General features: G+C 69.7%; 48 protein-coding genes, 1 tRNA gene and 1 pseudogene. 22 read left to right on the top strand and 28 right to left on the bottom strand.

Annotation, left to right across the window (positions count from 1 at the left end; all coding sequences use genetic code 11):
* Together D456_RS24540 and D456_RS0119390 are read left to right on the top strand one after the other, a co-directional pair.
* Positions 1 to 1,252: AbgT family transporter (locus tag D456_RS24540; protein WP_051049501.1), on the top strand; the 1,252-nt coding region annotated here is incomplete at its 5' end.
* Positions 1,253 to 1,283: 31 nt separating this feature from the next.
* The gene (locus tag D456_RS0119390; protein ID WP_017577845.1) at positions 1,284 to 2,441 is read left to right on the top strand and encodes a M20 family metallopeptidase; all 1,158 of its coding nucleotides are present in this window, start codon (positions 1,284 to 1,286) and stop codon (positions 2,439 to 2,441) included.
* Here D456_RS0119390 and D456_RS0119395 read toward each other — a convergent pair.
* The 5 genes from D456_RS0119395 to pdhA all read right to left on the bottom strand — a co-directional run bounded on the left by D456_RS0119395 (position 2,428) and on the right by pdhA (position 7,846).
* The gene (locus D456_RS0119395; RefSeq protein WP_017577846.1) at positions 2,428 to 2,979 is read right to left on the bottom strand and encodes an ATP-binding protein; all 552 of its coding nucleotides are present in this window, start codon (positions 2,977 to 2,979) and stop codon (positions 2,428 to 2,430) included. The two genes, D456_RS0119390 and D456_RS0119395, sit on opposite strands and share 14 nt — an antisense overlap.
* Positions 2,976 to 3,698, bottom strand: a complete 723-nt coding sequence (locus D456_RS26930) for a hypothetical protein (protein ID WP_160166738.1) — start codon at positions 3,696 to 3,698, stop codon at positions 2,976 to 2,978. The genes D456_RS0119395 and D456_RS26930 overlap by 4 nt, the downstream gene beginning before the upstream one ends.
* Before the next feature lie 587 nt (positions 3,699 to 4,285).
* On the bottom strand, positions 4,286 to 5,770 hold the full coding sequence (locus D456_RS0119405; protein ID WP_017577847.1) for a dihydrolipoamide acetyltransferase family protein: 1,485 nt from the start codon (positions 5,768 to 5,770) through the stop codon (positions 4,286 to 4,288).
* On the bottom strand, positions 5,767 to 6,759 hold the full coding sequence (locus D456_RS0119410) for an alpha-ketoacid dehydrogenase subunit beta (RefSeq protein WP_017577848.1): 993 nt from the start codon (positions 6,757 to 6,759) through the stop codon (positions 5,767 to 5,769). The genes D456_RS0119405 and D456_RS0119410 overlap by 4 nt, the downstream gene beginning before the upstream one ends.
* A 1-nt stretch (position 6,760) precedes the next feature.
* Positions 6,761 to 7,846, bottom strand: a complete 1,086-nt coding sequence (gene pdhA / locus D456_RS0119415) for a pyruvate dehydrogenase (acetyl-transferring) E1 component subunit alpha (protein WP_017577849.1) — start codon at positions 7,844 to 7,846, stop codon at positions 6,761 to 6,763.
* Between the two features lie 322 nt (positions 7,847 to 8,168).
* Between pdhA and D456_RS0119420 the strand changes: the two genes are divergently transcribed.
* From D456_RS0119420 to D456_RS0119440, 5 genes are all read left to right on the top strand, one after another.
* Entirely contained in the window at positions 8,169 to 8,666 is a 498-nt protein-coding gene (locus D456_RS0119420) for a phosphoribosyltransferase (RefSeq protein ID WP_017577850.1), read from the top strand.
* Between the two features lie 432 nt (positions 8,667 to 9,098).
* The gene (locus tag D456_RS0119425) at positions 9,099 to 9,419 is read left to right on the top strand and encodes a DUF3870 domain-containing protein (protein ID WP_017577851.1); all 321 of its coding nucleotides are present in this window, start codon (positions 9,099 to 9,101) and stop codon (positions 9,417 to 9,419) included.
* 165 nt (positions 9,420 to 9,584) lie between these two features.
* Positions 9,585 to 10,733, top strand: a complete 1,149-nt coding sequence (locus tag D456_RS0119430; RefSeq protein WP_017577852.1) for a DUF819 family protein — start codon at positions 9,585 to 9,587, stop codon at positions 10,731 to 10,733.
* A 1-nt stretch (position 10,734) separates the two neighbouring features.
* Positions 10,735 to 11,853 carry a dipeptide epimerase gene (locus tag D456_RS0119435; protein ID WP_017577853.1) on the top strand — a complete coding sequence of 373 codons (1,119 nt, stop codon included), beginning with the start codon at positions 10,735 to 10,737 and terminating at the stop codon, positions 11,851 to 11,853.
* Positions 11,850 to 12,866: a C40 family peptidase gene (locus D456_RS0119440; RefSeq protein ID WP_017577854.1), complete on the top strand. Its 1,017-nt coding sequence runs from the start codon at positions 11,850 to 11,852 to the stop codon at positions 12,864 to 12,866. The genes D456_RS0119435 and D456_RS0119440 overlap by 4 nt, the downstream gene beginning before the upstream one ends.
* 61 nt (positions 12,867 to 12,927) lie before the next feature.
* Here D456_RS0119440 and D456_RS0119445 read toward each other — a convergent pair whose 3' ends face one another.
* The 4 genes from D456_RS0119445 to fdh form a co-directional block, all read right to left on the bottom strand.
* A complete protein-coding gene (locus D456_RS0119445) occupies positions 12,928 to 14,247 on the bottom strand; it encodes a hypothetical protein (RefSeq protein WP_017577855.1) in 1,320 nt (439 codons plus the stop codon).
* Positions 14,248 to 14,308: 61 nt separating this feature from the next.
* The gene (nrfD, locus tag D456_RS0119450) at positions 14,309 to 15,349 is read right to left on the bottom strand and encodes an NrfD/PsrC family molybdoenzyme membrane anchor subunit (protein WP_026116032.1); all 1,041 of its coding nucleotides are present in this window, start codon (positions 15,347 to 15,349) and stop codon (positions 14,309 to 14,311) included.
* The gene (locus D456_RS0119455; protein WP_017577857.1) at positions 15,346 to 16,233 is read right to left on the bottom strand and encodes a 4Fe-4S dicluster domain-containing protein; all 888 of its coding nucleotides are present in this window, start codon (positions 16,231 to 16,233) and stop codon (positions 15,346 to 15,348) included. Before D456_RS0119455 ends, nrfD begins: the two co-directional genes overlap by 4 nt.
* Positions 16,230 to 19,484 (bottom strand): formate dehydrogenase, encoded by a 3,255-nt coding sequence (gene fdh / locus D456_RS0119460; RefSeq protein WP_017577858.1) that lies wholly within the window; start codon positions 19,482 to 19,484, stop codon positions 16,230 to 16,232. The genes D456_RS0119455 and fdh overlap by 4 nt, the downstream gene beginning before the upstream one ends.
* Before the next feature lie 351 nt (positions 19,485 to 19,835).
* On the opposite strand from fdh, the gene D456_RS0119465 reads away from it, so the two are divergent.
* Positions 19,836 to 20,306, top strand: coding sequence for a hypothetical protein (locus tag D456_RS0119465; protein ID WP_017577859.1), 471 nt, complete (start codon positions 19,836 to 19,838; stop codon positions 20,304 to 20,306).
* A gap of 86 nt (positions 20,307 to 20,392) precedes the next feature.
* On the opposite strand, the gene D456_RS0119470 is transcribed toward D456_RS0119465, so the two are convergent.
* From D456_RS0119470 to D456_RS26030, 9 genes are all read right to left on the bottom strand, one after another.
* Entirely contained in the window at positions 20,393 to 21,751 is a 1,359-nt protein-coding gene (locus tag D456_RS0119470; protein WP_017577860.1) for an MFS transporter, read from the bottom strand.
* 327 nt (positions 21,752 to 22,078) lie between these two features.
* Complete coding sequence (locus D456_RS25190; RefSeq protein WP_017577861.1) at positions 22,079 to 22,867, bottom strand: SMC-Scp complex subunit ScpB; 789 nt, start codon at positions 22,865 to 22,867, stop codon at positions 22,079 to 22,081.
* Positions 22,855 to 24,246, bottom strand: a complete 1,392-nt coding sequence (locus tag D456_RS26340) for a hypothetical protein (protein WP_152442621.1) — start codon at positions 24,244 to 24,246, stop codon at positions 22,855 to 22,857. The genes D456_RS25190 and D456_RS26340 overlap by 13 nt, the downstream gene beginning before the upstream one ends.
* Positions 24,239 to 25,003 (bottom strand): ATP-binding protein, encoded by a 765-nt coding sequence (locus tag D456_RS0119485; RefSeq protein ID WP_017577863.1) that lies wholly within the window; start codon positions 25,001 to 25,003, stop codon positions 24,239 to 24,241. Before D456_RS0119485 ends, D456_RS26340 begins: the two co-directional genes overlap by 8 nt.
* A complete protein-coding gene (locus tag D456_RS27820; protein ID WP_017577864.1) occupies positions 25,003 to 25,125 on the bottom strand; it encodes a hypothetical protein in 123 nt (40 codons plus the stop codon). The genes D456_RS0119485 and D456_RS27820 overlap by 1 nt, the downstream gene beginning before the upstream one ends.
* Complete coding sequence (locus D456_RS24550; RefSeq protein WP_204366788.1) at positions 25,103 to 26,554, bottom strand: integrase core domain-containing protein; 1,452 nt, start codon at positions 26,552 to 26,554, stop codon at positions 25,103 to 25,105. The genes D456_RS27820 and D456_RS24550 overlap by 23 nt, the downstream gene beginning before the upstream one ends.
* Before the next feature lie 173 nt (positions 26,555 to 26,727).
* Positions 26,728 to 27,237 carry a VanZ family protein gene (locus D456_RS0119495; RefSeq protein ID WP_160166739.1) on the bottom strand — a complete coding sequence of 170 codons (510 nt, stop codon included), beginning with the start codon at positions 27,235 to 27,237 and terminating at the stop codon, positions 26,728 to 26,730.
* 150 nt (positions 27,238 to 27,387) lie between these two features.
* Positions 27,388 to 27,837 (bottom strand): hypothetical protein, encoded by a 450-nt coding sequence (locus tag D456_RS24555; RefSeq protein WP_017577866.1) that lies wholly within the window; start codon positions 27,835 to 27,837, stop codon positions 27,388 to 27,390.
* A gap of 392 nt (positions 27,838 to 28,229) precedes the next feature.
* The gene (locus tag D456_RS26030; protein ID WP_017577867.1) at positions 28,230 to 29,186 is read right to left on the bottom strand and encodes a tyrosine-type recombinase/integrase; all 957 of its coding nucleotides are present in this window, start codon (positions 29,184 to 29,186) and stop codon (positions 28,230 to 28,232) included.
* Positions 29,187 to 29,679: 493 nt separating this feature from the next.
* Between D456_RS26030 and D456_RS0119510 the strand changes: the two genes are divergently transcribed.
* Both D456_RS0119510 and D456_RS0119515 read left to right on the top strand, forming a co-directional pair.
* Positions 29,680 to 30,099, top strand: coding sequence for a CBS domain-containing protein (locus D456_RS0119510; protein WP_026116033.1), 420 nt, complete (start codon positions 29,680 to 29,682; stop codon positions 30,097 to 30,099).
* Between the two features lie 362 nt (positions 30,100 to 30,461).
* Positions 30,462 to 33,452 carry an AfsR/SARP family transcriptional regulator gene (locus D456_RS0119515; protein ID WP_017577869.1) on the top strand — a complete coding sequence of 997 codons (2,991 nt, stop codon included), beginning with the start codon at positions 30,462 to 30,464 and terminating at the stop codon, positions 33,450 to 33,452.
* A 22-nt stretch (positions 33,453 to 33,474) separates the two neighbouring features.
* Here D456_RS0119515 and D456_RS0119520 read toward each other — a convergent pair whose 3' ends face one another.
* Positions 33,475 to 33,705, bottom strand: coding sequence for a hypothetical protein (locus D456_RS0119520; RefSeq protein WP_152442623.1), 231 nt, complete (start codon positions 33,703 to 33,705; stop codon positions 33,475 to 33,477).
* Positions 33,706 to 34,013: 308 nt separating this feature from the next.
* Here D456_RS0119520 and D456_RS0119525 point away from each other — a divergent pair, with 308 nt between their 5' ends.
* The 11 genes from D456_RS0119525 to D456_RS24560 are packed head-to-tail and all read left to right on the top strand — an operon-like array spanning position 34,014 to position 45,544.
* On the top strand, positions 34,014 to 35,210 hold the full coding sequence (locus tag D456_RS0119525) for a GNAT family N-acetyltransferase (RefSeq protein ID WP_017577871.1): 1,197 nt from the start codon (positions 34,014 to 34,016) through the stop codon (positions 35,208 to 35,210).
* A gap of 30 nt (positions 35,211 to 35,240) precedes the next feature.
* Entirely contained in the window at positions 35,241 to 36,530 is a 1,290-nt protein-coding gene (locus tag D456_RS0119530; RefSeq protein WP_017577872.1) for an ATP-grasp domain-containing protein, read from the top strand.
* Between the two features lie 48 nt (positions 36,531 to 36,578).
* Positions 36,579 to 36,767 (top strand): hypothetical protein, encoded by a 189-nt coding sequence (locus tag D456_RS0119535; protein ID WP_017577873.1) that lies wholly within the window; start codon positions 36,579 to 36,581, stop codon positions 36,765 to 36,767.
* 2 nt (positions 36,768 to 36,769) lie between these two features.
* Entirely contained in the window at positions 36,770 to 37,666 is an 897-nt protein-coding gene (locus tag D456_RS0119540) for a RimK family alpha-L-glutamate ligase (RefSeq protein ID WP_040699700.1), read from the top strand.
* Positions 37,666 to 38,295: a PLP-dependent aminotransferase family protein gene (locus D456_RS0119545; RefSeq protein WP_017577875.1), complete on the top strand. Its 630-nt coding sequence runs from the start codon at positions 37,666 to 37,668 to the stop codon at positions 38,293 to 38,295. The genes D456_RS0119540 and D456_RS0119545 overlap by 1 nt, the downstream gene beginning before the upstream one ends.
* Positions 38,292 to 39,611: a DegT/DnrJ/EryC1/StrS family aminotransferase gene (locus D456_RS0119550; protein ID WP_017577876.1), complete on the top strand. Its 1,320-nt coding sequence runs from the start codon at positions 38,292 to 38,294 to the stop codon at positions 39,609 to 39,611. The genes D456_RS0119545 and D456_RS0119550 overlap by 4 nt, the downstream gene beginning before the upstream one ends.
* On the top strand, positions 39,604 to 40,647 hold the full coding sequence (argC, locus tag D456_RS0119555; protein WP_017577877.1) for an N-acetyl-gamma-glutamyl-phosphate reductase: 1,044 nt from the start codon (positions 39,604 to 39,606) through the stop codon (positions 40,645 to 40,647). The genes D456_RS0119550 and argC overlap by 8 nt, the downstream gene beginning before the upstream one ends.
* The gene (locus D456_RS0119560) at positions 40,644 to 42,494 is read left to right on the top strand and encodes a M20/M25/M40 family metallo-hydrolase (protein ID WP_017577878.1); all 1,851 of its coding nucleotides are present in this window, start codon (positions 40,644 to 40,646) and stop codon (positions 42,492 to 42,494) included. The genes argC and D456_RS0119560 overlap by 4 nt, the downstream gene beginning before the upstream one ends.
* Positions 42,491 to 43,294: a 1-deoxy-D-xylulose-5-phosphate synthase N-terminal domain-containing protein gene (locus tag D456_RS0119565; RefSeq protein WP_017577879.1), complete on the top strand. Its 804-nt coding sequence runs from the start codon at positions 42,491 to 42,493 to the stop codon at positions 43,292 to 43,294. The genes D456_RS0119560 and D456_RS0119565 overlap by 4 nt, the downstream gene beginning before the upstream one ends.
* Positions 43,291 to 44,247 (top strand): transketolase family protein, encoded by a 957-nt coding sequence (locus D456_RS0119570; protein WP_017577880.1) that lies wholly within the window; start codon positions 43,291 to 43,293, stop codon positions 44,245 to 44,247. Before D456_RS0119565 ends, D456_RS0119570 begins: the two co-directional genes overlap by 4 nt.
* A 16-nt stretch (positions 44,248 to 44,263) precedes the next feature.
* Positions 44,264 to 45,544 (top strand): MFS transporter, encoded by a 1,281-nt coding sequence (locus tag D456_RS24560; protein WP_017577881.1) that lies wholly within the window; start codon positions 44,264 to 44,266, stop codon positions 45,542 to 45,544.
* 100 nt (positions 45,545 to 45,644) lie between these two features.
* Here D456_RS24560 and D456_RS0119580 read toward each other — a convergent pair whose 3' ends face one another.
* Positions 45,645 to 46,853 (bottom strand): cation:proton antiporter domain-containing protein, encoded by a 1,209-nt coding sequence (locus D456_RS0119580; protein ID WP_017577882.1) that lies wholly within the window; start codon positions 46,851 to 46,853, stop codon positions 45,645 to 45,647.
* A 256-nt stretch (positions 46,854 to 47,109) separates the two neighbouring features.
* Here D456_RS0119580 and D456_RS28070 point away from each other — a divergent pair.
* Positions 47,110 to 47,347 (top strand): annotated as a pseudogene (locus D456_RS28070) (VOC family protein); the annotation flags it as partial.
* A gap of 62 nt (positions 47,348 to 47,409) precedes the next feature.
* On the opposite strand, the gene D456_RS0119590 reads toward D456_RS28070, so the two are convergent.
* The 8 genes from D456_RS0119590 to dnaN all read right to left on the bottom strand — a co-directional run bounded on the left by D456_RS0119590 (position 47,410) and on the right by dnaN (position 57,361).
* Positions 47,410 to 47,483: transfer RNA gene (locus tag D456_RS0119590), tRNA-Ile, on the bottom strand.
* A 162-nt stretch (positions 47,484 to 47,645) separates the two neighbouring features.
* Positions 47,646 to 48,356, bottom strand: coding sequence for a DUF3566 domain-containing protein (locus D456_RS0119595; RefSeq protein WP_017577883.1), 711 nt, complete (start codon positions 48,354 to 48,356; stop codon positions 47,646 to 47,648).
* 112 nt (positions 48,357 to 48,468) lie between these two features.
* A complete protein-coding gene (gyrA, locus tag D456_RS0119600) occupies positions 48,469 to 51,024 on the bottom strand; it encodes a DNA gyrase subunit A (protein ID WP_017577884.1) in 2,556 nt (851 codons plus the stop codon).
* Positions 51,025 to 51,071: 47 nt separating this feature from the next.
* Positions 51,072 to 53,006, bottom strand: a complete 1,935-nt coding sequence (gene gyrB, locus D456_RS0119605; RefSeq protein ID WP_083904632.1) for a DNA topoisomerase (ATP-hydrolyzing) subunit B — start codon at positions 53,004 to 53,006, stop codon at positions 51,072 to 51,074.
* Between the two features lie 470 nt (positions 53,007 to 53,476).
* Positions 53,477 to 53,989, bottom strand: coding sequence for a DUF721 domain-containing protein (locus D456_RS27615; protein ID WP_394297284.1), 513 nt, complete (start codon positions 53,987 to 53,989; stop codon positions 53,477 to 53,479).
* A gap of 16 nt (positions 53,990 to 54,005) precedes the next feature.
* Positions 54,006 to 55,142 carry a DNA replication/repair protein RecF gene (gene recF, locus D456_RS0119615; RefSeq protein ID WP_017577887.1) on the bottom strand — a complete coding sequence of 379 codons (1,137 nt, stop codon included), beginning with the start codon at positions 55,140 to 55,142 and terminating at the stop codon, positions 54,006 to 54,008.
* Positions 55,143 to 55,229: 87 nt separating this feature from the next.
* Positions 55,230 to 56,126 (bottom strand): phosphogluconate dehydrogenase (NAD(+)-dependent, decarboxylating), encoded by an 897-nt coding sequence (gene gnd / locus D456_RS0119620; protein WP_017577888.1) that lies wholly within the window; start codon positions 56,124 to 56,126, stop codon positions 55,230 to 55,232.
* A gap of 95 nt (positions 56,127 to 56,221) precedes the next feature.
* A complete protein-coding gene (gene dnaN, locus D456_RS0119625; protein WP_017577889.1) occupies positions 56,222 to 57,361 on the bottom strand; it encodes a DNA polymerase III subunit beta in 1,140 nt (379 codons plus the stop codon).
* Positions 57,362 to 57,671 lie beyond the last annotated feature (310 nt).

Raw genomic sequence — 57,671 nt, forward strand, 5'->3', positions numbered from 1 at the left:
GGCCGTACCACCTGACCGATTATCACCCACGGTCACCAATCATTGCCCGGAAAGGCTCAGTGTCTCCCGGGTCCCGGCCCAGTGGTTGACGTTCGCTGTCGCGCTGACCGGTGTCACCGCCAGCGTCGCGTCCGACGCCGCCTACGTCGTGCTCATCCCGCTCGGCGCCCTGCTCTTCAAGGCCGCCGGACGCAGCCCGGTCCTGGGCCTGGTCCTGGCCTTCACGTCGGCCTCCGCCGGGTACAACGCGTCCCTGCTCATCACACCCACCGACGCGCTCCTGTCCGCACTGACCACCGAGGCCGCCGGCATCATCGACGCCGATCACACGGTCACCGCGCTGGACAACTACTTCTTCACCTTCGTGTCCGCGATCGTGCTCGCGGCCCTGATCACGCTCGTGACCGAGTACGTGCTGAGCAGGCGCACCGAGAGTCTGGCGGAGGACCACGACAACGGGGACGACGTCCACCAGCAGCTGGGTTCGATGGCACTGACCGCCGAGGAACGCCGGGGGCTGCGCAGATCCGGGTTGGTCGTGCTGGGCTTCGTCGCCGTCTTCGCGGCGGCGCTGGCCCCGTCGGCGTCGCCGCTGCGCGGAGAGGCCGGCACGATCCTGGGATCGCCCGTCATCACCGGGGTCGCCTACCTCCTGGGGATCCTGTTCCTGCTGGTGGGCATCGTGTACGGGCGCACCACCGGGAGCATCACCCGTGCCCGGGACGTGCCCGAGGCGATGGCCGTGGGCGTCCGCGACCTGGCACCCGTGGTCGTGCTGTTCTTCGCCGCGTCGCAGTTCCTCGCCTACTTCGACTGGACCGGGATCGGCGAGATCGTCGCCATCAGCGGCGCCGAGTTCCTCGAAGCCGCAGGCGTGCACCCGGTCGTGCTCTTCCTGGGCATGATCCTGTTCGCCTGCCTGATGAACATCCTCATCACCAGCGGGTCCGCGCAGTGGGCCCTGATCGCGCCGATCTTCGTGCCGATGTTCATGCTCCTGAACGTCCCACCGGAGACCACCCAGGCGATCTACCGCATCGCCGATTCCAGCACGAACATCATCAGCCCCATGAGCCCCTACTTCGTCATGGCTCTGGGCTTCCTGCAGCGCTACCGCAAGGACGCCGGCATCGGGACGCTGATCTCGCTCACGCTGCCGATCAGCGTCACGGTCCTGGTCGGGTGGACCCTGCTCTTCCTCGGCTGGTGGGCCCTCGGTATCCCGCTGGGGCCGGGCGTGGACGTGCGCTGACCGACCGCTTCCCTTTTCACGGAGAGACGACTTGAGCGAGACAGTGACAGCGGACCTGGCCTCGGCCGCCGAACGCAGCCTGCCCGAGATGGTCGGTGACCTTCGGCGCCTGGTGGATCTGGAGACCTTCAGCCACGACAAGACCGCTCTCGACACCGGGTTGGACCGGATCGAGGACTGGCTGGTCGAGAGGCTGGGGCGACCGGAGCGGCGCACCCGCCACGACGGCGGCACCTTCGGTGACGTGCTGGAGGTGGAGTATCCGGGCACCGGCCCGGGCACCGTGCTCTTCCTCAGCCACTACGACACGGTGTGGCCGCGCGGCACGCTCGCCGAGTGGCCCGTGGAGATCGACGGTGACCGGTTCAGCGGGCCGGGCTGTTTCGACATGAAGGGCGGCATCGTGCAGAGCGTGTGGGCCACCCGCCTGCTGCGCGAACTGTCCGTGCCCCGTCCGACGGTGCGGATGCTCCTGACCGGTGACGAGGAGATCGGCAGCCCGGCCTCGCGCGGCCACATCGAGCGCGCCAGTGCGGACGCGGACGTGACCCTCGTCCTGGAGCCCAGCCGCGAGGGCATGGTCAAGACCCGCCGCAAGGGGATGGGGCTGTTCGACGTCACCGTGCGCGGCGTGGAGTCGCACGCCGGGCTCGATCCCGCCGCCGGTGCGAGCGCGGTCCACGCCCTGGCCGAACTCGTGCCCCGGATCACCGGCCTGGCCGCGCCCGAGCGCGGCACCACCGTCAACGTGGGTGTGATCTCCGGTGGTACCGGACGCAACGTCGTCGCCGGCCATGCCCGCTGCGAGGTGGACGTGCGGGTCCAGGAACCGGACGAGATGGCCCGCATCGACGCCGGCCTGAAGGATCTGGCGCCCTCCGATGCCCGGGCCGAGGCCACCGTCACCGGTGAGTGGAACCGTCCGCCGATGAACCCCAACGACGCTTCCGCCCAGGCGTTCGCGCTGCTGCGTGAGGTCGCGGCCGAGCTCGGCACCGTTCTGGAAGAGGTCGGGGTGGGCGGCGCCAGCGACGCCAACTTCGTCTCCGCGCTGGGCCGCCCCGTTCTCGACGGGCTCGGTGCCGTCGGGGCAGGGCCGCACTCCCGTGACGAGCACGTTCTGCTCAGCGGTACACCTCACCAGGTCGCCATGGTCGCTTCGTTCATGGAACGTCTCACCTCGCGGTGAGCCCGTCGGGGGCCGGGGCACGGTCTCGGTCCCCGATGTGGAGTGTGGTGAAGACGTAGGCGGCCAGGTGCTGCGGTGTCGGGGCCCCGGGCGGGATCGGGAACTCGGCCCACACGTGGGTGCCCAGGTCGGCCCAGGGGACGGACGAAAGATATCCCCAGGCTGTGGACAACGTTTCGACCATCAGCAGGCCCCGCTGTCCCTCTGCCCACGCCCACTCGTCGTCGCTGCGCTCGGCCGGGATCCGGGGAAGCCCGCCCGAGCCGCCGGCGTCGGTGAAGCCGATGCGGATCCGGTCGCTCTCCCAGGCCAGGAAGCGCATCACCTCCCCATCCCGGCGCCCGGAGTCGGTGTACTCGACGCAGTTGGCGAACAGCTCGCTCGCGCACAGCAGGACCGTTCCGACGAGGTCGCAGTCGAAGCCGGCCAGGTCGCGGGAGAGGTCGGCGCGGGCCGTGCTCAGGTGGGCCAAGGATCCGGGGTAGGTGCGCGGTTCCCACACGGTGGGCACGGGACGGGCCGGGTGGAGGGCGCTCATGCGCTCACCCCCGCGGGGTTCCGGGCCAGGCGCTCCTGCTGGCGGGCGCGGATGCGCGACAGGTGGGGGAGTTCGTGCATGCGTGCGGGCAGGCGCGGCGAGGGCGGGCGCGGTGCGGGCACGTGGAACGCGATGGCCGGGTGTGCGGGTGCTTCCGGGGCCGGCTCCGGGGCCGGAACCACGACCGGGTCCGGCTCGGGGTCCGGCTCGGGGTCCGGGTCCGGGTCGGGGTCCGGGTCCGGCTCGGGGTCGCGGAACTCGTCGAGGGTGTAGACGCGGGTGCCTGCCGGGGCGGGGCCGAACCGGAGCACGGGGTCGGGGTCGGACCAGAGGTCGGCGCCCCACTGACGAAGGCGTGCGGTGGCGCGGTTCTGGATCCGCTCGGCCTCGCCCTCGGGCTCGTGGGCGGTGAAGTAGGGGCGCACCAGGGCGATCTCGTCGGCGTCGATCTCGACCGTCGGAGGCTCCAGGGACGGGGGTGTCGGGCTCGCATGCGGCTTCAGGGCCGTCGGTGGTGTCGGGCTCGCAGGCGGCTTCGGGTGAGGACGCTCGGCCGCATTGAGCTGGGACTTCCGAGCCGCCGGGTGGGAGGGCGGAGGAGCCGGGGCGGCGGGTGTGCGGGGAGCGTAGCGGCGCACGCGGGTCGAACGGCGGCGCCGGAGCTGCCCGGCCGAGTGGCGGCCCTTGGGCGGGCGGAGCAGCGCCTGGAGGGGTTTCAAGACAGCTTTGAACACGGCAGCGATACACTGGGGCATGCTGGCAAAATCCTTTGCTTTGAGGTGGAAACGTTGCTGGCCACGGCCCCGGGCGGTTGTTAACCGTCGCGGGGTCACCGTGTCTGGTCTTCAGTTGTGGATCTCTCCCCACCGTCGCCGATGGATGTTTCCGGCGGTCGTCGCCGGTGGACACCGGTGGTCGAGGTGATGCCGCCAGCGTAGAGCACCGGAAACCTGGATCGTCAATTCTTCCGAGAAAAAGAACCAGGTTTCTTGTTCTTCCAGGTCAGCGGCGGCGCGCCGAAGAATCAAGTTCAATATGAAACAGTTCCGAACTGCCCTTCTCGCCCGAATTCATGCTCTTTTTGGAGCAGGGGCAGGTGGAGCACAACATTGCCGAGTAGTGGCCGGTCCACTTCACACAGGCTGGGCCGCTTCGATCGGTGACAGTGCTGTCGAGAGCACCGCAGACCGTCGGTAGTGCTCTCGGGAGCACTACCGAGGCCGAACGAGGCGTCCGGACACAGCGCAGTGCCCCGGGGCGGCGGGCCCCGGGGCACTGTTCTCGATCCGGACGCGGGAACGCGCTCCTACAGGTCGGCGATGGCGGCGGCCGGGTCCTCCATCGCGTCGGCGACCACCCGCATGAACCCGGCGGCCGTTCCTCCATCACACACGCGGTGATCGAAGGCGAAGGAGAGCTGGGTGATCTTGCGGGCCGTGACCTGCCCGTCGACGATCCAGGGGCGATCCATGATGCGGCCCAGACCCAGGATGGCGGCCTGGGGGTGGTTGATGATGGCGGCGCTGCCGTCCACCCGCAGGGCCCCGTAGTTGTTGAGGGTGAAAGTGCCCCCGGTCATCTCGGCGGGAGAAGCCCTGCCCTCGCGGGCCGCTTCGGTCAGGCGCCGGATCTCGGTGTCCAGCTGGGCCGTGGTGTACCGGTGCGCGCCGAGCACGGCCGGGGCGACCAGGCCGCGGTCGGTCTGCACGGCGAGACCGAGGTTGACCCCGTCGTACTGGACGAGTTCCCCGCGCTCGGTGTCCACGATCCCGTTGAGCTCGGGGTGGGCACGCAACCCCGCAACCACGAAGCGCGCCACGTAGGCCATGATCCCCGGCCCGTCGGGGTGGGCCCGGCGCAGGCGGACGAGTTCGGTGGCGTCGACGTCCACCCACACGGTCGCCTCGGGGATCTCGCGGCGGCTCCGGGAGAGCGTGTCGGCCACACTCTTGCGGAAGCCGGTCATGGGCACGCGCGCGGCCTCGGGCAGACCCGTGCGCGGGTCGGTGCCCGGGACACTGACCCTGGAAGCCCCGGATGACGGGGGCCGTGAAGCCGGAATCGCAGGGGCCGGGGTGTCGGACGCGTCCTGCTCCTCGGCCCCGGCAGGAGCCGCGCCGTTGGTGGCAGGGGCAGAGGCCGCGATGGCCGCACGCACGTCCTTGCGCATGATGAGCCCGTTCGGCCCGCTGCCCTCGATCCCGGCCACACGGATCCCGGCCTCGCGGGCCATCTGCCGCACCAGGGGCGAGGTCACCAGGGGCACTCGGGGCCGTCCGCCCGGGGCCGGTGTGGCCGGCGTCCCCGTTGCGGCGAGCGGCACCGATCGGCCCCCTGCCCCGCGTTCGGGCGTGCGGGTACGGGGACGGCGGTTGCGTCCTCGGGTTCCGGTCTCGGGGGTGCCGTAACCCACGAGCACGTTGCCCGACCCGGTGCCGGCGCGTTCCTCCTCTCGGTAGCGTTCGGCGGCGGCCGACGCCTCACCCTCGGCGGACTCGGCGGCCCCGGCGGTCCCGGCGGGTCCCGGGTCCGGTTCCTGAACGGGCGGCTCCCCGGTGGCGACGGTGATGAGCGGCCGTCCCACCTCGACGACGGCGCCCTCCTCACCGTGCAGAGCGCTGACCGTGCCGGCGAAGGGCGAAGGCACCTCGACGATGGACTTGGCCGTCTCCACCTCGGCCACGGGCTGGTCGAGGGCGACGGTCTCGCCGACGGAGACGAGCCAGCGCACGACCTCGGCCTCGGTCAGGCCCTCACCGAGGTCGGGAAGGTCGAAGGTCCGGTCGGTCACTGGTCCTCCCACTGCAGATCGTCTACGGCGTCGAGGATGCGGTCCACGCCGGGGAGTTGGTGGCGTTCCAGCTTCGGCGGGGGATAGGGGATGTCGAAACCGGTGACCCGCCGGACCGGCGCGGCCAGGGAGTGGAAGCAGCGTTCGGTCACACGTGCGGTGATCTCGGAGGCGACACTGGCGAACCCGCTCGCCTCGGCGACGACGACGGCCCGGCCGGTGGAGCGCACGGCCTCGCACACGCCGGCGTCGTCGAAGGGGACGAGGGAGCGCGCGTCCACGACCTGGAGACTGCGGCCCTCCTGCGCGGCGGTCTCGGCGGCCTCCAGCGCGGTGGGGACGGAGGGGCCGTAGGTGATGAGGGTGGCGTCCGTGCCCTCCCGGACCACCGAGGAGGTCCCGATGCCGGGGGCCGGGGTGTCCAGGTCGACCTCGTCCTTGCCCCAGTAGAGCTTCTTGGGCTCCATGAACACGACGGGGTCGGGCAGGGCGATGGCCTCGCGCAGCATCCAGTAGGCGTCGGCCGGGTTGGAGGGGGCGAGCACGGTGAGGCCGGGTGTGTGGGCGTAGTAGGCCTCGGAGGAGTCGCAGTGGTGTTCGACGCCGCCGATACCGCCCGCGTAGGGGACCCGGACGACCATCGGCAGGGCGACCTTGCCGCGGGTGCGGTTGCGGGTCTTGGCGACGTGGCTGACGACCTGCTCGAACGCGGGGTAGGCGAACGCGTCGAACTGCATCTCGACGACGGGCCGCATGCCGTTCATGGCCATGCCCACGGCCATGCCTACGATCCCGGACTCGGCGAGCGGGGTGTCGAAGCAGCGGTCCTCGCCGAAGTCGGCGGTGATCCCGTCGGTGATCCGGAAGACGCCGCCGAGGGGACCGACGTCCTCCCCGAAGACGTACACGGTCGGGTCCTCGGTCATGGCGTCGCGCAGGGCCCGGTTGAGGGCCTGGGCCATGGAGATCTTGGTCGACCCTTCGGCCATGTCAGTTGCCCTCTCTGCTGAGTTCGTCGGCCAGGAAGGCGGCCTGCTCGGTCAGTTGCGGGGTGGGGGTGGCGTACACGTGCGCGAACAGTTCCGACGGTGCGGGGTCGGTGTCGGCGTCCACACCGGCTCGCATGGCGGCGGCCACCTCCTCGGCGTGTTCGGTGATGCGGGCCTTGCGGTCCTTGGTCAGCACCCGGCGGCGTTTGAGCAGGGCCTCGGCGCGCAGCAGCGGGTCGCGCTCGCGCCAGGGGTCGACCTCCTCACCGTCGCGGTAGCGGGTGTCGTCGTCTGCGTTGGTGTGGGCCTGCATCCGGTAGGTGTGGGCCTCCACGAGCCGGGGCCCTCCGCCGGCGCGGGCGGCGGCCACCTCGCGGTCGAGGACGGCCAGGACCGCGGCGATGTCGTTGCCGTCGACGCGTTCGCCCTTGATGCCGTAGCCGATGCCCTTGTGGGCGAGGGAGGGGGCGGCGGTCTGCCGGGCGAGCGGTACGGAGATGGCGTACTCGTTGTTCTGCACGAAGAAGACGACGGGGGCCTTGAACACCGCGGCGAAGTTGAGCGCCTCGTGGAAGTCGCCCTCACTGGTGGCACCGTCGCCGCACAGGGCCATGACGACGGTGTCCTCGCCGCGCAGGCGGGCGGCGTGGGCGACGCCGACGGCGTGCAGGAGCTGGGTGGCCAGGGGGGTGGCCTGGGGGGCGACCCGCTTCTCGTAGGGGTCGTACCCGGAGTGCCAGTCGCCCTTGAGCAGAGTGAGGACCTGGACGGGGTCGACCCCGCGTGCGATGGCGGCCGCGGTGTCGCGGTAGGTGGGGAAGAGCCAGTCGCCCTCGGCGAGCGCGAGCGCGGCGCCTGCCTGGCAGGCCTCCTGCCCGTGGGAGGAGGGGTAGACGGCGAGTTTGCCCTGGCGGACCAGCGCACCGGCCTGGTCGTTGACGCGGCGGCCGACCACCAGGGACTCGTACGCGGCGAGCAACCGGTCCGTGTGTGGGAGCGGCAGGACCGGGTGTTCGACCGTGCGCCCCGAGGGTTCGAGCAGCTGTACGGGCTGCTCGGAGGGCAACAGGTCCTGGTCGTCGGCCATGCGACCACCTCCGTGTGTCGTGGATGACTCGTACCGGAACATGGTGCGATTTCGAGCCATCTGTTGACCACAACCCGGGAATATCCGAGAAAACGTCGCGATCTTCGGCCTTTTTTCGAGCCGATCGTCCAGATGTGCGGACCGTCACACCCTCCGAATTGGACAGTTGTCCGTCCCCCGCGGGCCCCGGTTCCGGTACCGGTCCCTGCGGGGACACATCGCGGCGGGCATACGATGGATCGGTGCCGTGTACACGCCCCCACCAGCGGGGAAGCGGGCAGAGAGCACCCACCACACCACCCGGCCGTACAAGGAAGAGCCCGTGAGCGACGAGCGCGAGAACCTCACCTACGAACTCTTCGGGACCGCCGTCCGCGACCTCGCCACCGAGATCGCCGACGACGGGTTCGAGCCCGACATCATCCTCTCCATCGCCCGCGGCGGCCTCTTCGTCGCCGGCGGTCTGGGCTACGCGCTCGACGTCAAGAACCTGCACGTGATGAACGTGGAGTTCTACACGGGGGTCGGCCAGACCCTCGACATGCCGGTCATGCTTCCGCCCGTGCCCAACGTGGTGGACCTCAGCGACAAGAAGGTGCTGATCGCCGACGACGTCGCCGACACCGGAACCACGCTCAAACTCGTGCACGACTTCTGCGCCGAGCACGTCGCCGAGGTGCGCAGCGCCGTCATCTACGAGAAGCCGCAGTCCTCCATCAAGTGCCAGTACGTGTGGCGCCACACCGACCGGTGGATCAACTTCCCGTGGTCGGTGGAGCCCCCGGTGGTGCAGCGACAGAACCAGGTACTGGACTCGTGAGCCCGACGGCCGCGGCCGGAACACGTATCGGCGCCGCCGGTGCGACCGGCGCGGCCCTCCCGGTCCCGTACGGCCCGGAGGCCGGGAGGGAGGCGGTGCCCGGCCCCTTGTCCCCCACCCCCTTCCGCGCCACGGGGAATGCGACTCCCCGGGGAAAGGGACGTCCCTCCCTCCATTCCACGGCATTCCCAGGAATCCGCCCGGTTCCCGGCGATCAAGCTCCCGGAAAGACCTTTCCCCTTCCGCCGGGCAGAACCTTCCGGCCTGGTGGACGGGGCGCCCCGTGCGCCGAGGCACGGACACGGGCCGGCGGCCCGGGGCACGCCTGGCGAGGACGGGGTACCCGGTCCCGCGTCACGGTCCCGTAAATTCGTTTCGGTTCACTGATGACGTCTTTACGAACCGTGGGGCCGCGTGGTTGGATCCTCACTGATGTCCACGACCATCCTCGTCACGGGCGAGGCGAAAGCGCCGTCCGGTAACCCGATCACCACCCAGTTCGGGATCTACTACGTCGTCTTCGTGGTCGACACGGACAGCCACCGGATTCTGGATGCGGAATGCTCCGCGACGTTGGCACTGACGAAGTCGTTCGTCAGCGGCTTGTTCGCGGGAGAGTGCATCACGGACGAAGGTCGCCTGACGGAGCGGATCACCACCCGGTATCACGGCTCCTCGCAGCGGGCACTGCTCGCGGCGTTGCGCAACGCCGTGGTGAAGTACCGCAGCATCGTCGGCTCCACCTCGGGCTGAGGACGGGCCGGCGGCAGGCCGCTTCGATTGCCTGTTCCCTCACCGGAACACGATCCAGTCGGAAACACGCCACGCGTGCAGCACAGCACGTGTGCCGGTTTCCGACTTTTTTTGTGCCAGAAAGGGTTCAGGAACGCCCCCAGGAAGGACGGGAAAGACGACACAATGATCACGGACGGCTTTCTGTATCTGGGCGTGCTGCTGGCACTGGCAGCCGTCCTCGTGCTCGTGACGCGCCGGACCGATATCCGGCTGTTCACCTACGTTCCCGCGTTCGTTCTGCTCTACATCTGCGCCGCGGCGCTGAACACGGTGGGCGTCTTCGGCGAGTCCGAGTCGATCGATGCGACCGGCGGGGCGGTACAGGACGCGCTGCTGCCGGCCATGATCCTGCTCCTACTGTTCAAGTGCGACCTGCGCAGGATCGTCAAGCTCGGCCCCAAGCTCCTCCTGACCTTCTTCGTCGCCGCGGTGAGCATCGTGGTCGGCTTCCTGATCGCCTTCCTGGCGTTCCGCGCGGCTCTGGACGCCGAGGCGTGGAAGGCGCTGGGGGCGCTCAGCGGATCGTGGACCGGTGGCTCCGCGAACATGGTCGCGATCCAGGGCATCCTGGAAGCCCCGGAGGACGTGTTCGGCTACGTGCTGATCGTGGACACGCTGCTGTACTCGGTGTGGCTCCTGCTGATGTTCGGCTCGGTGGGTTTCTCGGAGCGGTTCAACCGGTGGACCAAGGCCGACACCTCGAAGTTCGAGACGCAGGACGGCCCGGAGGAGGAAGGGCGCCCGATCGACCTGGTCTCGCTGATGGGTCTGATCGGCTTCAGCCTGTTCGTCTCCGCCACCGCGAGCTGGATCGGTGAGCAGCTCCCGGAACTCGGGGACGTCGTCACCGCGACGACGTGGACGATCCTGATCGTCAGCGTGCTCGGCCTGGTCATCGCCACCACACCCATGGGGAGGACGGCGGGGTCCACAGAGATCGCGATGGTCATGCTCTACGTCATCATCGGCATCATCGCCTCGGGGTCGGACTTCACCTCCCTGACGCAGGCGCCCGTCTACCTCGCCGTCGGGATCGTGGTGCTGCTCGTGCACCTGGTGATCATGGCCCTCTACGCCAAGCTGACCCGCACCGAGCTCTTCAGCCTCGCGGTGGCCAGCACGGCCAACATCGGCGGTGTGGCATCCGCCCCCGTGGTGGCCGGCGCGTTCGACCGCCAGCTCGTACCGGTCGGTGTGCTCTACGCGCTGATGGGTTCGTTCCTCGGCACGTTCATCGGCCTGACCGTCGCCCAGCTCCTCGCGGCGGTGTGACGTGCTCGGTCCACCGAACCCCGGCCTCTCCGTCACCGATGTGCGCAGCCGGGACTACAGGGGCAGGCTGACCCGCCCGTTCGTGACCGCCCGGCGCAGTGTCGAGGAGGTGACCGGGCTCCTCGTCGAAGTGGAGCTGGACGACGGCACCGTCGGGCACGGCTCTGCGGCCGAGACACTCGCGGTCACCGGGGAGTCCGTGGAATCGATGCGTGCGGTGATCCACGGCCCGGTGGCCGAGGCCCTGACGGCCGACCCCGTGGTCGGCGGGCTACGCGGCCACACCGACGCCATCGCCGCCGCGTGCGCCGGGAACACGAGCGCGAAGGCGGCGGTCGATGTCGCGCTGCACGACGCCTGGGCCCGCAGGCTCGGCGTGCCCCTGGTCGAAGCGCTGGGCGGAGACACCAGCACGGTCCTACGGACCGACATGACCATCAGCCTGGCCGCCCCGGAGGCCATGGCACAGGCAGCGGTGAGTGCGTTCGAGGACGGATTCACGGTGCTCAAGGTCAAGCTGGGACACGACTGGCGTGCCGATCTCGACAGGTTGCGGGCGGTGCACGAGGCCGTCCCGGGCGCGGAGTTCCGCCTGGACGCCAACCAGGGATGGGACCCCAAGTCTGCGGTGCGCATCATCCGCGCGATCCAGGACGCACACCTGCCCCTGCAACTCGTGGAACAGCCGGTACCCAAGCACGACCTGCGCGGGCTGGCCTCGGTCACGGCCGCCGTGGACGTACCGATCATGGCGGACGAAGCGCTGGACTCGCCGCGGGACGCCTTCGAGATCGCCCGCACGGGCGCCGCCGACGTCCTGAACATCAAGCTCGCCAAGTGCGGCGGGATCGGCCACGCCACGGCGATCGCCGACGTGGCCCACGCTGCGGGGCTCACCTGCATGATCGGCGCCATGATGGAGCCCCGCGTCTCCATCACCGCTGCCGCACACGTGGCCGCGGCGCATCCGGCGATCACCCTCGTGGACCTCGACTCCGCCGAATGGATCGACGGTTCGGGACCGGTCGGCGGCTACACGCTGCAAGGCGACCGGTTGCACCTTTCGCACACCCCCGGGCTCGGGTTCGAGTCCACAGCACCGGAAGGGACAGAACGATGAAGCGGATCCGTGTCGTCACCGCGGCGTGTGTCGCGGCCCTGCTGAGCACGACGGGTACCACGGCTGCGGCCTCCCCGGCCGCCGACGCCCCGGAAGCCGGTGACCGTGCCTTCGTGGACGTCACCGCCACCACCCTCTGGGTGGAGCCGGACACGGCACGCGGGCTGGACGCGCCCTCGTTGAGCAACCCCGTCGACCTGGACCAGTGGAACGAGAACATGGAGGACACCGAGACGCGCGGCTGGCTGACCGGCAAGCTGGAGAGCCAGGCCGTGCTCGGCTCCGAGGTCGAGGTCACCGAGGTCTCCGGGGACTGGGCGCACGTCGTCGTGCCGGAACAGTCGACCCCACGGGACGACCGGGGATACCCGGGCTGGGTCCCGGTCGAGCAGCTGGTGGAGAACGAGGACTTCGCCCAGCAGGTCCAGGACCTGCCCTCGGCACAGGTGACGGCCGACCGCGCGGCGCTGACCGACAGGCCCGCCGGTGAAGTACTCCAGGAGATCAGCTTCAACACCCGGCTCCCGGTCCTGGCGACCACACCGGAGGCGTTGCGGGTCGCGCTGCCCGACGACTCGGCGGCATGGCTGGACAGCGCCGACGCGGACGTGTACGCCCCCGGTGAGGAGCCCGCCCCGCCGACCGGCCAGGACCTGGTGGAGACCGGCGAGGAGTTCCTGGGCCTGCGGTACCTGTGGGCGGGTGTGTCCTCCTACGGCTACGACTGCTCCGGGTACACCTACTCGATCCACCGCGCGCACGGTATCGACATCCCGCGTGACGCCGCGGACCAGGCCGCAGAGGGCGAGGACGTCGAGGCGGCCGACCTCCGAGCGGGCGACCTGCTGTTCTTCGCCCAACCGGGCGGTGAGGGCTACGTGCACCACGTGGGCATGTACATCGGTGACGGCCGGATGATCCACGCACCGAACGAGTCCACGTCCGTGTCCGTCGTCGACTGGGAGGAGTGGGACTCCGACGACGAGTTCTCGGGGGCCAAGCGCTACCTGTGACCGGCCCCGGCCACACCGGACGGCCGCGTCCCGGATACCCGGGCGCGGCCGTCCTCCGCGTTCAGGACGTGTGGTCCCCTGCCGCACGCAACCGCTCGGACAGCCACAGCGGTGTGCGGGCGTCGTCCCTGGGGAAGTACCGGGCGTCGAGGGCGTAGCTGAACGCCGTCGGCGGGAACGAGAACACCGGTTCGTTCACCCGGTCGTAGACGATGTACCATCCGCCGCCCCGTTCCAGGGTGAGGCGGACGGTGAACCAGGCCCCGTACCCGGGGAAGAAGGTGGCCGAACGCAGCAAGGCCATCTCTTCCCGCAGCTCCTCGGGAAGCGGGACCAAGTACTCACCGTCCTCGCACACCGCCACGAGGACCCCGCCCGAGTACCCCACCAGGGCCCGGTGGACCAGCCGCAGCACCTGCCACGGGAGGTGGTCCGCGGCCTCGGTGACCAGGGCCCGGATCCGGTCGAGCAGCAGCACGCGATCGTATGGTTCCATCTCCACCGGCGGGACGCTGGGGACGTCCGGCGCCCCCGGCCACGGCGGGGTCCACCGGATCCGCGGATCCAGCAGGTCGGCCCACACGGGCGCCCCTTCGGCCGGAGGCCCTTGCTCCAGCAGGGAGGGGTCGGCACGGCCCGCAGGGTCGTATCCTTCCGTCTCCCCGGACAGGCGCATGGCGTCACCGACCAGCAGCGCCCACTCGTCGCGTCCGATGAGCGGCACCGAACGCACCGGCGGCGGGCCGTCGCCGGCCGGGAGCTCGGGAGGTTCGGCCGCGCCGGTCAGCCCCAGCCCGTGCGCGACCGTCACCGCTGTCCCGGTGTCGAACCCGGGAACGTCCGCCGTGGCTTCGGCGACCGTTTCACGGGTGAGGTCGCGCTCCAGTGCCTGGGTCACGAGCACTTCGGCCGCCCCCGTCCCGGCTTCCGGACCGAGCAGACGTGCGACCTCGCCGACCGTGGCCTCCGGGGTGGCGGACCAGCCCAGCAGGTTGCGGAGCCCGTCGTCCTCCCAGTCGTCGGGGTAGGCGGCGCGCACCCACGTGCCCTCCCACCAGTAGAGGAAGTGCGGCCCGGACATGCGGTGGCGTTCCAGCCACTCCACCGGCAGCCACGACGGTGCCCCGTCGAAGGGGTCGGTGGGCCGGCGCAGTCCGGTGGCCGGTGAACTGTCCGGGTCCTCACCGAGCAGGACGAAACGCTCGTCGCCGACCCTCAGGAGGTGGAACCCGTCTCCCGGCCGACCCACCGAGAGGGAGCGGTCCACGAGCGCACCCTCCTCGACGCCCGTACCTGCGGACACGGCCGCGACCACACCTGCCCGCCCCCACAGGTCCTCGGGTACCGGCAGGTCACTGGGGAGCCCGGGTCGGTGGAACACGTACCGGTCCTTCCTCACGTTCCGTCCGTTCCGAAGGGTCTCGTGCTGCCCCCGGCCGCTGTCACTGCGTGTCCTTCCCACGCTCTCGCTCGTCGAGTCGGCGGCGCTGGGGCACCACGGTGTACTTCGGGTCCTCCTGGGACCCGACCCCGGCGTAGAAGACCCCGAGCCGGGTGCAGGCCGATCCCGCCACGAGGGCCGCGCCGCTGAGCGCGGAGGCCACACGGCTGCGTCGTCCGAGTACGGCCCCGGCCGCACCCGCCAGGGTCAGGGTCTTGGCCGCGCGCATGAACGCGCCCCCGCGTCCCTGCCTGTAGGTCTCTCCGGGCAGACCCATGCGGTACTCCATGGCGGTGGCGGCCACCGTCTCGACCACTGCGCCGCCGACCGCGGCGCGGCGTGCCGGACCGCTCTGTCCGGAGGGTGCGGCGATGAGTCCCGTGCCCCCTGCGGCGGCGACCGCGGAGGAGGCGAAGACGAAGGGCATGTACCGGTACCCCTCGTGCCAGGCCGGCACGGCGGTGTCGCACACCAGGGGAGCGGTGTAGGTGGCCACGAGCGCGCCCATCGCGCCGGAGCCGTAGGTGGCCAGGCGGCCGATACGCGGGAACCAGCCCGTCAGTGAGGTCACGGCCGCGACGCCGGCCAGCGGCCCGTACCCGACGAGGATCCACGACCCCACACTCATCGGCGACGACGGTTTGAACACGCGCAGCATGTTGAGGAAGCGCTCCGGCCGTCCCAGGTCGTAGATGAGCGCGGCCGTCGACCCGGAGATCGCCGCCAGGGCGGTGTAGCGCAACGGCTGGGCCAGATCCGGGCGCCCGGTCAGTTCCGCCCCCGCCGCGAGGGCGGAGGATGCGCCGGCGAGGCCGCCGAGGAACAGGTATCCGCCGATCGCGGGCGCCTCCCACACGATCCCGTTGATGACCGGCTTGCCGTAGTAGGAGGTGAACTCCGCCCCTTCGGCACTGTGTTCACCGGGCCGGGCGTCGCGTTCGCGCCGTTGTTGCTCACTGACGACATCGGCGGCCCCGGTCATCGCCTCTCGGTCGGGCCGCTGCCCGCGCATACCCTGCTTCGTCACTTCCGACGTGTTCACCGTCGTCCTCCCAGGAAAGTCGCGGCCACTCCGGCCAGCATCGTCGCCGCCGCCACACCCGCGTGCCGCCACATCGACGGCAGGTCACGCGTGGTGACGACGGGGTCGGGCGGCAGGCCGTAGGCCTCGGGTTCGTCCAGCAGCAGGAAGAACGCACCGTTGCCGCCGACGCCGTCGTCGGGGTCGTCCCCGTACAGGCGTGCTGAGCTCACACCCTCCCCGTGGAGGTCCTCCAGGCGTTGTGCGGCGCGTTCGCGCAGTTCGTCGAGGTCGCCGAACTGGATGGAGTCGGTGGGGCAGGCCTTGGCGCAGGCCGGTTCGAGCCCGTCACCGATGCGGTCGTAGCACAGGGTGCACTTCCAGACCCGGCCGTCGTCCTCGCGGCGGTCGATGACGCCGTAGGGGCAGGCCGGGATGCAGTAGCCGCAGCCGTTGCAGATGTCCTCCTGCACGACGACGGTGTCGAACTCGGTGTGGAAGAGCGCCCCGGTCGGGCACACGTCCACACAGGCGGCGTGGGTGCAGTGTTTGCACACGTCCGAGGACATGAGCCAGCGGAACTCACCCCGGTCCTCGGGTGCCGCGGAGGCCCCGGGGAGCTCGAACGAGGGCATGCCGAGATCGACGGTTTCCCTGCGTCCGAGGCCGGTCTCCTGGTGGCCGAGGGGTTCGCGCTGTTCGACGAATGCGACGTGGCGCCAGCTGTCGGCGCCCAGTCCGCCGGTGTTGTCGAAGGACATCCCGGTGAAGTCGAGCCCGTCCTCGGGGACGAGGTTCCACTCCTTGCAGGCGACCTCGCAGGCCTTGCAGCCGATGCAGACGCTGGTGTCGGTGAAGAACCCGAGCCGCGGGGTCCCCTCGTCGTTGTCGGTACTCACGTTCACTCCCCCGTTCCGGTGGACTCGGTGATGCGGGCGCGGCGCCGGTAGGCACGGACCAGTTCGAGCCGTTCGGGGCCCTTGGGGCGGCGTCCGGGCCGGATGTCGGCCGTGAGCGCCTTGACCTCCTGGATGTGCACGTTGGGGTCCAGGGAGATGGACATCAGTTCGTTGGCGGAGTCACCCGTGCTGTAGCCGTTGGGGCCCCAGTGGTAGGGCATGCCGATCTGGTGCACGACCCGGCCCTGGACCCGGAGCGGGGCCATGCGGTCGGTGACCAGTACCCGGGCCTCAATCGCGTTCCGTGCGGATACCAGCGTCGCCCAGCCCTTGTGGTCGAGCCCCCGTTCCGCGGCCAGTTCAGGGCTGACCTCGCAGAAGAACTCGGGCTGGAGCTCGGAGAGGTAGGGCGTCCACCGGCTCATCCCGCCCGCCGTGAACTGCTCGGTCACGCGGTAGGTCGTCACCACGTACGGGTAGACGTCGGACTCGGGCGTCCCGGGTTCCGGGTGGTACAGGTTGTACTCGTGCGGGTACAGCAGCCGGGTCGGGTTGCGTCCCTGCGTGTAGAGCAGGTTCTCGAACGGGGTGTCCTGCGGTTCGTAGTGGGTGGGCATGGGCCCGTCGTTCAGGCCCGCGGGTGCGTACAGCCATCCCTTGCCGTCGGCCTGCATGATGAAGGCGTCCCGGCCGCTGAGCGCTTCCACCCCCTTCGCGTCCTCGTCCGGCCGGTGATGGGGCGCCTTGTCCTTCTCGAAGTCGGGGGTGTCGTGCCCGATCCACCTACTCTGCTCGGGGTCCCACCAGATCAGGGACTTGCGTGAACTCCACGGCTGCCCGTCCTCGTCGGCCGATGCGCGGTTGTAGAGGATGCGCCGGTTGTCGGGCCAGCTCCAGGCCCACTCCGCGGCGATCCAGTCCTGTTCCGAGCCGGGTTTCTTGCGGGCGGACTGGTTGACCCCGTCCTTGAAGACCCCGCAGTAGATCCAGCATCCGCACGTGGTCGAGCCGTCCGCCTTCAACTCGGTGTAGAGGCTCAGCGGCCGGCCCTCGGCGTCGTGGCCGTTGATCTCCTGCAGGATCGCCGCCGCGTCGGGCTCTCCGTCCGGTTCGAGCGGGTAGTCCCACGTCAGTTCCGTGACGGGGCGGTCCTTCGGATCGTCGGAATCGGCGAGGCGCTCGCGGACGAGTTCACCCAGGCGGTACATGAACCACAGGTCGCTGGTCCGCTCTCCGGTGGCCCGGACGGCGCGGTCGTGCCACTGCAGCGTGCGGTTGGTGTTGGTGAAGGTGCCCGACTTCTCTGTGTGGGCCGAGGCAGGGAAGAAGAACACCTCGGTGCCGATGTCCTCGGTACGTTTCTCCCCGGAGTCGATCTCGGGGCCGTCCTTCCACCAGGTGGCGCTCTCGATGAGGGAGAAGTCGCGCACCACGAGCCATTCGAGGTTGGCCATGCCCATGCGCTGGGCCCTGGAGTTGGCCGACCCCACGGCGGGGTTCTCCCCCATGAGGAAGTACCCCTTGCACTCCCCGCTCATCTGGCCCATGACCGTGTCGTACGTGCTGTGCGATCCGGTCAGACGGGGCAGGTGGTCGAAGCAGTAGTCGTTCTCGGCGGTGGCGTGCTCCCCCCACCAGGCCTTGAGCAGACTGACGGTGTAGGCCTCCATGTTCGACCAGAAACCCTTGTGCGGGAAGCCCGCCGCCAGGACGTAGGAGTCCAGGTCCTGCTCCTCGTCCGCGTGCGGCATCGGCAGGTACCCGGGCAACAGGTCGAACAGGGTCGGTACGTCGCTGGAGCCCTGGATGCTGACGTGTCCGCGCAGGGCCTGGATCCCGCCGCCGGGACGCCCGATGTTGCCCAGGAGCAGCTGCAGGATGGATGCGGTCCGGATGTACTGCGATCCGACGGTGTGCTGGGTCCAGCCGACGGCGTAGCAGAACGCGCTCGTGCGGTCCCGGCCGGAGTTCTCGGTGAGGTGTTTGCAGACCCGCAGGAACACCTCCTTCGGGATCCCGCAGATCTCCTCGACCGCCTCCGGGGTGTAGCGCGAGTAGTGCCGCTTGAGGATCTGGAAGACGCAGTTCGGGTCCTGGAGGGTCTCGTCCTGGCGGGAGGCGTCCCGGATGACCGCGCCGCCCGAGCCGTGCTGCTCGGGACGGCCCGAGCTGGAGATACCCATGTACTCGTCGGTCCGGGCCTTGTAGAGCTGATTGCGGTCGCCGGCCGCGGCCGCGACCTCGACCCCGTCGTATCCCCACGTGGTGACGTCGTAGCTGCGGTCCGATTCGTTGTAACCGGAGAAGAGCCCGTCGAGGTCCTCGGTGTCCCGGAAGTCCTCGTTGACGATCGTGGCGGCGTTGGTGAACGCCTTCACGTACTCCTCGAAGTACTTGCCCTCGGTGAGGACGTGGTTGATGATGCCGCCGAGGAAGGCGATGTCGGTTCCCGCCCTGATCGGCACGTGCAGGTCGGCCAGGGCGCTGGTGCGGCTGAACCGGGGATCGACGTGGATGACGACGGCGCCTCGCGCCTTGGCCTCCATGACCCACTGGAACCCCACGGGGTGGGCCTCGGCGAAGTTGGAACCCTCGATGATGATGCAGTCGGAGTTCTGCAGGTCCTGCAGGAACATCGTCGCCCCGCCGCGGCCGAAGCTCGTACCGAGGCCGGAGACGGTGGAGCTGTGGCAGACCCGGGCCTGGTTCTCCACCTGCACGACGCCGAGCGCGGTGAGGAGCTTCTTGATGAGGTAGTTCTCCTCGTTGTCGAGGGTGGCGCCCCCGAGGCTGGCGATGCCCATGGTGCGGGCGACCCTGCTTCCCTCGTGCTCTTCCTGCCAGGTCTCCTCGCGGGTGTCCACGACCCGGTCGGCGACCATGCGCATGGCAGTGTCGAGGTCGAGCTCCTCCCAGTCCGCGCCGTACGGGCGTCGGTAGAGGACCTTGTCCTCACGGGCGGGTCCGGTGGTCAGTTGCAGGCTGGCCGAGCCCTTGGGGCACAGGCGCCCTCGGCTGATGGGGGAGTCCGGGTCCCCCTCGATCTGGATGACTTCCTCGTCCTTGACATAGACGTTCTGGCCGCAGCCGACGGCACAGTAAGGGCACACCGACTTGACGACACGGTCGGCGTCCTCGGTCCGCGGCCGGAGCTCCTCACTCCGTGCGGACTTGGCCGCGGCCCCTCTCCCCGTCGGGTCCTCCCCGGTCAGTTGCCGGTAGACCGGCCACGACTCGATCCATGTCCGTACACCCATCGTTTTGCCTCCCCAGGCCCGGAACGGTCGATGAACTCGGGCTCGTCTCACCGTCGATCACACGTCGGGGGCGGAGGGTGAGGACACGCCGCGCATGGCACACGCTTGGGCCCAGGGGCCGACCCGAGGGGATCTCCGGCCCCGGGCGGGCCGCCACACGGCCGGCCTCGGCAGCCGGAAAGCCCGGCCCACGCGCCGGACCGGTGATACGGCGGAAGCCATGCGCGGACTCCCCGTGCTGCGTGTTTCACGTGAAACAGCCCCCGAGCCAAGCCCTGGCAAAGAAAGGCGTCGACGCCCCGGGGGCGGGGCAGTGGAGAACTCACGACCACCGATCGCTCAGGGGGAGACATGCGCGTACTACGCCTGCTGTCGGGAGCCTCCGCCGCTGCGGGGCGGGGGCTTCTGGCCGGGCTGGCGGGAACCGCCGCCATGACCGTGTCCAGCACTTTGGAGGCACGGATCCGGGGCCGGGGCGGCAGCTCCGCTCCGGCCGACGCGGCCGCCGTCGCGCTCGGCGTGCATCCGGAAGGGGAGGGCGGGGGCCGGTTCAGCACCCTTGTGCACTGGGGATACGGCACGGGCTGGGGCGCGGTCCGCGGTCTCGTCGGCTGGGCCGGACTGAGCGGCACCCCGGCGACCGCGGCCCACCTGGCAGCGGTGTGGGGCGGGGAGCAGGTCGTCCTGCCCGCGACCGGGACCAGTGGGCCCGCAACGGCCTGGGGCGTCGAGGAGATCGCCATCGACCTGCTCCACCACTCCGTGTACGCGGCCGCGACCGGGGTGGTCTACGAGGCGCTGGACCGCGCCGGTCCTGCCTGACCGGCCGGTGCAGCGCCCGCCCTCGAAGCAGCGCGGGAACGGGGCGGGGACGTTTCGGACGGCCCCGCCCCGAACAGCGCGCGGAACTACTTCGCCTGCGTGCGGTCGGCGTGGAGGTCGGCACCCTGGGGGCTCTTCACCAGTGAGACCGCCACCCCCGAGATCAGCGACAGCACGATGACGTAGACACCGATGGTCCACGATGCGCCGAACGTGGTCAGGAGGACCTCGGCGATGGTCGCGGCGAAGGCACCCCCGAGGATCGCGCCGAGGGCGTAACCGATGGAGACCCCGGAATAACGGATCTCGGCGGGGAACATCTCCGCGTACAGCGCCGATTGGGGCCCGTAGCTCAGCCCCAGGGTCAGGCAGAGCACGAGGACCCCCACGAAGTACCAGAGGAGGTCGCCGGTGTCGACCAGGAACCACATCGGCACCGCCCAGACCGCGAGGGCCACGTAACCGAGCTGGAAGGTGCGTACCCGGCCGAGCTTGTCACTGACCCACCCGCCGTACATCGTCGAGATCAGCCAGCCGAACGCGGCCAGGGTGGTCGCCAGCAACACCGGTTCGCGTTCCAGGCCCAGGCCGAACTCCTCCACCGGACGGGAGGCATAGGTGGCCAGGAAGGCGATGACGAGGTATCCGGCGGCGTTGTTGGCCACGAAGATCAGTGCGGCGAGGAGGACCTCCTTGCTGTGCTTGCGGAACAGCCGTCCCAGGGGAGCCGAGGACTCGGACCTGCGCCGCTGCATGAGCTCGAAGACCGGGGACTCCTCGACCGTCCGGCGGATGAGGTGGCCGACCACGATCAGCACGAACGACAGCAGGAACGGGATACGCCAGCCCCATTCCGTGAACCCATCGGTGCCGATGGTCGCGGTGATGGCCCACACGACGAAGGTCGCGAGGATCATGCCGCAGGGAACGCCGATCTGCGGGTAGGCGCCGAAGACCCCGCGCTTGCCCACGGGGGCGTGTTCGACGGACATGAGGGCGGCGCCGCCCCACTCGCCACCGGCGGAGAAGCCCTGCACCACGCGCAGGAAGATCAGCAGGATCGGTGCGGCCACCCCGATCTGGGCGTAGGTGGGCAGCAGACCGATGAGGAAGGTCGCCGCACCCATCATGACCAAGGTGATGACGAGGATCCTCTTGCGTCCGAACCGGTCGCCGAGGTGGCCGGCCACGATCGCGCCCAGGGGGCGGAAGAGGAAGGAGATTCCGATCGTGGCGAAGGACAGGACCTGTGCCACGGCGGGGTTGGCCTCCGACAGGGGAGACAGGAAGAGCGGTGCGAAGACCAGCCCCGCGGCTTGTGCGTAGATGAAGAAGTCGTACCACTCGATGGTCGTGCCGACCATGGTCCCGGCGAGGACCTTGCGCCGTTCCTCGGGGTCGAGCTCCCCGGTCGGCTGGGAGGTGGGTGGGTCGGAAGTCGCCATGGGTGCTCCGTAGGTTCACGCGCCGACCTCGACGGCCGGACAGCACGGCAGAACAAGACAATCCAGGCCTTTCGCCTGTGAGTCACAGGACACCTTGCCATGTGATACAAGGCACTCTTCAATCCGGGGGGATCTTTTCCCTGCTCGCCACACCTGGCATGACCGAACGGTCGGTAAGGAAAATGGTGGAGGCGCCCTGCCGGCCTGGTGACAGGCCTGCCTGTCGGCGGGACGCGTTGCCGGCACGGCGGCATGCCGTCGGGGCGGCACACCGGCCCGGGGACCGTGCCCTCCCAGGTGCCTGCATTGTTGAATGACAGCGTTGTGTCACTGGAAACGACAGTTATCTGTCACCGGTGACGACATCCCGTTGTCACCGCTCCCGCCTCCGTCGTCGCCTGGGTTGAGGCTGTAGAGCACCTCCGACGCCAGTTCCAGACCTTCCTCGGCGGAACCGCTCACCAGCCCCAGCTTGAGCAGGTCCGCGAGCGCAGCGTCGTCATCACCACTGAGGATTGAGCCCGCCAGCAGCGCCTCCAAGACGCTGACGTGCGTCTGTGGGAGGGTGCCGCCGACGGCAACGACGACGCTCTCCAGCGCGGTGCGCTGGCCTGCGGTGAGCAGATCCGTGCGCGAGGTCAGCGCGTAGGTGTCGGCTCCCACCCGTCGTAGCGCGTAGGGGCCAGTCAGGTCGGCGTGGGCCTGGAGGTGTTCGACGGTCGCCCGGGCGCGCGAGAAGCCCCATCCCAGGGCGCCGGCGGCCTCCTCGATGGACAACGGTGCCCCGACGTGGAACAGCGCGGCCACCATGGTGCGCGCGTCCTCCACGACCTCCCCCTCCCCGGGCAGTTCGCTGTCGGCCTCGCGCGGTGCGCGCCGGAGCGAGGAGCACATCTCGTCCAGTTCCTCGATGAGGTCACTGGGGTGCAGGTCCAACCGTCGGCACAGCTGGATCAGGACGGTCACCGGCAGGGCGCGCAGCCGGTCCTCATCAGTGGAGCGGCGGCGGCCGAGAGTGTCGTGTTCGAGCTGGTGGGGGTGGACACCGAGCAGGTCGGCGATCTCCCATGAGGTGATGCCGCCAATGCGCAGGCGTTCGGTGATCAGCGGGTGCAACGTGCCTTCTCCAAGTGGGTGAGGGTCAGGGCTCGGGTGGCTAGCCATCCGCCGTTGCCGCGCCGGTCGTGCGAGGGGCAGTCGGGGCCGTGTGTCCAGGTGGGGTTGATGCGCAGGTCTCGGCACAGGCGTTGCAGACCGTGCCGGAGTTGGGCATCGGGGTCGCACCAACCGGGAGAGGAGGCGTGCACGAAGAAGGAGTCGGAGTCAGTGGCGCCCTGTTCCAGGCGTAGGGCGCGGTGGGCGGCCAGGGGACGGCGACCGTGGGCGGGGATGCGCACGGGCAGAGCGATGAGTTCTTCGTAGGTGGTTCCGCCGTAGGGACGCAGCCGGATGCGGGTGCTCGAACGTCGGTAGGCGGGGATGCGATCGCGGGTGGGGGTGATCAGGCCCCCGTCCTCGGTGACGTCGCACAAACGGATGGCGTCGAAGAAGCACGCGCTCTGACACAGGTGCAGGGCCAGGGTGATCGCGGCGGCGTCGCCGGTGTGGTGGTGCACGGCCACCCGTTGGGCCCGCCGCGGGTCCAGTTGGCTTGGTAGGTGCGTCGCGGGGTCCTGGCCCAGCACGTGCGGGTTCCAGTCGAGCCACCATCGGCTGTGCAGCAGGGCGGCCTGGGCGGCGCGCAGCCGGACCAGGGCGAGGTTGGGATCGGTGACCGGTCCCAGGAACACGTCGCGCATCCACGCGGTCAGGGCCGCGCCGAAGGGGCGGTGGTAGTCGTGCGGGGCGCTGGCCTGGGCGTGGAAGAGGCGCACTCGGGTGAAGGCGGCCTGGTAGTGGTCGTCGACTTCGGTGAAGGCCTGGGTGGACAGGCGGGCGCGGCAGGCGGCGCGGAACCTCCACACGTCGGTCAGTGGAAGCCGGTCCAGGGCCTGGGGTCTACGGCGCAGGGGTGGCGGGTCCAGCCGGACCGGTGCGGCCAACTCGGGCAGGTCCGCGGACAGGCGGGTCTGGGCTGCGGGTGGGGTCTGGGCCAGGGCGTGGTGGGCTTGGGTGTGGTCGTCGTAGCTCGACCACAGGGCCCACAGGTGCGCACCGATCGAGGAGGCGAACGTGGCCAGTTCGGTGAGCCGTTCGGTGGTGAGGCGGTGAGCGCGATCCACGACCAGGGCGTGGAAGCGGTGGGTGCGGGCACAGGCTCGGGCGTGGGCCCACTCGGGTTGGGCCAGGTGCTGAGGCTTGGGTGCGAAGGGGTGTTTGCCCAGGGCGGTGGTCACATCGCGCAGCAGGGTGGCGCGGTCTGCGCAGCCGGGGGTGGGTCGCAGCACGAGCAGCCGGTCCTGGTGTTCGCTGCGGGTGTGTACGCCGGGCACGGGCAGGTCGGCGGGGTTGAGGACTAACACCCGTTCGGGCGTCGCCGGGGTGTGCTCAGGCATAGGCGCCGCCGCCGAGCAGGGTGTAGGCGTTGGCGATGATCTCGGCGTCGATCCCGGTCCGGTCGGTCTCGGCGCACAACTGGGCGGCGGTGTGGGTGAAGGAGGCCCAGTCGCGCAGGGTGCCGTGGGCGTAGAAGTCGTCGATGTCGAGCAGGGCCTGGGCGTCGGTTCCGGTGTAGATGGGGTGGAACTGGCTGATCAGTTCGGGCACCTTGGCGCGGGGCAGGGTGTGGAAGGGCAGGCGGCGAAAGACGCGTGAGCGCAGCATGGGCTCGGCCGACAGGACTTCCCAGCAGCCGTCGCCGCCCACGTACAGCAGGGCGAACCGGGTGGTGGGGGCGTCGTGCAGGTGGCGCAGCAGTTCGATGCAGTCGCTGTTGAGGCGTTGTGCCTCATCGACCACGACCAGGCGGGGCGGGCCCGAGAGCAGGTCGGTCAGGGTCGTGATGAGGTGGAAGCGGTTGCGGCTGCGGGGTGGTGCGGCGCCGGTCAGGGTGCGCAGGAGTTCGTCGGTGATCATGCGCATGGTCGGGCGGCTGGGGAAGGTTAGCGCGTAGGCGGTGACCGGGGTGCCGTCGCTGTCTTGGAGGGATTCCAGGGCGGCCTGGACGGCGTAGGTCTTGCCGGTCCCGGCGTTGCCGTGGATGACGCCGGTGGCCTGGTTGGCGACCAGGTCGTCCACGATCCGGTGGGCGAGCAGGAACGGGCGGGTCTTGAGCGTGCTGGCGCCGGTGAGGTTGGCGAAGTGGGCGGGCATCAGCTCTCCTGGTCGTCGGTGATGGGCTCCTCCAGGCCCAGCAGGCTGGTGCTGGAGCGTTCCTGGAGTCGGCGTTGGGCGCGGCGTAGTGCGAGTTCGTCACCGTGTCCGGCGGGCAGCACACGGGACTCGGCGGGCGCGGTGCCATCGACCAGGGGGGCGAGTTCGCGCCGGGTGCGGGTGTTGGCGCGGCGCCGGGCCGTGCCGAGGCGGTGCGACTCGGCGCGGGCGGCTTCGCGGAAGGCCTCGGTCTGGGCGGGGGTGAGCTGGGTGTGGGGGTGGGCGGTGCACAGGTGCTCGGTGCCGGAGTAGAACCTGGACCACCTGGCCGCGGCGCCCGTGCAGCTCGGGGGCCAGGTAGGCCAGGTTGTTGAGGCGGATGCCGTCCTTGCCGATGGTGCGTTCGACGTCGGCCAGCAACAGGTGGCGCGCCTGGTCGGCGTCGATGCGGTGCACGGCGAAGGTGTCCTGGGCCCAGGACTGGGCGGGGGTGCGCCCGTCCAGGGCGGTGTGGGGGCGCTGGGTGTTGTACCAGTGCGCCCAGGTGCGCACCCGCTCGGCCAGGTGCTCGATGCGCAGCGGCCCCACCGGGGCGTCCTGGGCCGCGGCGCGGCCCGCCGCTGAGTCGTCCCAGGGGCTGTGCAGGCGCCCGGCGGCGTTGCGCGGACCCTTGGTGTAGCCGGGCAGAGAGCTGAACAGGGTCTGTTCCAGGGTGCGGTGCAGGCGTTCGATCTTGCCCTTGCGGTGCGGGGTGTAGGCGGGCAGGCGGTGTACCTCCACGCCGAGGGCGGCCAGAGCTTTGCGCACCGAGGCAGCGGCGAACTCCAGACCGCGGTCCACCCGCCCGGTGGTGGGGACCGCGCCGAAGGGGCCCCGGTCGGGGTCGTGGACCAGGCCCATGCGGATCGCGGTGAGCACCGTTCCCGCATGCGGGGTGGCGGTGATGGCCCAGCCGACCAGGGCGCGGGTGGCGTCGTCGACGATGGTGGTCATCCACGGGCACAGGGCGGCCCCGCGCGGGGGCAGCACCAAGATGGGGATCTGCTTGTGGTCCAGTTCCCAGATCTGATTGCGGCCCGTGGGCGGGCGGGTCAGATGGACCCCGGCCGCACGGCGCCCGGGCTCGCCGGTGCGCCAGGCGGCCTGCTCGGCCCGGGTGAGTTCGCGGGCGAAGGCCCGTTGCAGGGTGCGCAGCCCCACCGGGGGCGCCCCAGCCCAGCCGCGGACGAGGAAAGCCGGGACCGGGGCTCCGGCGGTGTGGCCCGTGCCGTCGATGACGGCCTCGCGGGCGCGGTGCAGGGCCGCCACGTTGCCGCGGTAGTGGGCGAAGGCCTCCCGGTCGATGGCGCTCAGCCGGTAGGAACCCCCTGCCTGAAGCTTGGGGGGTTCCTTGAGCCAGCGCCACACGGTGCGCAGACTCACCCCCAGCCCGTCGGCCACCCGCCGGGCGTGCTCGGTGGTCAACGCACCCTGAGCGCGCAGGGCGCCCAATCGCGCGATGGTCGCTCGGCGCTGCTCGGGGTCAACCCGGCCCTGGTGTTGCTCCCCCATGGGCCCGAGTGTGCGCCCTGGCCCGGCGGCGGGAGGCGAGCGACATGGGCCGCTTGTGCGAGTTTTGCCTGCTGTGGACCTTGTAGCGGCGGCGCAGGCGGGGCCGTGCTCGGCACTGCGGGCGTGTGGTCAGACACCCGCCAGGCTGATCTCCCGTGGCAGTCAGGGCTTGGCTAGGTCACCGGTGCGCGCTGCTCACGCACACCGACCAAGGCGTGCGCTGCGTACATCATCGCCACCCCGATGACGTAGCCCAGACTGTTGGCCAGCACGTCCATGATGTCGCTCTGCCTGCCCGTGCCCAACACGGCTTGGAAGGTCTCGATCAACACGGACAAGACCGGCCCGAACAGCCACAGGGCGGCCCGGTTGGTCACGGCGACGAACGCGGGGATCGCCAGGGGCACGAACAGCAGGGCGTTGAGGGTGACCATCGCCAAGGTCAGATCGGTGCCCGGGTTGGTGTAAGCGAAGGACGCTATCGGGTTGAGCGTGATGTCCGGGTCCGCCCCGAACACCTCCGCCCACCCGCCCGACGGCTGCACCAACACATAGACATAAGCCACAACGGCAATAGCGAGAAAGATTCCCGCGATACGGCGGGCCATCCCCAGGCGCGGGGCCCCATAGCAGACCGCCACGCTCACGACGAAAAACGCCACCAGGGCAATAACGGTCGTCACGGGGTTGACATAAAGCAGTGCTTGCCACATAGAACTCAATCAGCAGGGGAGGTACAACCCGCAGGCGTACCCCCCCAGACCGATTCTATTCAGCTCCGCCTCACGGGTAACCGGAAGAATCGATTTCCCTGGTCAAACCGCCACGCGGCGTCAGTCGCAGTCGACCGGGGGCAGGTTGAACTGCTGCTGTCCGGGCACGTCCATGAAGCCGACCACGCTGCCGCTGGTGTTGATCTGCGACCACGTCTCGCTCACGGTCTGCCCGGCACCGACGTTGTAGAAGGTGTCTCCGGTGTAAGTGTCCCCGGAGTTGTAGAACCCGAAGCTCAGGTCCACCGGCGAACCGTCGTCCTTCACATAGGACACACGCACGTACGTGCACTGGGTGGTCTGGATGGACAGGAGGCCGTTGGACAGGATCGTGTCGTCACTGTCCATGGGCTGAGGTGCATCGGCCTCCACGATGGAGCCGTCCTCGTAGATGTTGACCTCGACCGATTCCTCGGTGAACGCCGGCTCAGCGCTGGCGGGGGCGGTGGCGGCCAGGGACAAGCCCAGCCCAGCTGCCGAAACGAGCGCGAACGTCGCAGACTTCTTCATCGTGAGGGTCCTCTCTGTTCTGTGTTCGGCGGCGTCATCACATTCGCGTCATGGCGGCGTGTCGTATATCGACAACACACCGTATCCGCGAATTTTTCACGGTAAATGATGAAGGGCTATATATGGCGCATGTGGCCGATTCCGGACAGGCACCATCGGCGACGCGAAGCGCCCATAGTGCAACTGCCTGGAAAAACACAGTATTTACTCATCGCACTCGACGGAGAGCCCAAGCAAGCATCGATTTGACCTGATTCTCGCAGGTAACTGTCCTCCGCCTGCACTGACCAATGAAGCGGGAACTCAGGGAAGCGGCAATAAGACTTCGTGCTCGCTGGTAAAACGACCGCCCCCGGTGACGGCAGCGAGAAGGCCACGTAATCGCCCGCTGTTCAGCGGCGTGGAGCACGCCGGTTGTACGGATCGTGTTCGGCGGTGACCCAGGCGGAGGTCTCCTCGCCCAGGCGCACGTACTTGCCCAGGGTGGCCAGGTGGGCGTGGCGGGATTTGGCCTGGAGTTCGGGGGCGCTACGCCCTTCGGCGGCCAGGTACGTGAGCGCGGAGTGGCGCAGTTGGTGCAGCGTCCACCCCTGACCGTGCGGGTCATGCCGCTGGGAGGCCTGTTTGAACAGGTACTCCGCGCGCGGGTAGGACAGCCGCCCGCGCCCGGTGGTGGGGTCGACGTCGGCCAGGGCGCGGGCCCGAGCGCCGGCGGCAGGGGAGCGGCGGTCGGACAGGTACACCGGCCCGGTGGTGCGTCCGGCCAGGAGGCGGGGCAGGATCCGGGCGGTGGGGGTGGCCCAGTGCACGTACTCGATCGCGCCGCCTTTGGAGCGCACCCGGGCGCGGCGCATGGCCGCATCCAGGTCACCCACGTCCAGGGTGAGGATCTCCTCGGCGCGGGCCGCGGTCTCATACAGCATTCGCCACAGCACCTTCTCGCGCAGCCCCACGGCCGGGTCGGTGAACAACTCCTCCAGGCGTGCGGCAGGAACGGCCTTGTCGCCGCGGCGGGGCTCCTTGCGGCGCTCCAGCAGCCGGGTGGGGTCCTCTTCCAGCGCCTGGCGGCGCGCGCAGTAGGCAGCGAAGGAGCGCAAGGCGGCCAGGTGCTTGTTCCACGTGGCCGGAGCGGCGCCTTCCCAACGGGCCATGGCGGTGGCCGCCGCGCCGGGGGTGAAGGCGACCGCAACCGTCGCGGCGGTCCCGCCCACGGCCGCGTCCGCCAGCACGGTGAGGGTCTGAGCGTAGGCGCGGCGGGTGAGCGGCTGCTCGCGGAACCGGTCCAGGAACTCGGCGCTCGCCTGGGCGAGGGTGAGACCGCCGGGGCGGGGCAGGGGGTGGACGGTCACGGAGCCTCCCGGGCATGTGACAGAGAACGTTACGGAGTCGCCTCCGTGCGGCGATGGCGGCGCCGCAGGTCGCGGAGGAGCGCTCCGGTCTGTGTGACAGAGAATATGTCATTCTCTGTCACACCTATCGACAGCCCCTCATGCGAGTTCGATGCTGAGCACCCGGCCGGGCCTCGTTGGTGACATCGCGTGTCGCGGGCGGTGACGTTCTCCTGTCGCTCAACATGCATGTCGACACGGCGATACACCGCTCGACGCGGTTGAGGGCCGTGGGCCTCGGGTAGCCGGGAGGACAAGGCTGAAGCACAGCGGTTTTCCTCCCTCCACAGCAGGGTGAACGCGGCCATCGGCGGTGGTGGGCGTACTGGAGTGATGCTTCAGCACCGAGCAGGGTGAGCCCGGTCGGTGCCACGGCGGTGACACCTTCTCCGGGGCCGCCGACCGACGGGTTCAGGAGAGCCGAACACGCGTCACGACGAAGGGGGAAACGAAGATGGCAGCGACCACGGTTCGAGAGATCATGACACCCGACCCGAGGTGCGTCGGAACGGACGACTCGCTCCAGAAGGCGGCCGAACTCATGGCCGGCGACCGTGTGGGGGCCCTGCCCATCTGCGGGCAGGACGGCCGGCTCAAGGGGATGGTGACCGACCGGGACCTCGTCGTCCGGGGGCTCGCCGCCGGGAAGAGGCTCAGCGACCCCGCGGGCAGTCTGAACCAGGGGGAGGCCGTCACGGTCGGCGCCGACGACTCGGTCGACGAGGCCATGCGCACGATGTTGGACAAGGAGGTCAAGCGGCTCCCGGTCATCGACGGGACCACTCTCGTGGGTATGGTCACGACCGGCGATGTCGCCCGCGCCCTGCCCAACCCGGCCGTGGGCGACCTGGTCGAAGCGCTGAGCGTCGAATAGGGGCTGCCCCGCGAGGGGACTCCGATACACGGGGCGGGGGACCGGAGCGCGGACCTCCCGCCCCGCTGCTGCGCCCCGCCACCGCAGCGGTAACGGAAAGTATCCGCTCACCGGGCGTTCGGTAACGGCCAATTCCGGCCATGGGCATTCAGGGGACGAGGCCGGTTCCGGCACTAACATCATTGAGGGCGCCGGGCCGGTTCCAAGGACATTCCGGCACCTGAGAAGAGCATTGTTCCGGGCGCGGAGGGGCCACGGTCCCGACTCCCGGCCCCTTGACGAACAACCTGTTCGCTCGGGGAACGGCAAGCGAATCCTCCCTTTCCGTTCGAGCGGGAACAGATCGGAGATATCGGAGTCCGATGCACGGTCCCTCTTCCACGGCTCCCCCACCCTCCCGACCTCCCAACGGGCTCACGTTCGGGGTTCTGGGCTCCCTCACCGCCACCAGGGGCGGCCGCGCCGTCGACATCCCGGCCGGACGCCAACAGGTGGTTCTCGCGGCACTCCTTCTGGAACCGGGACGGGTGGTCAGCACCGACCACCTCGTCGACGCGATCTGGGGCGAGAACCCTCCGGCCACGGCCCGCGCCCAGGTCCAGATCTGTGTGTCGCGTCTACGCAAGAGCCTCGCCGGGGCCTCGTCAGCCGAGGTGATCAAGACACGCCCTCCGGGATACCTGTTGAGGGCGGAGGACGGAACGGTCGACCACATGATCCTGCGCGAACAGGTCCGCGAGGCCCGGGCCCGCGAGGAGCAGGGGTTGCGTCAGGAGGCCGTGGCGGCCCTGGAAGAAGCACTGTCCCTGTGGCGGGGACCCGCGCTCAACGGGATCGACAGCCCCCTCCTGGCGGCCAAGGCGGTCCGCCTGGACGAAGAGTGCCTGAACGCTCTGGAGAACCGGATCAGGATCGAGCTCGACCTCGGCGAACACCTGCGTCTGGTCGGTGAGCTGCGGTCCCTGGCCTCGGAGTATCCGCTCCGCGAACGCTTCCGCGCCCAGCTGATGCTGGCCCTGCACCGGTCGGGACGCCAGGCCGAGGCCCTGGAGGTGTACCGCGTCGGCCGCGACCATCTCGCCGAGGAGTTGGGGCTGGACCCGGGGGAGGAGCTGCGTGCGGCCGAGGCGGCGATTCTGGCGGCCGGAGACAACCCCGTCCCAGTGTCCTCCCCACCCGTCCAGCCAGACCCCGGCCCGGCGGAGTCCCCGGCCACCGGTGAACCCGGGGACTGGGTGGAGGAACACTTCTCCCATCTGCCGTTCGAGGTGCCCACGCCGCACCAGTTGACCGCCGACACGGCCGATTTCGTGGGCCGGGAGGACCTGGTCTCCTCGTTCGAGCGGGTCCTGGTCTCCCCCGACGGCGGCCACGCCCTGGGGGTGGCCGTGGTGCTGGGCAGGCCCGGCGTCGGCAAGAGTGCGCTGGCCGTTCACGTGGGGCACCGCGTGGCCGCGGAACACTTCCCCGACGGCCAGCTCTACTGCGACCTCAGGGGCACTCGGGACCAGCCGTTGACCGCCTCGGACGTGCTCGGACGTTTCCTGCGCGCCTTGGGGGTACCCGGTCCGACCGTGCCCGAGGACGTCGACGAGCGTGCCGAGCTCTACCGCACCGTCATGGCGCAGAGACGCGTGCTGATCGTCCTCGACGACGCTGCCACCGAGAGGCAGTTCCTGCCGCTGCTCCCGGGCAGCAGCAGTTGCGGGGTCGTCGTGACGAGCCGGTTGCGGCTGACCGGCGTGCCCGGATCGCACGTGGTGGAGCTCGATGTACTCACCATGGACCAGTCCCTCCAGCTCCTGGAGCGGGCCCTGGGCGTCGAAAGGGTCGAGGCGGAGCGGAAGGAGGCCGAGGAGCTCGTCCGTACTGTCGGGCGGCTCCCGCTGGCCATCCGCATCGTCGCCGCACGCCTGGCAGCGCGTCCGCACTGGAGCCTCGCCTCGCTCCTGGACCGCCTCGCCGACGAACGCGACCGGCTCGACGAGTTGGAGCACGGCGATCTGACGATCCGGGCGAGCCTGTCACTGACCTACGACGGCATGTCCGAGCGCGACCGCCGCCTCCTGCGCCGGCTGAGCGCACTGGACGGTTCCTCCATCCCCGGTTGGGTGGCCGGGGCGCTGCTGGACGACCACCGCAGGTCCCCCTCGGACCTGGTGGAGACTCTCGTCGACGCGCAGATGCTGGACGTGTCCACCTTGGGCCCGGGTGCACCGCACTACCGGTTCCACGACGTCATCCGGGTCTTCGCCCGCGAGAAACTGTCCGGCGAGGCGTCCGAGGAACGTACGGAGGCCGTGGCACGTCTGTGCGGTGCCTGGTTGGCCATGGCGGAGGAGGCGCACCGGCGTGTGTACGGCGGCGACCACCTCCTGGTCCACGGCGACGCGCCCCGATGGCTCCCGCCGGGGAAGGTGGTGGATGCCGAGCTCCACAGCCCGATGGACTGGTTGGACGCGGAACGGGCCAACCTCTGCTCCGTGGTCGGTCTGGCGGCGGACACAGGCCTGGACGAGGTCTGCTGGGACCTGGCGAGCAGCCTGGTGACCCTGTTCGAACGCCGCAGTTACCTGAGCCTGTGGGAGGAGACCATCGACCGGGCGATGGCGGCGTCCCGATCCGCCGGCAACCGGAGGGGGATCGCGGCGCTGATGCATTCGCGGGGATCGTTGCTGTTGAACAGGCGCGAGCACGATCAGGCACAGCCGCTCTTCTCGGCCGCGTTGGAGGAGTTCACCGACCTCGGTGACGCCCTGGGCCGGGCCAAGTGCAACCGCGCGCTCGCCTACGTCGAGTACCGGCGCGGCCGTACCGGGTCCGCTCTGCGCCTGTGCGAGAAGGCGTTGGAGGACTTCCGTGACCTCGGTGACCCCGTGGGGCAGGGCCACACCCTGCTCCTGAACGGACAGGCACTACTGGCCTGCGGGTGGGCTGACGAGGCCTGGGTTCCCCTGGAGGAGGCCCTGTCCTGCTACGAGGCCTGTGGGGACGGTCGCGGACGGGCCCAGATCCTGCGGACCATGTCCTCGGCCCTGCAGGAGTCGGGCGAACACGACTGGGCGGAGCAGTTGCTCTGCGACGCGCACGCGTTGGTCGTGGAGCTGCAGGACCCCATCGGCGAGGGGTTCGTACTTCACGACCTGGGCCGGATCAACGCCGCGGCCGGCCGTCGGTCACAGGCGCGGCTCTTCCTCGGGCGCGCCCTCGTCGTCCGGGAGCAGATCCAGGACGCGGAGGGCGCGGCCGACGTGCGCCGGGACCTGAGTCTGCTCGAGGGAGAGGACCGGAACGGCGGCCGGGGCCGGGAGACGGCAGTGCTGCCCCCGGTCCCGGCACCCGTTCAGTTCTGACCTCCGTGGTCGGGATCCGTTCCTAGCCCCACGGGTCGGACTCCGGAACGCTCTGCCCCCACGGATCGGACTCCGAAGCGTCCTCGGGCCCCGGCACGCTCTGCCCCCACGGATCGGACTCCGAAGCGGACGCGGCGCCGGCGGCCCCCGGGAGGGCCTGCGCCTCCTCCTCGGCTGCCGCGGGCGCCGCTGAGACGAAAGCGAGTGCAGCCACGGAGAAGACCACGGTTGCAATGTTCTTCGTTCCACGCATTGTTCCGACCTCTCGATTCCTCGGGTCTCTTTGCTCGGTATTCGTTGAGAAATCTAGGGATCGGTGTCATCACCGGACTATCTCTGCGCCTAACACCCTTTCCTGCCTGCGGGAACAACACAGGAACCGAAAAGGGGGACGGAGATTTCCGTCACGGCCGCCGCATCAGCAACAGAACGGCGCCGCAGTGTTCCGGGCCGCCCGTTACTCGGCGATAGCGGTGTGATGGTGCCGGGATAAGCCCTCGGGGTGGATTGGTGTCCGTGACAGAGGCACGAACGCCACCGCGGAAGGGGCCGAGCGAAGGCATGAGCATCCCAGGAGAGTTCGACGACCATCTCGGAGGGTTGCCCTCCCAGGTGTGGGACGGGCTGGCCGCCGGCCACCTCTACTCGACGTCCGACTGGTTGCGCTTCTGCGCTCGAGACATCGGCGGGACCATCAGCACCGGAACGGTCCACGTCTCCGAGCCCGGCGGCGGTATCGGCGCAGCCGTGCCGGTGACGGCCGTCGTCGAGGAACCCAACGGTTTCTACCGATGGGACTCCGTGCTCAGCAGCTCCGGGTTGCCCTCACCCGGCCCGGCCGGCCTCATGGCGGGCCAACGCCGCGGCTACCAGACACACGTGCTCACCGGGGACGGCGAAGCACTGAAACCCCCCGGTGCGGAGCGGCTCCTGGGCCGGCTGCGGGAACTGAGCAGCGACATCGCCGGTACCGGTGTCCTGCCCGGGACACGTCCGGGCCCCGTCCCGTGCGTCGCTCCGTTCCTGACCACCGCGGACGCGCTCGCCCTGCGCGAGGCCGGGGCCCGGGCACACCCCGTGCTCTGGGCCACCGACGCCTGGATCCCGGTCGAGGCCGAGGACTGGGACGCGTGGGTCGCCACGTTCGCCTCCAAGAAACGCCGCGACAACCTCAAACGCGAGGTCCGGGAGTTCCGCAGGGCCGGCTACACGATCACCCGCGCACCGCTCTCCGAGTGCTGCGGGGCCACGGCCGAACTCCTGGCAGCGACCCAGAAGCGGTACGGGCAGCCCTACGACCTCGACACGCTGACCGAGTCCTTCCGCAGGCAGGCCGAGGCCATGGGGGATGCCGCACAGGTGCTGTTCTGCTCACGCGAGGACGGCCCCCCGGTCGGTTTCTGCCTCTACTACGTCCACGGCACGACCCTTTCCATCCGCGCCGTCGGGTTCGACTATCCCGAGCTGCGGCCGGGCGCCGCCGAGTACTTCAACCTCGTCTACCACGAGCCCGTGCGTATCGCCACGGAGCTCGGGCTGACGTGGATCCACCCCGGCATCGAGGCACCCGACGCCAAGGCCCGCCGGGGTGCACGCCTGAGGCCGCTGTGGACGCTCGACCTCACCGAGGACAGCGTCCAGCACGGCCACGACGAACCCATCCGGCTCCACAACGCGCACCGCATGCGCAGTGTCGCGGAGCTGTCCCCCGTCGCGGACAAGCAGATCGAAGCCGATCTGTTCGCGCCCTTCTGCTGATCCGGCCCGATCCCAGAAACGGAGCCACCCATGGCACACCACCCTCAGGCCGTCCTGTTCATGGGCGACCTCGTCGTCCTCGCCCGCCAGGCGCGCCTGTTCACCGAGACCCGCCGACGCGGGCTGGCGGCCCTGGTCGTCGTCAGCGCGCAGACCGACATGGAACTGCTCGAACAGGCGCGCGCCGACAGAACCCACCCCCTCTCCGCGCTCACGGAGGTCGTCCAGGTCCCCGAGGCGAACGTCGCATCGGTCACCCCGGCCGTCCAGCCCCTGCTGCGCCGCTACGACGTACAGGGCGTGATGTCGGTCGGTGAACCCTTCGTGGAACCGGCCGGCGTGCTCGCCGACACGCTCGGGCTTCCCGGCCCCGGCGCCAAGGCCGCGTCGATCTGCCGCAACAAGCTGCTCCAGCGGTTCTCCGTCCCCGAGTTCTCCCCGTACTTCGAGGCGGTGCCCGCCAAGCAGCGTTCCGACTTCCGGCTCCCGGAGGAGCGCTTCCCGGCCGTGGTCAAGCCCGCCGGACGTTTCTACAGCTCCGGTGTTCGGTCGGTCTCGACCCACGGCGAGCTGGTCGCGGCCCTGTCGGCCGTCGAGGAGCACGAGATCGCCCTCGTCGAGGCCCGGGCCAGGGGCCGTGAGTTCTCCGTCGAGGCACTCGTGCAGGGCGACGAGGTGATCTGGTCCGGCGTCAACGCCAAGGAGAGCAACGAGGACGTCAGCGACTACTTCACCGAACTCTCGCACACGTGCCCGGCCGACCTGCCCTCCTCGGAGGAGGAAGCGCTGGTCGAGGCCAACCGCGAGGTCCTGCGGCAGGTGGGGGTCCGCGACGGCATCACCCACGCCGAGTACCGGCTCGGCGACGACGGGGGAGTGGTCCTCATGGAGGTCGCGGCCCGCCTGCCTGGCGACACGATCACGTTCCTGTGGGAGCTGGCCACCGGGCAGCCGATCGAGCCCGTGCTGCTGGACCTGGCCCTCGGTGTCCCCGCCGACTACCCGCAGCCCCGGCGGCGGTCCCGCCAGTACTTCCTGCCCCATCCGCACGGCGCGCTCGCGGACGTGACCGCCGAAGGGATCGAGGTCTCCTGGCCCACCAGGGACAACCGCTGGCCCGTGTTCGGCCCCCTGGATGCCGCTGCCCCCGCGACCGCGCACTCGGTCCTGGTCGGACGGATGCCCGGCGACGTGCTCGGCGACCAGGTCGACTCCGGCCACCGTTCGGCGTCGCTGCTGATCGACGCGCCCCTGGACGCCGACCTCGACGCCGAGACCGAACGGGCGGCCGAACGGGTCGAGATCGTCGTCGACCCCTGAACTTCCCGGTACCCGCCGGGACGATCCGAGAAGAAGAGGAAAGAAACGATGCCCAACACCATCACCGCTCCCCAGTGCCTGGTCTGCGAGACGGCCATCGAGCCCGAGGCCGACTGGGACAACGGCGAGATCGTCGAGTGCACCGCTTGCGGGCAGGAGCACGAGGTCGTGGGGAGCGCCCCCGGGTCGGTCCGCCTCGAGCTCGCTCCCGAGGTCGAAGAGGACTGGGGCGAGTGAGCATGTCCGCACCCGAGGTACTGCTCTCGGTCACCATGCTGCGCCCTGAGGAGAAGCTCCTGCTGGAGGCGTTGCGCGGTCGGGGAGTGCGTGTGGACACCGCACTCCCCGCGGACCTGGCGTCATTGCTGGCGGGGCGTTCGGTCCCGCCGGCCCTCGCCCTGGTCCGCAACCTCTCACACCGCGAGGCCGTCGACGCGGCCCGCCGCCTGGAGTATCTGGGCGTGCGGGTCGTCAACAGCACGCGGGCCATCGAGGTCTGCAACGACAAGGGGCTCCAGGCGATGCTGTTCGAGAGCCACGGCGTCCCGCACCCGCGTTCCCTGCTGGCCTTCAACTTCGAGCAGGTCAGGGCGTCCGTGGCCGAGGTGGGATGGCCCGCCGTCGTCAAACCCGTGAGCGGGTCGTGGGGCCGGGGCGTCAGCCTCCTCACCGACGGGCCGTGCGTCGACGCCTGGGTGGGTGGACGCGAGTCGGCCGACGCCGCGTCGAAGCTGTTCCCGGTCCTGGTGCAGGCCCACATCGACAAACCCGGGCACGACCTGCGTGTCGTGGTCGTCGGCAGCGAACCCGTAGTGGCCATCCGGCGTTCCTCGGACGGTTGGCGCACCAACACCCACCTGGGTGCCGAGGTCGAACGCACTGAGGTCACCCCGGAGATGGCGGGGATCTGCGAGCAGATCGTCAAGGCACTCGGCGAGGGCTTCTACGGGGTCGACCTGGCCGAGGACCGTGCTACCGGCACCCTCCAGGTGATCGAGGTCAACGCCAACCCCGAATTCGCGCACTCGTCCCGCCGACACGGCGTGGACGTGGCCGGCCTGCTGTCCGACTACGTGTCCACCTCACCGGCCGCGTCCGAGCCGGTGACAGGTCCGAACCCGACTGGAGTGAACTGATGGAGCTGTTCGACACGGCGATGGTCCTCACCCGGGTCATGACCTCGGGCGTCGTGATGAGTATCGAGAAGAGCGACCGCGAACTGCCCGGGCTGGAGCGGTTGCTCACCAAACGCACGAAGCGTTCGCACGCGGTGCTGGTCAACAGCCGGACCGCAGCGGTCCACGCGGCCCTGGCCGGACAGGGCATCGTCCACGGGGACCGGATTCCGGGTGGGTCCCTGAGTCCGGAGACCCGGGCGTTCGTCAACTGGCTGGGGGTGGAGACCACCGGCACCGGCGCCCCGGCCTTCGACGAGATCGCCCTGGACGCACACGTCGCGGACAGTCTCCCCGAGCGGGCCGCCGAGGCCACCGCACCGGCGATCGTGGTGGACCTGACCGGACTCGGTTTCGGGCCGGCCGCCGCGGTCCTGACCGACGACCCGACCGTGTGGGCGCGGGCCGAACGGCTCAAGATCTTCGGGGCCCACGACCTGCGGACCATGTGGACCCAGGAGGAGTCCATGCCCGACCTGGTCCCGGGGGTGCAGTTCAACTACCGGCTCAGTCCTCTGGTCGCGGCGTGCGCGCGCATGGCGCTCATGCAGACCGCCCGGAAGAACGTCGAGACAGGAGCACGGCTGTGATCAGTGATTTCCCACGCGCACCGCTTCCGCTGCCGGACGAGGCCGAGGTGGACTCCGCTCTGGCGGCCCACGGAGGCCCGGCGATGGTCCCGGCCGACCGGCGCCGGACACAGTTCCCGGTGATCACGAAGGAGGACGTCTTCACGATGCTGCTGGCCCAGCGCCAGGAGCCCGAGAAGGTCGTTGCCGGCTTCACCGAGGCCTACCGCGACTACGTCGGTGCCGGTTACGCGCTGCCGACGGCCAGTGGGACGGCGTCGTTGCACATGGCCCTGGCCGGGGCCGGGGTCCGCCCCGGGGACGAGGTCATCGTCCCGGCCTTCACTTTCATCGCCACGGCGCAGGCCGTTGTCGCGGCACACGCGGTCCCGGTCTTCGTCGACATCGATCCGCTGACCTACTGCATGGATCCCGCTGCCGCCGAGGCTGCTGTGACCGAGCGGACGGCTGCCGTGATGCCTGTCCACGTGCACGGCCTCCCGGCCGATGTGCCGTCCCTGCGCAGACTGGCGTCACGGCGCGGTCTGGCGCTGGTGGAGGACGCCTCCCACGCGCACTCGGCGCGGATCGGCCCGCACGTGGCCGGCTCCATCGGCGACGCGGCGGGACAGAGCTTGATGGCGGACAAGAACTTCCCGCTCGGCGGGGAGGGCGGGATGGCTTTCTTCGCCACGGAGGAGGGCTACCGCCGCGCGGTGCGTCACCTGCGCGAGCACGGGATCGACTACCGGATGTCCTGGGTCGCCGCGGCGTTCGGTTCCAGTCAGCTCGGACGGCTGCCGTACTACGACGCGGTGCGGGCCCGCAACGCCGAGCTGCTCGGGGACTCCCTGGAGCGGACCGGTCTCTTCACACCCCCGCACGTACCCGAGGGGTGGACCCACTCCTACAACATGTACCGGATCGGGCTGCGCCCCGAGGCGGTGGGTCTGGGTGACCTGGATCCGCACGCGGTCAAGGCCGCCGTGCACGAGCTCCTGGTCGCGGAGGGTGTGCCTGCACGGGAGTGGCAGAACACCCCGCTGCCCTTCCACCTGCCCTTCCGCGAACGGTCCGGGTTCGGCCGCGGGTACCCGTTCACGCTCAGCCCTGCGGGCTCTCGCGAGTACACACCCGAGGACTTCCCCAACACCCTGCGGATGCTGGACAGCACGCTCGTGCTCTGCCGTGAGCTGCGGGCGCCCGTGGAGTACGAGCGGATCCTGCGGTACCGCGACGCGTTCGCCAAGGTCGCGGCCCGCCCGGACGCCGTCCGGGATCTGGCCGCCCGGCAGGAAGTACCCCACCCCTACGAGAGGGCGGCCCGTCTTGGCTGAGTCCGCACTGAGGGTCGCCGTCGCCGGTGCCAGCGGTTACACCGGTGGAGAACTGACCCGTCTGCTCCTCGAACACCCCAACGCCGAACCGGTCTTCCTGTCGGCCGAACGCCACGCGGGCAAGCGCCTGGGGACGGTCCATCCGGCGCTGCGCAACCATCCGGCGGCGACGGGCCTGCGGTTGGCGCCCCTCACCGAGATGCCCGAGGTCGACGTGGTCTTCTCGTGCATGCCCACCGGGACCGCGCCCGAGCTGGCACCCGCGCTGGCGAAGAACAGCGACCACTTGGTCAACCTCGCCGGGGACTTCCGGCTCGACGACACCGAGGAGGTGCGCCGCCACTACCCTGCGACCGCCGACCATCCACCACCCGGTCGGTTCGTGAACTTCGTCCCCGAGCTGGCGGACGGCGCACCCGACAGCGCCTTCGTGAGTGTGCCCGGGTGCATGGCCGTGGCGACGGTCTACGCCCTGCAACCCCTGTTCGCCGCCGCACTGGTCGACGCACGGGTGGTGGTGGACGCCAAGACGGGGTCCACCGGCGGGGGCCGGACCGGGGGCGAACACCCGGCCGAGCGCAACGGCAACTTCCGGGTGCACAAGCTGCACGGGCACCGGCACGCCCCCGAGGTCTCCCAGGTCCTGGGGGAGACCACGGGGCAGCGTCCCGACCTCCAGTTCTCGGCGCACAGCCTCGACACTCCGCGCGGGATCGTGGTGACCGCCTACACCCGCCTGCTTCCGGGACGCACCGCCCTGGACGTCAAACGGGCCTTCGGGCGCGCTTACGCCCGGACCCCGTTCGTGCGGATGCGCAACAGCCCCAGGGCACCGCACGAGTTCCCCATGCTCAAGGCCGTCGTCGGCTCCAACGTGGCCGAAGTTGCCCTGTCGGTCCAGGAGGACCGCTGCGTGGTCGTGTGTGCCCTCGACAACCTCCTGAAGGGCGCCGCCGGCCAAGCCGTCCAGATCATGAACCGGACCGTCGGACTCGACGAACGTGCCGGCCTTCCCTCCACGGCGGTGTTGCCATGAGCCCCCTGTACGTCATCAAGATCGGAAGCGCGACCCTCGAGCACGAGAGCGTCTTCGGCGAACTGGCCGAACTGGTCGCCCGCGGCGCGCGGGTGCTCGTCGTGGCCGGGGGAGCCGCAGGTATCGAGCGGCACTACCGGGAGACGGGGCGCCGGGTCCCGACCCTCTCCCTGGCCAACGGGGAGAGGGTCCGCCACTGCCCGCCCGAGGAGGTCCCGCACCTGGTCGACGCGTACGAACAGGTGACCCTGCCCCTGGTCACGGCCGGTCTGGAACACCACGGACTCACCTCGTTCGTGTCGGTGGCGGGACGGTCGGGCCTGGCCGGGGCGGACACGAACCGCCCCGTGCGGGCGCTCACACCGACCGGACGCACCCGGGTGGTGCGCGACCACCGGGTCGGTGTGCCCAACCGTGTGGACACCGCCCGGATCACGACGCTCCTCGAGGCCTTCGACGTCGTGTGCCTGTCCCCGCCGGTGGCCGACAACGCGGGCGGCGGCATGCTCAACGCCGACGCGGACGTGCTCGCGGCGGTGCTGTCCAACGCTCTGGGCGCGGACCACCTCCGGCTCGTGACCGGTACGCGCGGGCTGCTGCGCGACGCCGACGACCCCGCCTCCACCGTGCACGACCTTCACCCGGGCGAAGGAGACGCCTTCGCCCACGGGCGGATGCGGCAGAAGGTCCGAGCCGCCGAGATGGCCCTGGACGAAGGTGCGGACGTCGCGGTGACCGGCCCGCACACCATGGCGGACCCCACCGCCTGGAGCCGTTTCTGGCGATTGCCCGAACCCGGTGACGACCTGCGGCTGCTGACCCGGGCCGCCTCGATCCCCTCGGTCTCGGGGGACGAGCACGAACTCGCCGTGTACCTGCGCACGTGGTGCCACGGACGAGGCATCGACGCACACATCGACGGGGCCGGGAACCTCGTTGCCGAACGCGGCCGCGGGGAACGCGCCCTGATGCTGCTCGGCCACATGGACACCGTGCCCCACCACTGGCCGGTGCACTGGCAGGGGGAGGAGCTCTCCGGCCGGGGCACCGTCGACGCCAAGGGGAGCCTGGCGTGTTTCCTGGAGGTGCTCGCCTCGGCACGGGTCCCCGAGGGTACCCGGCTGACGGTCGTGGGTGCGGTGGAGGAGGAGATCTCCACATCACGGGGCGCCTTCCACGTGCGCGACCACCAGCGGGCGGATGCGGTCGTCATCGGCGAACCCAGTGGATCGCGCACACTCACCCTCGGCTACTTCGGGCTCTTCAAACTCGGCGTCACCGTGACCGTGCCCGCCGGCCACTCCGCCGGGGCCGACGCCCTCTCCGCACCGGACAAGCTGATCAGCACGCTGTCCGAGCTGAGGGAGGCCGTCCTGGCGCAGGCACCCGACGCCCTGAGCGCGATCATCGACGTCGGCAACTCCTCCGGCCTGGCATCGCACTCGGCCAGGGGAGTGCTCAACTTCCGCGTCCCGCCCGGGGCCGACATCGAAACGCTGCTCAAGACCGTCGTCGACCACACACCCGACGGGGTGGACGTGCAGGTCCTGCGCTCCACACCCGGCCGGTCGGGCGGGCGTACCTCACCGCCGGCCAAGGCCTTCGGTCGGTCGTTCGCGCATCTGGGGATCCGACCCCGGCACGTGGTGAAGAAGGGCACCTCCGACATGAACACACTGGCCACCACTTGGGACGGGGTTCCGATGGTCGCGTTCGGACCGGGTGACTCCTCCCTCGACCACACCGACACCGAACGGATCGGCGCCGACGAGTACCGCCGGGCACGCGAGGTCCTGTCCCTGGCCGTGGCGAACTGGCTGGGCCGAGCGGCGGAGGAGGAGAGATGACCACGACCGGGACCGAAACACCCCTCGACCTGCTGGTCGAGAGGGCCACGCGGACACGCCGGCTCGTGGTGGACATGGCCGCGGGGCCGCGAGGCTGCCACCTCGGCGGCAGCCTCTCCGTCACCGACCTGCTCGTCGCGGCCCTGGACCGCGCCGGACGGGACGAGGGCACGGAAGTGGTGCTGAGCAAGGGCCATGCCGCCGCCGGCCTCTACGCCGCTCTGCACACGAGCGGTGTGCTGGCCGAGAACCCGGCCCCGCACTACGGGCTCGCGGGCCACCCCTACACCGGGCACCCGAGCGCCCACGTCCCCGGCGTCTCCTTCCCCACCGGCAGTCTCGGCCACGGCGTCCCCTACGCGGCCGGTTGGGCACTGTCCCGCAAACTCTCCGGAAAGCCGGGAGGCGCGATCGCGATCGTCGGCGACGGCGAGCTCCAGGAAGGCCTGGTGTGGGAGACCTGCCAGGTGGCCGCCGCCCAAGGGCTCGGCAACCTCGTCCTGCTCGTCGACGCCAACGGGGGCCAGAACGACGGCCCCGTCTCCCGGATCTCGCCGCTGGAGCACCTCTCCGAACGGTTCGCCGCCTTCGGTCTCCGCACCGCGGAGACCGAAGGCCACGACATGGCGGCCCTGACCTCACTCCTGGACCGCGGCCCCGACCCGTCGGGCCGTCCGCTGGCAGTGGTCGCCTCCACCGTCAAGGGCAAGGGCGTGCCCGCCGTCGAAGGCAAGGCCGGTTCGCACTACGTACGCATCGACGCTGCCCGCGCGGCCCGGTGGAAACGGAGGATCACATGACACTGTCCGGACGTGAGGCCTACCGCGACGAGCTGACGCTGCTCGCCCGGGAGGACCCCTCGATCATCTGCCTGGAAGCCGACCTCGGCGGTGCCCGGCACCCCTTCGAAGAGGCCCATCCCGACCGTTTCTTCAACCTCGGGATCGCCGAGGGGGCCATGATCGACATGGCCGCCGGGTTGGCCGCTGCCGGATACCGGCCCTTCGTGAGCACGTTCGCTCCGTTCGCGACGCTGCGCGCGGCGGAGAGCCTCAAACTCACCCTCGGCTACATCGGTGCGGGTGTGACCGTCGTGGCACCCTACGCGGGCGTGTCGGGCGCCTGGTTCGGCACCACGCACCACGGTTTGGAGGACATCGCGGTCGCCCGCTCGGTCCCCGGGGTGACCGTCGCTGCTCCCCACGGTGAGCAGGAGATGCGCGCCGTCGTTCGGGAAGCGGCCGCCTCGGGACGGCCGCACTACGTCCGGACCGGCCGCAACGCCGTCCATGAGAGCCTCTCGCCGGCGGCGACCGCCGAGCCCCTGGTCTGGGACCGCCACGCCGGGCCCGGGGACGTCTGCCTCGTCTCGGTCGGTGAGGAGGGCACCCGGTTGTGCACGGAGGCGACAGCGGTCAGAGACGGCCTCGCGCACGCGCACCTCTGCTACCTGGACCACGAGAACCTGAGCAGCATCACCGGCCTACTCGGTGAGCGGTACTCGCGTTTCGTCGTCGTCGAGGAACACCGTGCCGAGGGCGGGATCGCCGAGGCCCTGGCCCTCCTCATGCCCCGGAACGAGGTCCACGGGGTCAACGCCGGCCGGGCCTGGCCCACCGAGGGAGGCGACCACCACGAGGTCATGGCCTCCCTGGGACTGCACCTGCCGGCGGTCCTGGACACCGTCGACCGGCTCACGGGCCCCGCGCCGGTCTCCGTACGCCGCCCGGACGCGACCCTGACGAACGCGTGAAAGCAAGGTGATCAGAGTGTCCGTACACGACACAGTTTCCCGGGGCAGGACCTTCTCGGTCTTCCAGGGTTCGGTCCTGGCGGCGGGGGCGGGTGACGGCATCACCCGTGTGGGTCTGCCGCTGCTGGCCCTCACGTTGACGCAGTCGCCCACGGCCATCGGCCTGGTGACCGCTGCCGCCTGGCTGCCCTGGCCGCTCGTGGCGATCCCCGCGGGTGTGCTCTCCGACCGTTTCCCCCCGTTGCGGGTCATGCGGATCACGGAGGTGCTGAGGGTGGTGGCGATCCTGGCGGTCGTGTTCCTCGCCCTCGCCGGCCTGCTCCCGATCTGGATGTTCGCCGTGGGGGTGTTCGTCATCGGCGCCACAGGGGTGGTGTGCGACATCGCCTCGCAGGCCGCCGTACCCCGACTCGTCGATCAGCCCGACCTCACCCGGGCCAACGGCCGGGTGCAGTCCATCCAGATGGGGACGGTGCAGCTCCTCGGCCCGGCCGTGGCGGGGTTCGTGGTCGCACTCGGTGTGGCGGGGGCCCTCGGGGTCCTCAGCCTCACGTACGTGGTCTCGGCGGTGCTGCTGTTCGCGATCCCGCTCACGGCCACCCGGACCGCCCCGGGCCCGACCGACCCGGACAGCGCTGCGGAGAAGCGTTCGCCGCTGCGTGAGACCGCCGACGGGTTCGTGTACTTCGTGCGCCGCCCCGACGTGCTCAAGCTCGCCGCGCACGCGGCCGCCATCAACTTCACCTTCATCGGGCTGATGACCGTGCTCCCGCTCTGGGTCGTCGACCCGGGACCCCTCGGCATGACGACGGGGGCGTACGGGATCCTGTGGACCGTGATCGCGGCGGGCGGTCTGATCGCGGGACTGGTCGCGCACCGGTTCTTCGAGATCGTGCCCGAACGCCTCTTCGTGCGCCTGTGCCTGCCCGCCTTCGCGGTGAGCGTCCTCCTCCTCACGATCCCGCACGTGGTTCCCGTCGCCATCGGCCTCACGGCCTTCGGTGTACTGCTGATGTTCTGGAACGTCGTCACCATCACCTACCGGCAGCGAACCGTTCCCACCGAGCTGTTCAGCCGGGTGAACGCGGCCTACCGGTGGCTGAGCTGGAGCGTCATGCCGGTCGGTGCGGCGCTCTCGGGGACGGTCGCCGGCCTGGCCGGTGTCCAGGGGCTCATCGTGGGCTACACGGTGCTGCTCGTGGCCATGGCGGTGGTGCTGCCGCCCCGGTTGCGTACGAGCGAACCGGCGGAGCGGACCGAACCGGCGGAGCGGACCGAAGAACCCGCCTCCCCTTGACGGCCACGCCCACGTCCCGCACGGGTCGGCCGGGCCCCGGTGCCCGGCCGGCCGTCACGTCGGCGCACCTGCGGGGGCGCACCACCCCTCCCGGCCACGGTCAACCGGGATGAGCGGGATGGGCGTACACCCGTCGGAAGGCCGACGCGGTGAGGCCGTGCGCGATCACGCTGGCCGTGACAGCCAGGCTGACGGCGGCGAACAGGCGCGGATCGTGGACCCCTTCGTGGGTGGAGTGCGCCGCGTAGAAGAGCGCACTGATGCCCATCGGACCGAACCACCCGACGAAGGCGGCATCACGCGGCCGTAGGCCCAGCGGCCGCATGAGGGCCAGCAGCACGAGTGGACGGCGCAGCAGTAGGACGGCGAGCACGAAAACGAGCGCAGCCGGTCCGAACTCGATCCACTCGCTCCACGGGAGTACCGCCCCCAACAAGACGAACACGGGCAGGCCCAGATAGCGGTTTACCGCCTCGTCGATGTTCTGCTGCGGGTTGCGCTCCTCTCTGCGGACCGTGCGGTTGTAGGCCATCCCGGCGGCGAAGACGGACAACACCCCGCCCGCTCCGATCAACCGCGCCACCCCGAGCACGGTGACGGCGAGCAGCAGAGTGAAGAGGAGGGAGGGCCCCTCCTCCAGTTCCCGCCGACGCGTGGCCGCCTCCATCGACTTTCCCGCCGCCGCTCCCAGGGCCGTCCCCAGGAGCACACCCCCCAGCACCTCCCACAACAGACGCCCTGCTGATTCGACGGGACCGGTGAGGGGCACGACAACGGCCACCGCGACCCCGACCAGAGGGAGGGCCAACCCGTCATTGGCCCCGCTCTCCCCGGTGATGAGCTTCCGCAGACGCGCGGGCAGGTCCCGCTGGGCCGGTGCGCCGGTCACCACCGACGCGGCGAGCACCGGGTCCGTCGGACACAGGCAAGCACCCACCAGCATCGCCAGGGCCACCGGTAGCCCGAGCATCAGCGCCGCCGTGCCGGTCACGATCGCTGCGATCGGCATGACGGCGCACAAGAGCAGCGCGAACTGGGGCACGAGTCCGCGGAGCGAGGTCGTGGGGAACCGCAGAGCCGCCGTCATGACCGAGGCAGCCAGCAGGATCCGGGTTCCTTCGAGGAGGAGGGACTCCCGCGTCTCAGGAGAGAACACGAGCAGGTCGAGTGCGTAGGGGCCCAGGGCCACACCGAGCAGCAGGGCGAGTAGCGGCTCGCTCAAGGGCATGGTCTGAATCTTGCTGCTGAACAGTGCGAGGAGCACACTGAGTGCACCGACGGCCGCATACACCATGTGAAGGGAGTCCATCGGTTGTTCCTCCGCTACCTCGCACCTGTCTCCGCCGCGGCAGGCTAACCACCGCGTGCTCTGCTCCTGTGTACGCCGGGCCGAGGAGGCGGAAACAGATCCTCCTGCGGGCACCCGCACACAAGGGGGTACCTCGCCGAACCAGGGTGGTTCTGTCGCACCCCCGAGGGTGCCGATGTTCGGTGGTACGAGCAAGGAACCGGCCTGCTCTTGCAGAAACGTATCGACGCCGTGAGTACCGGCACGAGGCAAGGGGATAACCGCTGCGCGGAGTAGTGATGCACGTGCCGCCGACGTCCGTGCCGACGCCCTCGCACGTTTCTGGTGTGCGGTCCTCGACTACGAGGCGCAGGGCGAGGACGACGGCAGCAGCATCACCATCGGCCCGCCCGGGGGACAACCGCCGCGGCCCGGTACCCCCGGTGCTGACCTTCGTCCCCGTCCCCGAGGGCAAGACCGTAAAGAACCGGCTGCACGTCGACCTCAGCCCGGCCGTCGACCCTGACCGGGGCTTCGGGCATGAAAAAGGCTCCCGTGCGGGAGCCTTTCTCGCGGGTGGGCGTACCAGGACTTGAACCTGGGGCCTCATCCTTATCAGGGATGCGCTCTAACCGTCTGAGCTATACGCCCGCGTTCCGGATGGAACTCTACCGCATTCGGAGGACCGGAGCGAACAGGCGGCCGGATGCGGAAGGTGAAGGGGTGCAGCAGGACCGCATCCCTTCACCTCCCATTTTATCGCGTTCCATGAGTGCTCGGACCATCACCGGGGTCGGACACCGCGCCAGTGGGCTACTCGGCCTCGGACAAGGTGATGTCGACGCCGCCGACCAGGTCCGCGACCAGGTTGTACAGCATGCCTCCCACCGTGGCCAGGGCGGTGAGCAGCACGATGTTGAGGGCACCGACCACACCGGTGAGCCCGAGGACGCGTCCGGGGGAGAACCAAGCAGCGGGGTTGAGGCCGAGCTCGTCCTCACCCCCGTCACCCTCGAGCAGCGCCGTGAGCATCGAGGTGAGCTCGTCGAAGACCCCGAGGAGCGACAGCGTCGCGTAGATGACCGCAACCGCCACGAACAGGACGATGAAACACACCAGCGAGACCACGAAGCTGAACTTCATCACCGACCACGGTTCCACACGGGAGACCGTCAGGTGAGCCTTGCGGCTGGACATCGTCGCCTTCACGGCGTTGGGCTCCTCCGGGGCCGAGGCGGTGTCGGTCACCGAAGCGGTGCCGCTCGACGTGCCCTTCGCACCCGAGGTGGCCTTCGAGCTCTTCGCGGTCTTCGGATTGTCGGTGGCTCGGGAGCTGTCCGTGGTATTCGAACTCTCCGTGCCCTTGGAGTCGGTGGCTTCGGAGGTCTCGGCGGTCTTCGAGCTCTTCGCACTGTCAGCCGATCCGGCCTCCGCGGTGGCCTCGCCCGCACCCTTCCCAACGGCCGTGTCGACACCGTCCGCGTCGGAGTCGTTCGAGGTGCTGTTCCGCTCGTTGTCAGACATAGAAACGTTACCGCTGGACTTTCATTGAGAACGGTGTTGGCGCCGTGGCCCCCGTGGGCCCGAGAAGTCGGGCTCCACGGGAACCGAAATGCATCAGGACGTATCGCGCAGTCTAAGCGTCGATGTCCGGAGTGTCGCCGACCTCGGACCCATCCGTGTCGGTCTCCTCCGCCTCGACCTCGTCGGCGGCCTCGGCGTTGCGGGCCACGGCGACGATCTTGTTGCCCTTGTCGAGGTTCATCAGACGTACACCCATGGTGGTGCGGCCCGACTGCTTGATCTCGTCCACACCGGTGCGGATGACCCCGCCGCTGGAGGTGATCGCGAAGAGCTCGTCCTCCTCGGGGTCGACCGTCATCGCTCCGACGATCTCACCGCGGGCCTCCACGACCTTGGCGGTCAGCACACCCTTGCCGCCCCGGTTCTGCAGCGGGTACTGGTCGGAGGGTGTGCGCTTGCCGTACCCGTTCTCAGTAGTCACCAGGACGTCGGTGGCCCCGTCCCCGGGCCGGATGACGTCCATGGACAGCAGGTGGCCGCCTTCAGGGAAACGCATACCGATCACACCGCTGGTGGCCCGGCCCATCGGCCGCAGCGACCCGTCCGAGGCCCGGAACCGGATCGCCTGCGCGTCGCTGGAGATCATCAGCAGGTCGTCCTCGGGGAAGACCAGGCGTGCGGCGATGAGCTCGTCGTCCTCGCGCAGGTTGATCGCGATGATGCCGGCGGAACGGGCCGAGTCGAAGTCGCCCAGGCGGGACTTCTTCACCAGGCCGTCGCGGGTCGCCAGGACCAGGTACGGGGCCGCCTCGTAGTCGCGCAGTTCCATGATCTGCGCGATCTCCTCGTCCGGCTGGAACGGGAGCAGGTTCGCCACGTGCTGGCCGCGGGCGTCACGGGCGGCCTCCGGCAGCTCGTAGGCCTTCATCCGGTAGACCCGGCCCTGGTTGGTGAAGCACAGGATCCAGTGGTGGGTCGTGGTGACGAAGAAGTGCTGGACGATGTCGTCCTGCTTCAGCTGAGCACCGCGCACACCCTTGCCGCCGCGCTTCTGTGCGCGGTAGCTGTCCACACGCGTGCGCTTGGCGTATCCACCGCGGGAGATCGTGACGACCACGTCCTCCTCCGCGATGAAGTCCTCCATACGCATGTCCCCCTCGAAGGGGATGATGTGCGTGCGCCGTTCGTCGCCGTACTTCTCGACGATCTCGCCCAACTCGGCACGGATGATCGAGCGCTGGCGTACTGCGGAGCCGAGGATGTCGTTGTAGTCGTCGATCTGCGCCATGAGCTCGTCGTACTCGGACGTGAGCGCATTGCGCTCCAGCGCGGCGAGCTTGCGCAGCTGCATGTCGAGGATCGCGCGAGCCTGCACGTCGTCGATCTCGAGCAGCCCCATGAGGCCGGTGCGGGCCTCGTCCGCGGAGGCGCTGCTGCGGATGAGCTGGATGACCTCCTCGATGCGGTCCATGGCCCGCAGGAGGGCACGGAGGATGTGGGCCCGTTCCTCGGCCTTGCGCAGCAGGTACTGGGTGCGCCGGACGACGACCTCGACCTGGTGCTTGACCCAGTGGCGGATGATCTGGTCCAGGCGCAAGGTGCGCGGGACACCGTCGACCAGGGCGAGCATGTTCGCGCCGAAGGTCTCCTGCAGCTGCGTGTGCTTGTACAGGTTGTTGAGCACGATCTTGGCGACGGCGTCGCGCTTGAGCACGATCACCAGACGCCGACCGGTGCGGCCGCTGCTCTCGTCGCGCACGTCGGCGATGCCGGTGATCTTGCCGTCCTTGACCAGGTCGGCGATCTTCAGCGCGAGGTTGTCCGGGTTGACCTGGTAGGGCAACTCGGTGATGACCAGGATCTGGCGCCCGCGGCTGTCCTCCTCGACCTCGACCACGGCCCGCATCGTGATGGAGCCGCGCCCGGTCCGGTAGGCCTCCTCGATCCCGCGACGGCCCACGATGAGGCCGCGGGTGGGGAAGTCGGGCCCCTTGATACGCGCGAGGAGGGCCTCCAGGAGCTCGTCGTCCTCCGCCTCGGGGTTGTCGAGGTACCAGTTGACGCCCGCAGCGACTTCGCGCAGGTTGTGCGGCGGAATGTTGGTGGCCATGCCCACCGCGATGCCCGAGGAGCCGTTGACCAGCAGGTTCGGGAAGCGGGACGGCAGGACGACCGGTTCCTGGGAGCGGCCGTCGTAGTTGGGCCGGAAGTCGACGGTCTCCTTGTCGATGTCCCGGAGCATCTCCATGGCCAACGGCTGGAGCTTGGCCTCGGTGTACCGCATCGCGGCTGCGGGGTCGTTGCCGGGCGAACCGAAGTTGCCGTTGGGGTCCACCAGCATCATGCGCATCGACCACCACTGGGCCAGGCGGACCAGGGTGTCGTAGATCGCGCTGTCACCGTGCGGGTGGTAATTGCCCATGACGTCGCCGACGACGCGGGCGCACTTGAAGTACCCGCGATCGGGGCGGTAGCCGCCGTCGTACATGGCGTAGAGCACACGTTGGTGGACCGGCTTGAGGCCGTCACGCACATCGGGCAGAGCACGGCCGACGATGACCGACATCGCGTAGTCGAGGTAGCTTCGCTGCATCTCGACCTGGATGTCGACAGGTTCGATCCGGTCGTGTTCGCCCGTGGGGGCGTCCGGGTTGTTCGCATCCGCCACGGATGTCGATCCCTTCTTCGAGGAGTCGTGGAGCGGGGTGGGCCGGGTCAGATGTCCAGGAAGCGGACATCCTTGGCGTTGCGCTGGATGAAGGAGCGCCGGGACTCCACGTCCTCACCCATGAGCACGCTGAACATCTCGTCGGCCTGGGCGGCGTCGTCCAGGCTGACCTGGGCCAGAACCCGGTTTGCCGGGTCCATCGTCGTGTCCCACAGCTCGTTGGCGTTCATCTCGCCGAGACCCTTGAACCGCTGGACCAGGTCGCGGGGGCGCGGGTCCCTCTTGCCCTGGGCGATGCCGGCTTCGATGACCCGGTCGCGCTCTGCGTCCGAGAAGGCGTAGTCGGAATCGTTCCCGCGCTGGTCCCACTTGACCTTGTAGAGCGGCGGCATGGCGAGATAGACGTTGCCCGCCTCGACCAGGGGCTTCATGAAACGGAACAGCAGGGTGAGCAAAAGGGTGCGGATGTGCTGGCCGTCGACGTCGGCGTCGGCCATGAGGACGATCTTGTGGTACCGCAGCTTGCTCGCGTCGAAGTCCTCGTGGATACCGGTACCCAGGGCGGTGATGATCGCCTGGACCTCAGCGTTCTTGAGGATCCGGTCGATGCGCGACTTCTCGACGTTGAGGATCTTGCCGCGGATGGGCAGGATCGCCTGGTGGTGCGGGTCGCGGCCGCCCTTGGCGGAACCGCCGGCCGAGTCGCCCTCGACGATGTAGACCTCGCACTCCTCCGGGTTGGTGGACTGGCAGTCCGACAACTTGCCCGGCAGGGAGGTGGACTCGAGGAGGGTCTTGCGACGGGTGAGGTCGCGCGCCTGGCGGGCGGCCACACGGGCGCGAGCGGCCTGGCTGGCCTTGGAGACGATGTCCTTGGCCTCACCGGGGTTGCGCTCGAGCCAGTCGCGCAGGTGCTCGTTGGTGACCTTCTGGACGAAGGACTTGGCCTCGGTGTTGCCCAGCTTGGTCTTGGTCTGGCCCTCGAACTGGGGATCGGTCAGCTTGACCGAGATGATCGCGGTCAGGCCCTCACGGATGTCGTCGCCGGTGAGGTTGTCCTCCTTCTCACGCAGCAACTTCTGGTCACGGGCGTACCGGTTGATGAGCGCGGTCAGCGCGGTGCGGAAACCCTCCTCGTGGGTGCCGCCCTCCGCAGTGTTGATGGTGTTGGCGAAGGTGTGCACCGACGAGGTGTAGGACTGGTTCCACTGCATCGCGATCTCGGCCGCGATGCCCTCGCCCTCCTCCTCGAAGGAGATGATCGACGCGTGGGCCGGATCCTTCTTGGCGTTGATGTGGTTGACGTAGTCCGACAAGCCGTTCACGTAGTGGTACGTGTTCACCACGGGACCGTCGTCGATGAAATCCGGCCGCTCGTCGCGGATGGTGATGGACAGCCCCTTGTTGAGGAAGGCCATCTCCTGCATCCGGCGGGAGAGCGTCTCGTAGGAGAACGTGGTGGTCTCGAAGATGCCGGGATCGGCCCAGAAGGTGATCTGGGTCCCGGTCTCGGAGACCTCCTCACCGCGGACGAGCTCGCCCGGCCGGGTCATGTCGTAGCGCTGGCGCCACACGTACCCGTCACGGCGGATCTCCACGTCCAGTGCTGTGGAGAGCGCGTTGACGACGGAGACACCGACACCGTGCAGACCGCCGGAGACGGCGTAGGACTTGTCGTCGAACTTGCCGCCCGCGTGCAACGTGGTGAGCACGAGTTCGATGGCGGGGCGTTTCTCGACCGGGTGGAGATCGGTGGGAATGCCTCGGCCGTTGTCGGCGACGCGTACTCCGCCGTCGGCGAGCAGAGTCACCTCGATGGCGTTGGCGTACCCCGCCATCGCTTCGTCGACGGAGTTGTCCACCACCTCCGAGACCAAGTGGTGCAGGCCCCGCTCTCCGGTGGAACCGATGTACATCCCGGGGCGCTTGCGTACTGCCTCAAGCCCCTCGAGGACAGTGATTGATCGAGCGTCGTAGGCCAAGTGGGAACACCCTCCTGCTGGGGACACCCGTCCACCGGTTCCGAACGGCCGGCGGGTCGGCGTACGGCACGACTGCCCGCAGGGACCGATGCGACTCGGTGCCTGGGGATCAGCCTTCGCCGTACGGGCCGTCCGCCCACCCTCTGATTGGGGCGTGGTACCGGCTTGGGGGCGTCTGAAGAACCGCCTCCATGATACCTCGCGTGGTGCGACAAAGTGGCATTGGCGGCCCTGTGCCGCCTCACAACGAATTTTCAGTGAGGGAGCCGAGCCCCCTCACACGGAGCGGGCCCCCCGAAAGCCGGTGCCCCCTTCAGCGCCCTTACGGGGTCATGTGACTCACTTCACTGCAAGGCCTTGCGCTACCAGGCCCTCCACCGGCGCCATCCACACCGCACGAAATACTTAAAACACCAACTGACCTGCGAAGATTCCAATATCTCAGGTGAGAGCACAAGAGCGCTGACCGGTCAGCGCCGACGGGAACCGGGGCCTCGAACCTTGATGGCCAGGACCGTGCCGTCCCCCAACTCCTCGTTCAGTTTCCTCATCAACGGTCGCACCATCGTGCGCGCTTGGGCCGCCATGGTCGGCGAATCGGCCACCACGACCAGTTCGCCCTCCGAAAAACTCTCCGGTTTGAGGCGGCTGGCGTTGAACTCGCCAACGATGTCCGCCCAGCGGCCGAAGACCCCTCCGATGGCCACCTGCTCCTGCCACCCGTGCTCGATCAGCCAGGTGCGGACCGCGTCACCGAACATCTGGGGCTCGGCCCGTGACCGCAATCGGCCACGGCGGCGGGCCCGATGCGGCGCCCGCGTATCACCCCCGCGCTCGCGGGCCTGCGCGCGCGCCCGCGCGAGAGCCTGGCGGGCCAGGTCCGCACCGGTGGCCTGACCCCGCTCGGCAGCGGAGGAGGAGGCATCCACAGGGTGTGGACGACTCTGCCCCGCGCCGACACCCGGGCCGCCGGGCCCGTCCACAGGGTGTGGAGGAAACTCATCCATGATCGACACCCCCGTCCCGGACCACGAAACGTGCTCCGTCCAGTTCCCGGGGGATGTCGTCCTCGACCGCAGCGGTCACCAACACCTGTTCGGCGTCGCGTACCCGCTCGGCCAGTCTTCGGCGCCGCTCGGCATCCAGCTCGGCGAACACGTCGTCGAGGATCAGTACGGGGTCGTCGCTGTCGGCACGCAGCAGGCCGAAGGCCGACAACTTCAGCGACAGCGCGAACGACCAGGACTCACCCTGGCTCGCGTAACCCTTCGTCGGCAGATCGCCCAGGCTCAGCACCAGCTCGTCCCGGTGGGGGCCCACCAGACTGACCCCGCGCTGCAACTCGCGGTCGCGCGCTCGGGCCATCGCCGAGCGCAGCTCCACGGCCAGGGTCTCGCGGTCGGGCGCGGGCTCGGGACCGTCCGGGTCGATGGAGGATCGGTAGGCCAACCGGGCCGGGCCACCGGAGTCGGTCAGGCCGGCATAGGCCTCCTCCACCAAGGGGCGCAGATCTGCCACCAGGGACAACCGGGCCGCGAGAAGCTCGGATCCGGCCTCGGCCAGGTGGGAGTCCCACACTTCCAGGGTGCTCAGGTCGGGCGTCGCCCCCTTGCTCGCGAACATGCGCCCCGAGGCCGACTTGAGCAGGGCGTTGCGTTGCTTGAGCACCCGTTCGTAGTCCGAACGCACCCCTGCCATACGTGGCGCCCGCGACACCAACAGGTCGTCGAGGAAACGGCGCCGCTCCCCGGGGTCGCCCTTGACCAGGGCGAGGTCCTCCGGGGCGAACAGGACGGTGCGCAGAGCACCGAGCACCTCGCGGGGACGCCCGGCCGGGGACTGGTTGATCCGAGCCCGGTTGGCCTTGCCCGGGTTGAGCTCCAGGTCCACCACCATCGACCGCTCGTCCCGCACGATCTTGGTGCGGATGATGGCGCGGGGCGCGCCGTGGCGTACCAGCGGGGTGTCCGAGGAGACCCGGTGGCTGCTCAGGGTCGCGACGTAACCGAGCGCCTCGACGAGATTGGTCTTGCCCTGGCCGTTGGCTCCGACCAGGACGGTGATCCCGGGGGAGAGCTCCAGGAGTGCCTCACCGTAGGACCGGAAGTCGGCCAGTTGCAGGTGGGAAACGTACATCCGGCCTTCCTCCTGTGGACGGCGTCGGGGGCGCGGGCGGCAGGAGAACGCGGTCGGGGCGCACCGACGCCGCCCCGACCGGGAAGGTCAGGCGGAGGGGTTGTCCTCGTCGGATCTGGTGACGGCGTGGCCGCCGAACTGGTTGCGCAGGGCCGACACGACCTTCATCGCCGGACTGTCGTCCTGTCGGGAGGCGAAGCGGGCGAAGAGCGCAGCGGTGATGGCCGGGGCCGGCACCGCGTGGTCGACCGCTGCCTGGACGGTCCAGCGGCCCTCGCCGGAGTCCTGGGCGTAACCGCGCAGCTCCGCCAGTTCGGGGTCCTCCTCCAGCGCCCGCGAGAGCAGGTCCAGCAGCCAGGAACGTACGACGGTCCCCTCGCGCCAGCTCTCGAAGGTGCCGGGGACGTCGTCGACGATCCCGGAGGCGGCCATGAGCTCGAAGCCCTCTGCGAAGGACTGCATCATCCCGTACTCGATGCCGTTGTGGACCATCTTGACGAAATGTCCCGCACCGACTGCCCCGGAGTGCACGAAACCGCCGCCCTCGTCCGGGGTGAGGGACTCGAAGAGGGGACGGGCCTGCTCGACCTGGCCGGCGTCGCCGCCGACCATGATCCCGTAACCGTTCTGTCGGCCCCAGACGCCGCCGCTGACACCGACGTCGAGGTAGCCGATGCCCTTGGCGGCGAGGGTCTCGGCACGGGTACGGTCGTCGACGTAGTGGGTGTTGCCGCCCTCGACGACGAGGTCCCCCTCACCGAGCAGCTCACCGAGTTCGGCAACGGTCCGGGCGGTGGGGTCACCGGCCGGGACCATCACCCACACCACACGCGGGGCTTCCAGACGGGCGACCAGGTCCGCCAGACTGTCGACGTCGCGCTGGTCGGAGGTGACGTCGTAACCGACGACCTCGTGGCCCTTCTCGCGCAGGCGGGCGGCCATGTTGCCGCCCATCTTGCCCAGGCCGATCATTCCGAGTCGCATGGGTCCTCCTCTTGATCCCCAACAGTGGGCACGTGCGGGCCGGTCGGCCGCAGCGGCAGACGGCCGGTGGGGTCAGTCGATCGAACGGCCGAGGATCAGTTGGGCGGGCGCACCGGCATGATCAGGTAGCGGTACTCGGGGGCGGCGCTCTCCTCGGCCGGTTTGCCGGTGAGGATCGCGGGCTTGGTCGCCGTGGTGAAGTTCAGCCGTGCCGTGTCGCCGCCGATCGCTCCCAGGCCGTCAAGCAGGAAACCGGAGTTGAACGCGATCTGGATGTCCTCGCCGTCGAGCTCGGCCTCCAGGGTCTCCACCGCCTGGGCGTTCTCGCCGGTGCCTGCCTCGAGGGTCAGAGTGCCCTCGGAGAAGGCCAGACGGAGCGCGGTGTTGCGCTCGGCGACCAGGGAGACGCGCTTGACCGACTCGACGAACTCGGCGCGGTTGACCTCGGCGACCGAGTTGAAGCTTTCCGGCAGCAGGGCCCGGTACTTGGGGAACTCGCCGTCGAGCAGGCGGGCGGTGGTGCGTCGGCCGCCGCCCTCGAAACCGATCATGCCGTCGCCGGTGTCACCACCGGCGAGAGCGATCGAGATCTCGGCGCCGGACGTGAGGGACTTGGCGGTGTCGGCCAGGGTCTTGGCGGGCACCAGCGCGACCGCGGACAGCTCGGGGTTCTCGGGTTTCCAGTTGAGCTCACGCACTGCGAGGCGGTAGCGGTCGGTGGAAGCCAGCGTGATGGTCTCGCCCTCGAGCTCGACCCGTACACCGGTGAGCATCGGCAAGGTGTCGTCGCGGCCGGCCGCGATGGCGACCTGGCTGACGGCGGCGGCGAAGGCGTCGCTGCCGACGGTCCCGCTCAGACTCGGCATCTCCGGGAGCGTGGGGTACTCGTCGACGGACATCGTGTTGATGGTGAACTTGGCGCTGCCGCAGGTGACCAGGGCCTTGGCTCCGTCGGTGGAGATCTCCACCGTCTGTGGAGGAAGGTTCCGGGTGATCTCGGCCAGGAGTTTGCCCGGAACCAGGACACGTCCGGGTTCCTCGACGTCGACGTCGATCACCGACTGGGTGGAGACCTCGTAATCGAAACCGGACAGGCGCACCCGCTGGTGGCCCTCGTTGTCGTCGGTCTCGAGCAGAATACCGACCAGCACCGGGACCGAGGGGCGCGTCGGGAGAGTGCGCGCGGTCCAGGCGACTGCGTCGGCCAGTACGTCGCGTTCGACCCGGAACTTCACTTGTCCGACTCACTTTCCGCACGACCGACGGGATCGTCGGCCGAAGCCTTCACGTTGGCAGCTCGTGGGTGTCTGTGGGGGTGGCCGGGTCCTGCCCGTCGCCGATGGGTGTCCACAGCGTGTGGACCGGCCACAGGAGGAGTCACCCGGTCCCCGTCGAGGTCTCCACGCCAGTGGCGGGAACGGGACAGGGGCGAGACCACACGTTACCCGGATTCACCCGCTGCCGCTCACCACACCACACCTCGCCGCTGACACCCCCGTCTCGCCGAGTTGTCCACAGATTTGGAGCGAAGCTGTTTTGACGCCA

The sequence above is a fragment of the Nocardiopsis kunsanensis DSM 44524 genome (genome assembly GCF_000340965.1).
Lineage (GTDB): Bacteria > Actinomycetota > Actinomycetes > Streptosporangiales > Streptosporangiaceae > Nocardiopsis > Nocardiopsis kunsanensis.

Coding starts and splice junctions, on each gene's coding strand:
- pdhA (WP_017577849.1), bottom strand. CDS start 7,846: ATGGCCGACGACCAGGACCTGTTGCCCTCCGAGCAGCCCGTACAGCTG.
- D456_RS26340 (WP_152442621.1), bottom strand. CDS start 24,246: ATGCCTGAGCACACCCCGGCGACGCCCGAACGGGTGTTAGTCCTCAAC.
- D456_RS0119580 (WP_017577882.1), bottom strand. CDS start 46,853: ATGGACTCCCTTCACATGGTGTATGCGGCCGTCGGTGCACTCAGTGTG.
- D456_RS0119565 (WP_017577879.1), top strand. CDS start 42,491: ATGACCACGACCGGGACCGAAACACCCCTCGACCTGCTGGTCGAGAGG.
- D456_RS0119485 (WP_017577863.1), bottom strand. CDS start 25,003: ATGCCCGCCCACTTCGCCAACCTCACCGGCGCCAGCACGCTCAAGACC.
- D456_RS24555 (WP_017577866.1), bottom strand. CDS start 27,837: ATGAAGAAGTCTGCGACGTTCGCGCTCGTTTCGGCAGCTGGGCTGGGC.
- D456_RS24550 (WP_204366788.1), bottom strand. CDS start 26,554: ATGGGGGAGCAACACCAGGGCCGGGTTGACCCCGAGCAGCGCCGAGCG.
- fdh (WP_017577858.1), bottom strand. CDS start 19,484: ATGGGTGTACGGACATGGATCGAGTCGTGGCCGGTCTACCGGCAACTG.
- D456_RS0119540 (WP_040699700.1), top strand. CDS start 36,770: ATGTCCGCACCCGAGGTACTGCTCTCGGTCACCATGCTGCGCCCTGAG.
- D456_RS0119530 (WP_017577872.1), top strand. CDS start 35,241: ATGGCACACCACCCTCAGGCCGTCCTGTTCATGGGCGACCTCGTCGTC.
- D456_RS0119535 (WP_017577873.1), top strand. CDS start 36,579: ATGCCCAACACCATCACCGCTCCCCAGTGCCTGGTCTGCGAGACGGCC.
- D456_RS0119515 (WP_017577869.1), top strand. CDS start 30,462: ATGCACGGTCCCTCTTCCACGGCTCCCCCACCCTCCCGACCTCCCAAC.
- D456_RS0119465 (WP_017577859.1), top strand. CDS start 19,836: ATGCGCGTACTACGCCTGCTGTCGGGAGCCTCCGCCGCTGCGGGGCGG.
- D456_RS0119525 (WP_017577871.1), top strand. CDS start 34,014: ATGAGCATCCCAGGAGAGTTCGACGACCATCTCGGAGGGTTGCCCTCC.
- D456_RS0119395 (WP_017577846.1), bottom strand. CDS start 2,979: ATGAGCGCCCTCCACCCGGCCCGTCCCGTGCCCACCGTGTGGGAACCG.
- D456_RS0119545 (WP_017577875.1), top strand. CDS start 37,666: ATGGAGCTGTTCGACACGGCGATGGTCCTCACCCGGGTCATGACCTCG.
- gnd (WP_017577888.1), bottom strand. CDS start 56,126: ATGCGACTCGGAATGATCGGCCTGGGCAAGATGGGCGGCAACATGGCC.
- D456_RS0119510 (WP_026116033.1), top strand. CDS start 29,680: ATGGCAGCGACCACGGTTCGAGAGATCATGACACCCGACCCGAGGTGC.
- D456_RS0119425 (WP_017577851.1), top strand. CDS start 9,099: ATGTCCACGACCATCCTCGTCACGGGCGAGGCGAAAGCGCCGTCCGGT.
- D456_RS0119430 (WP_017577852.1), top strand. CDS start 9,585: ATGATCACGGACGGCTTTCTGTATCTGGGCGTGCTGCTGGCACTGGCA.
- D456_RS0119470 (WP_017577860.1), bottom strand. CDS start 21,751: ATGGCGACTTCCGACCCACCCACCTCCCAGCCGACCGGGGAGCTCGAC.
- D456_RS0119570 (WP_017577880.1), top strand. CDS start 43,291: ATGACACTGTCCGGACGTGAGGCCTACCGCGACGAGCTGACGCTGCTC.
- D456_RS0119410 (WP_017577848.1), bottom strand. CDS start 6,759: ATGGCCGAAGGGTCGACCAAGATCTCCATGGCCCAGGCCCTCAACCGG.
- recF (WP_017577887.1), bottom strand. CDS start 55,142: ATGTACGTTTCCCACCTGCAACTGGCCGACTTCCGGTCCTACGGTGAG.
- D456_RS0119560 (WP_017577878.1), top strand. CDS start 40,644: ATGAGCCCCCTGTACGTCATCAAGATCGGAAGCGCGACCCTCGAGCAC.
- D456_RS0119440 (WP_017577854.1), top strand. CDS start 11,850: ATGAAGCGGATCCGTGTCGTCACCGCGGCGTGTGTCGCGGCCCTGCTG.
- D456_RS0119520 (WP_152442623.1), bottom strand. CDS start 33,705: ATGCGTGGAACGAAGAACATTGCAACCGTGGTCTTCTCCGTGGCTGCA.
- D456_RS0119595 (WP_017577883.1), bottom strand. CDS start 48,356: ATGTCTGACAACGAGCGGAACAGCACCTCGAACGACTCCGACGCGGAC.